This is a genomic window from uncultured Tateyamaria sp. (assembly GCF_947503415.1).
GTDB lineage: Bacteria > Pseudomonadota > Alphaproteobacteria > Rhodobacterales > Rhodobacteraceae > Tateyamaria.
Genome location: NZ_CANNDS010000001.1, coordinates 561,105 through 618,775, shown reverse-complemented (window position 1 = coordinate 618,775; position 57,671 = coordinate 561,105). Strand labels below are relative to the sequence as shown.

At 59.0% G+C, this 57,671-nt stretch carries 48 protein-coding genes and 1 pseudogene (2 of these 49 cut by a window edge); 30 read left to right on the top strand and 19 right to left on the bottom strand.

Annotated elements, in window-relative coordinates:
• Positions 1-583: the 5' portion of a helix-hairpin-helix domain-containing protein gene (locus Q1A32_RS02955; protein WP_299649309.1), read on the bottom strand. Its footprint begins 299 nt before the window's first position; 583 of the gene's 882 nt are visible here — the first part of the coding sequence; it begins with the start codon at positions 581-583; its stop codon lies beyond the left edge, outside the window.
• Between the two features lie 125 nt (positions 584-708).
• Here Q1A32_RS02955 and Q1A32_RS02950 point away from each other — a divergent pair, with 125 nt between their 5' ends.
• On the top strand, positions 709-1,443 hold the full coding sequence (locus Q1A32_RS02950; protein ID WP_299649306.1) for a DUF5765 domain-containing protein: 735 nt from the start codon (positions 709-711) through the stop codon (positions 1,441-1,443).
• 65 nt (positions 1,444-1,508) lie between these two features.
• On the opposite strand, the gene ftsH is transcribed toward Q1A32_RS02950, so the two are convergent.
• The 4 genes from ftsH to Q1A32_RS02930 form a co-directional block, all read right to left on the bottom strand.
• A complete protein-coding gene (gene ftsH, locus Q1A32_RS02945) occupies positions 1,509-3,341 on the bottom strand; it encodes an ATP-dependent zinc metalloprotease FtsH (protein ID WP_299649303.1) in 1,833 nt (610 codons plus the stop codon).
• 196 nt (positions 3,342-3,537) lie between these two features.
• On the bottom strand, positions 3,538-4,311 hold the full coding sequence (locus Q1A32_RS02940; RefSeq protein ID WP_299649300.1) for a hypothetical protein: 774 nt from the start codon (positions 4,309-4,311) through the stop codon (positions 3,538-3,540).
• The gene (locus Q1A32_RS02935) at positions 4,308-6,770 is read right to left on the bottom strand and encodes a Lon protease family protein (RefSeq protein WP_299649297.1); all 2,463 of its coding nucleotides are present in this window, start codon (positions 6,768-6,770) and stop codon (positions 4,308-4,310) included. The genes Q1A32_RS02940 and Q1A32_RS02935 overlap by 4 nt, the downstream gene beginning before the upstream one ends.
• Before the next feature lie 207 nt (positions 6,771-6,977).
• Positions 6,978-7,823 carry a universal stress protein gene (locus Q1A32_RS02930; protein WP_299649294.1) on the bottom strand — a complete coding sequence of 282 codons (846 nt, stop codon included), beginning with the start codon at positions 7,821-7,823 and terminating at the stop codon, positions 6,978-6,980.
• Between the two features lie 98 nt (positions 7,824-7,921).
• Between Q1A32_RS02930 and Q1A32_RS02925 the strand changes: the two genes are divergently transcribed.
• Positions 7,922-8,902, top strand: a complete 981-nt coding sequence (locus tag Q1A32_RS02925; protein WP_299649291.1) for a DnaJ C-terminal domain-containing protein — start codon at positions 7,922-7,924, stop codon at positions 8,900-8,902.
• Between the two features lie 3 nt (positions 8,903-8,905).
• Positions 8,906-9,220, top strand: a complete 315-nt coding sequence (locus Q1A32_RS02920; RefSeq protein ID WP_299649288.1) for a chaperone modulator CbpM — start codon at positions 8,906-8,908, stop codon at positions 9,218-9,220.
• Between the two features lie 262 nt (positions 9,221-9,482).
• On the opposite strand, the gene Q1A32_RS02915 is transcribed toward Q1A32_RS02920, so the two are convergent.
• The 3 genes from Q1A32_RS02915 to Q1A32_RS02905 form a co-directional block, all read right to left on the bottom strand.
• Complete coding sequence (locus tag Q1A32_RS02915) at positions 9,483-12,287, bottom strand: hypothetical protein (RefSeq protein ID WP_299649285.1); 2,805 nt, start codon at positions 12,285-12,287, stop codon at positions 9,483-9,485.
• Positions 12,288-12,974: 687 nt separating this feature from the next.
• The gene (locus Q1A32_RS02910) at positions 12,975-14,297 is read right to left on the bottom strand and encodes a ferredoxin reductase family protein (protein ID WP_299649282.1); all 1,323 of its coding nucleotides are present in this window, start codon (positions 14,295-14,297) and stop codon (positions 12,975-12,977) included.
• Between the two features lie 9 nt (positions 14,298-14,306).
• The gene (locus Q1A32_RS02905) at positions 14,307-14,780 is read right to left on the bottom strand and encodes an RT0821/Lpp0805 family surface protein (RefSeq protein WP_299649279.1); all 474 of its coding nucleotides are present in this window, start codon (positions 14,778-14,780) and stop codon (positions 14,307-14,309) included.
• Between the two features lie 458 nt (positions 14,781-15,238).
• Between Q1A32_RS02905 and acsA the strand changes: the two genes are divergently transcribed.
• From acsA to Q1A32_RS02885, 4 genes are read left to right on the top strand one after another with little or no spacing between them, the layout of a single operon-like run.
• Positions 15,239-16,984 carry an acetate--CoA ligase gene (acsA, locus tag Q1A32_RS02900; RefSeq protein WP_299649276.1) on the top strand — a complete coding sequence of 582 codons (1,746 nt, stop codon included), beginning with the start codon at positions 15,239-15,241 and terminating at the stop codon, positions 16,982-16,984.
• Positions 16,981-18,984: a pyruvate dehydrogenase (acetyl-transferring) E1 component subunit alpha gene (pdhA, locus tag Q1A32_RS02895; RefSeq protein ID WP_299649273.1), complete on the top strand. Its 2,004-nt coding sequence runs from the start codon at positions 16,981-16,983 to the stop codon at positions 18,982-18,984. Before acsA ends, pdhA (Q1A32_RS02895) begins: the two co-directional genes overlap by 4 nt.
• On the top strand, positions 18,981-20,105 hold the full coding sequence (locus Q1A32_RS02890; protein ID WP_299649271.1) for a dihydrolipoamide acetyltransferase family protein: 1,125 nt from the start codon (positions 18,981-18,983) through the stop codon (positions 20,103-20,105). The genes pdhA (Q1A32_RS02895) and Q1A32_RS02890 overlap by 4 nt, the downstream gene beginning before the upstream one ends.
• The gene (locus tag Q1A32_RS02885) at positions 20,102-20,347 is read left to right on the top strand and encodes an acyl carrier protein (protein WP_299649268.1); all 246 of its coding nucleotides are present in this window, start codon (positions 20,102-20,104) and stop codon (positions 20,345-20,347) included. The genes Q1A32_RS02890 and Q1A32_RS02885 overlap by 4 nt, the downstream gene beginning before the upstream one ends.
• Positions 20,348-20,350: 3 nt before the next feature.
• On the opposite strand, the gene Q1A32_RS02880 is transcribed toward Q1A32_RS02885, so the two are convergent.
• The gene (locus Q1A32_RS02880) at positions 20,351-21,175 is read right to left on the bottom strand and encodes a class II glutamine amidotransferase (RefSeq protein WP_299649265.1); all 825 of its coding nucleotides are present in this window, start codon (positions 21,173-21,175) and stop codon (positions 20,351-20,353) included.
• 100 nt (positions 21,176-21,275) lie between these two features.
• Here Q1A32_RS02880 and Q1A32_RS02875 point away from each other — a divergent pair, with 100 nt between their 5' ends.
• The 4 genes from Q1A32_RS02875 to Q1A32_RS02860 all read left to right on the top strand — a co-directional run bounded on the left by Q1A32_RS02875 (position 21,276) and on the right by Q1A32_RS02860 (position 24,839).
• Entirely contained in the window at positions 21,276-22,709 is a 1,434-nt protein-coding gene (locus Q1A32_RS02875; protein ID WP_299649263.1) for a hypothetical protein, read from the top strand.
• 89 nt (positions 22,710-22,798) lie between these two features.
• Entirely contained in the window at positions 22,799-23,341 is a 543-nt protein-coding gene (locus tag Q1A32_RS02870) for a hydrolase (protein ID WP_299649261.1), read from the top strand.
• Positions 23,338-23,703 carry a hypothetical protein gene (locus Q1A32_RS02865; RefSeq protein ID WP_299649259.1) on the top strand — a complete coding sequence of 122 codons (366 nt, stop codon included), beginning with the start codon at positions 23,338-23,340 and terminating at the stop codon, positions 23,701-23,703. Before Q1A32_RS02870 ends, Q1A32_RS02865 begins: the two co-directional genes overlap by 4 nt.
• Before the next feature lie 188 nt (positions 23,704-23,891).
• Positions 23,892-24,839, top strand: a complete 948-nt coding sequence (locus Q1A32_RS02860; RefSeq protein ID WP_299649255.1) for a 1-phosphofructokinase family hexose kinase — start codon at positions 23,892-23,894, stop codon at positions 24,837-24,839.
• A gap of 31 nt (positions 24,840-24,870) precedes the next feature.
• On the opposite strand, the gene ppsA is transcribed toward Q1A32_RS02860, so the two are convergent.
• The gene (gene ppsA / locus Q1A32_RS02855) at positions 24,871-27,261 is read right to left on the bottom strand and encodes a phosphoenolpyruvate synthase (protein ID WP_299649251.1); all 2,391 of its coding nucleotides are present in this window, start codon (positions 27,259-27,261) and stop codon (positions 24,871-24,873) included.
• Positions 27,262-27,291: 30 nt separating this feature from the next.
• Here ppsA and Q1A32_RS02850 point away from each other — a divergent pair, with 30 nt between their 5' ends.
• From Q1A32_RS02850 to Q1A32_RS02835, 4 genes are all read left to right on the top strand, one after another.
• Positions 27,292-27,807: a GerW family sporulation protein gene (locus Q1A32_RS02850; RefSeq protein WP_299649244.1), complete on the top strand. Its 516-nt coding sequence runs from the start codon at positions 27,292-27,294 to the stop codon at positions 27,805-27,807.
• An 8-nt stretch (positions 27,808-27,815) separates the two neighbouring features.
• Positions 27,816-28,367, top strand: coding sequence for a DUF2953 domain-containing protein (locus tag Q1A32_RS02845; RefSeq protein ID WP_299649238.1), 552 nt, complete (start codon positions 27,816-27,818; stop codon positions 28,365-28,367).
• Complete coding sequence (locus Q1A32_RS02840; protein WP_299649232.1) at positions 28,364-28,618, top strand: hypothetical protein; 255 nt, start codon at positions 28,364-28,366, stop codon at positions 28,616-28,618. Before Q1A32_RS02845 ends, Q1A32_RS02840 begins: the two co-directional genes overlap by 4 nt.
• A gap of 197 nt (positions 28,619-28,815) precedes the next feature.
• Positions 28,816-30,393, top strand: a complete 1,578-nt coding sequence (locus Q1A32_RS02835) for an oleate hydratase (protein WP_299649227.1) — start codon at positions 28,816-28,818, stop codon at positions 30,391-30,393.
• Positions 30,394-30,484: 91 nt separating this feature from the next.
• Here the strand turns inward: Q1A32_RS02835 and Q1A32_RS02830 are convergent, their stop codons facing one another.
• The gene (locus Q1A32_RS02830) at positions 30,485-31,015 is read right to left on the bottom strand and encodes a hypothetical protein (protein WP_299649220.1); all 531 of its coding nucleotides are present in this window, start codon (positions 31,013-31,015) and stop codon (positions 30,485-30,487) included.
• Between the two features lie 227 nt (positions 31,016-31,242).
• Between Q1A32_RS02830 and Q1A32_RS02825 the strand changes: the two genes are divergently transcribed.
• The 8 genes from Q1A32_RS02825 (at position 31,243) to Q1A32_RS02790 (ending at position 41,950) form a co-directional block, all read left to right on the top strand.
• Positions 31,243-32,436 carry a pyridoxal phosphate-dependent aminotransferase gene (locus tag Q1A32_RS02825; protein ID WP_299649217.1) on the top strand — a complete coding sequence of 398 codons (1,194 nt, stop codon included), beginning with the start codon at positions 31,243-31,245 and terminating at the stop codon, positions 32,434-32,436.
• Entirely contained in the window at positions 32,426-34,126 is a 1,701-nt protein-coding gene (locus Q1A32_RS02820) for an AMP-binding protein (RefSeq protein WP_366141194.1), read from the top strand. Before Q1A32_RS02825 ends, Q1A32_RS02820 begins: the two co-directional genes overlap by 11 nt.
• Positions 34,123-35,175 carry a pyruvate dehydrogenase (acetyl-transferring) E1 component subunit alpha gene (pdhA, locus tag Q1A32_RS02815; protein ID WP_299649211.1) on the top strand — a complete coding sequence of 351 codons (1,053 nt, stop codon included), beginning with the start codon at positions 34,123-34,125 and terminating at the stop codon, positions 35,173-35,175. The genes Q1A32_RS02820 and pdhA (Q1A32_RS02815) overlap by 4 nt, the downstream gene beginning before the upstream one ends.
• Positions 35,168-36,148, top strand: a complete 981-nt coding sequence (locus Q1A32_RS02810) for an alpha-ketoacid dehydrogenase subunit beta (protein WP_299649208.1) — start codon at positions 35,168-35,170, stop codon at positions 36,146-36,148. Before pdhA (Q1A32_RS02815) ends, Q1A32_RS02810 begins: the two co-directional genes overlap by 8 nt.
• Positions 36,145-37,242: a dihydrolipoamide acetyltransferase family protein gene (locus Q1A32_RS02805; RefSeq protein WP_299649205.1), complete on the top strand. Its 1,098-nt coding sequence runs from the start codon at positions 36,145-36,147 to the stop codon at positions 37,240-37,242. Before Q1A32_RS02810 ends, Q1A32_RS02805 begins: the two co-directional genes overlap by 4 nt.
• A gap of 3 nt (positions 37,243-37,245) precedes the next feature.
• A complete protein-coding gene (locus Q1A32_RS02800; RefSeq protein WP_299649203.1) occupies positions 37,246-38,352 on the top strand; it encodes a Glu/Leu/Phe/Val dehydrogenase in 1,107 nt (368 codons plus the stop codon).
• Positions 38,353-38,442: 90 nt separating this feature from the next.
• A complete protein-coding gene (locus Q1A32_RS02795) occupies positions 38,443-39,846 on the top strand; it encodes a DASS family sodium-coupled anion symporter (RefSeq protein ID WP_299649200.1) in 1,404 nt (467 codons plus the stop codon).
• Positions 39,847-40,411: 565 nt separating this feature from the next.
• Positions 40,412-41,950: a hypothetical protein gene (locus Q1A32_RS02790; RefSeq protein ID WP_299649197.1), complete on the top strand. Its 1,539-nt coding sequence runs from the start codon at positions 40,412-40,414 to the stop codon at positions 41,948-41,950.
• A gap of 9 nt (positions 41,951-41,959) precedes the next feature.
• On the opposite strand, the gene Q1A32_RS02785 is transcribed toward Q1A32_RS02790, so the two are convergent.
• Both Q1A32_RS02785 and Q1A32_RS02780 read right to left on the bottom strand, forming a co-directional pair.
• The gene (locus tag Q1A32_RS02785; RefSeq protein WP_299649194.1) at positions 41,960-43,552 is read right to left on the bottom strand and encodes a trypsin-like peptidase domain-containing protein; all 1,593 of its coding nucleotides are present in this window, start codon (positions 43,550-43,552) and stop codon (positions 41,960-41,962) included.
• A 94-nt stretch (positions 43,553-43,646) separates the two neighbouring features.
• Positions 43,647-44,879, bottom strand: coding sequence for an APC family permease (locus tag Q1A32_RS02780; protein ID WP_299649191.1), 1,233 nt, complete (start codon positions 44,877-44,879; stop codon positions 43,647-43,649).
• A gap of 474 nt (positions 44,880-45,353) precedes the next feature.
• Between Q1A32_RS02780 and Q1A32_RS02775 the strand changes: the two genes are divergently transcribed.
• Genes Q1A32_RS02775 through Q1A32_RS02765 form a run of 3 tightly spaced genes read left to right on the top strand, consistent with a single transcriptional unit; the run spans position 45,354 to position 46,865 of the window.
• Entirely contained in the window at positions 45,354-46,364 is a 1,011-nt protein-coding gene (locus Q1A32_RS02775) for a permease (protein ID WP_299649188.1), read from the top strand.
• 16 nt (positions 46,365-46,380) lie between these two features.
• Entirely contained in the window at positions 46,381-46,623 is a 243-nt protein-coding gene (locus tag Q1A32_RS02770; RefSeq protein ID WP_299649185.1) for a thioredoxin family protein, read from the top strand.
• Positions 46,620-46,865, top strand: a complete 246-nt coding sequence (locus Q1A32_RS02765; protein ID WP_299649182.1) for a hypothetical protein — start codon at positions 46,620-46,622, stop codon at positions 46,863-46,865. Before Q1A32_RS02770 ends, Q1A32_RS02765 begins: the two co-directional genes overlap by 4 nt.
• A 17-nt stretch (positions 46,866-46,882) precedes the next feature.
• On the opposite strand, the gene Q1A32_RS02760 is transcribed toward Q1A32_RS02765, so the two are convergent.
• The 3 genes from Q1A32_RS02760 to Q1A32_RS02750 are packed head-to-tail and all read right to left on the bottom strand — an operon-like array spanning position 46,883 to position 49,501.
• The gene (locus tag Q1A32_RS02760) at positions 46,883-48,628 is read right to left on the bottom strand and encodes a SulP family inorganic anion transporter (RefSeq protein ID WP_299649179.1); all 1,746 of its coding nucleotides are present in this window, start codon (positions 48,626-48,628) and stop codon (positions 46,883-46,885) included.
• Between the two features lie 11 nt (positions 48,629-48,639).
• Positions 48,640-49,197: a rhodanese family protein gene (locus Q1A32_RS02755; protein ID WP_299649176.1), complete on the bottom strand. Its 558-nt coding sequence runs from the start codon at positions 49,195-49,197 to the stop codon at positions 48,640-48,642.
• Complete coding sequence (locus Q1A32_RS02750; RefSeq protein ID WP_299649173.1) at positions 49,178-49,501, bottom strand: helix-turn-helix transcriptional regulator; 324 nt, start codon at positions 49,499-49,501, stop codon at positions 49,178-49,180. The genes Q1A32_RS02755 and Q1A32_RS02750 overlap by 20 nt, the downstream gene beginning before the upstream one ends.
• A gap of 164 nt (positions 49,502-49,665) precedes the next feature.
• Between Q1A32_RS02750 and Q1A32_RS02745 the strand changes: the two genes are divergently transcribed.
• Entirely contained in the window at positions 49,666-50,529 is an 864-nt protein-coding gene (locus tag Q1A32_RS02745) for an MBL fold metallo-hydrolase (RefSeq protein ID WP_299649170.1), read from the top strand.
• Positions 50,530-50,588: 59 nt separating this feature from the next.
• The gene (locus Q1A32_RS02740) at positions 50,589-51,056 is read left to right on the top strand and encodes a carbonic anhydrase (RefSeq protein WP_299649167.1); all 468 of its coding nucleotides are present in this window, start codon (positions 50,589-50,591) and stop codon (positions 51,054-51,056) included.
• A 26-nt stretch (positions 51,057-51,082) separates the two neighbouring features.
• Here the strand turns inward: Q1A32_RS02740 and Q1A32_RS02735 are convergent, their stop codons facing one another.
• Together Q1A32_RS02735 and Q1A32_RS02730 are read right to left on the bottom strand one after the other, a co-directional pair.
• A complete protein-coding gene (locus Q1A32_RS02735) occupies positions 51,083-51,895 on the bottom strand; it encodes a ZIP family metal transporter (protein ID WP_299649164.1) in 813 nt (270 codons plus the stop codon).
• Between the two features lie 102 nt (positions 51,896-51,997).
• Positions 51,998-52,171, bottom strand: coding sequence for a hypothetical protein (locus Q1A32_RS02730; RefSeq protein WP_299649161.1), 174 nt, complete (start codon positions 52,169-52,171; stop codon positions 51,998-52,000).
• A 1,264-nt stretch (positions 52,172-53,435) separates the two neighbouring features.
• Between Q1A32_RS02730 and Q1A32_RS02725 the strand changes: the two genes are divergently transcribed.
• Positions 53,436-54,161, top strand: coding sequence for a hypothetical protein (locus Q1A32_RS02725; protein ID WP_299649158.1), 726 nt, complete (start codon positions 53,436-53,438; stop codon positions 54,159-54,161).
• Between the two features lie 259 nt (positions 54,162-54,420).
• Here the strand turns inward: Q1A32_RS02725 and Q1A32_RS02715 are convergent.
• A pseudogene (locus tag Q1A32_RS02715) lies at positions 54,421-55,242 on the bottom strand (IS110 family transposase); the annotation flags it as partial.
• Between the two features lie 1,348 nt (positions 55,243-56,590).
• Here Q1A32_RS02715 and Q1A32_RS02710 point away from each other — a divergent pair.
• Positions 56,591-57,671, top strand: partial view of a cache domain-containing protein gene (locus tag Q1A32_RS02710; protein ID WP_366141192.1) — the 5' portion only. It continues 1,232 nt past the right edge of the window; only the first 1,081 of its 2,313 coding nucleotides appear in the window; its start codon is at positions 56,591-56,593; its stop codon lies off the right edge, out of view.

The following is a 57,671-nucleotide window of genomic DNA, read 5'->3' as shown; positions in this document are numbered from 1 at the left end:
GGGTACGCAACGATCCGCGGTATTGGGTGTCCACCGACAGGATATCGGCGATGCCCGGCGCTTCTCCCGTGGCTGCGAGCGGGCGGGGCCGCCTGCGTGCCAGCAGGTCGTTCAGGGAAAAGCGAATCCCGTCAATTCGTCGTCGCCCTATCCCCTTGACCGTCGCCAGACGCCCGTCATGGGCCGCACTTTCCAAGGCCTCGAGCGTATCGATATGCAGGCTGTCGTGAATTGACCGCGCCAAAGATGGGCCGATCATTGGAACGGTCTGAAACAGCTTCTCCGGGTCGGTTGATCCGCGAAGGCGGTCCAGCAAAGCCAGATCGCCGGTTTCCAGCAATTCGATGATCGCACTGGCAATGGACGCGCCTATGGTGGGCAGGTTCTCCAACCCGGATCGCCCGGCGTGCGTATAGAGTTCGTTCAGCCGTTGTGTCGTCGTGCGGACATAATCTGCCGCATCACGATAGGCCCTTACCCGGAAGGGGGAGGCGCCTTGCTGGTCAAGCAAGCCTGCGACCTCGTCGAGTTTGTCGGCAATGAATGCGTTGTCAGACACTGCCATTCGGGGAACACTGGTCATGTCGATTTGCACCTTGGGACGCACACGTTCGCAGTTTCATAGGCCATGTTCGCCCACTGGCAGTTGATCGCTGTCAATTCCACCGCTCCCAAGCACTCCTAAAGTGAGGGGCGAGAGGACAAGACATGTGTTGGAGTGCAGAAGTATCAGTCGCCATGGTGGGCGTTGGGGTAACGGCGACAGCGGTCACATATCTTCGGGCCGAACGGCCAGCGATCTGGCTGACGCTGGCCTATTTCACGGTCATGGAGGCGCTACAGGTCTGGGGCTATGCCGTGGTCGATCAATGCGGCACGCCGTCGAACCAAACGGTGACGGTTCTGTCCGACCTCCACATCGTTCTGCAGCCCTTCCTAATAAACGCCTTCGCGATGGAGATGGTGCCACATTCCGTCATGCGCCGCGCACGCGTTTGGGTGTATGCGGCCTGCGCCCTGTCGGCAGGTGTGATGCTGTTGCAGATCGCCCCCTTGACCGGGGTTGGTCCCTGTCTCCCGGGCAGTCCGCTCTGCGGGGAACAGTGGTGTACCGTGTCGGGCACATGGCACATCGGGTGGCAGGTGCCCTATAACGGCTTGATGACGAACGTGGAAAACCAGTTGGGCCTGGCGTCGGGGTTTCCCACCTACATGATCACCGCTTTCGCGCTTCCCTTGGTTTATGGGGCATGGCGGTTTGTTCTGCTGCATGCAGTAACCGGGCCTGTTCTGGCATGGATGCTGACCGACAACCCGAATGAAATGCCCGCCGTCTGGTGCCTGTTTTCGATTGCGATCCTGTTGATCGCGCTCAGCCCGCTGGTCCGGCGGTCGGTGGAGACCGAGACCTGGTGGGGCAGATCGGTGCAGAGTGCGACGTAGCGATCATCCAGTCGTGTTCGAAGCTGGCGGGGCTGTTGCCGGGATTGGCAGGTCAGGCCTCGCCGCTATTCCGGCGCGGCGACCGACGGGATGTCCGTGTGTGATCCAATCGTTGTCCCGGCTTTTTCCGGGTCGAGGCATCCGGTAATTGCCTCCCTGTCCAACGTTTCTTCATGCTCCAGCAGGTCCACAAGGGTCAGCACTTCGCTCCTGTGGTCCTCGATCAGCTGGGTGGCCTGTGCTTCTGCGCTGTTCAGCAGCGCGATGACGGCCTGATCGACCCGAGCGGCCGTTTCGTCCGAGAACGTGCGGGGCCGCGCAATTTGCTGTCCGAGAAACGGGTGATCTTCGCTTTCACGCAAATCGACGGGACCGATGTCGGGGTCCATGCCCCAACGTGCGACCATGGAACGGGCAAGCGTGGTTGCCCGTCGGATATCGTCGTCGGCACCCGAGCTGACTGACCCAAGCAACAGCTTTTCCGCGGCCCGACCGGCAAGCAACGTGGTCAACTGTGTCTCAAGGTAGGTTTCGGGCAGCGTGTGTCGTTCATTTTCCTGTAGCATGTGTGTCCCGCCAAGGCTGCGCCCGCGCGGGATGATCGTCACTTTGTACAAAGGGTCCGCGCCGGGGGAGTAGAACGCGGCCGCGGTATGCCCGGCCTCGTGCACGGCAAGTCGGTGCTTCTCTTCGGGCATGATGGCAAGCGTGCGGACCGTACCCATCATGACCTTGTCGCGGGCCTCGTCGAGATCGACAGGCGTGATATCGGACCCCGAACGACGGGCGGCCGTGATCGCCGCCTCATTCAAGAGATTCTTGAGGTCAGCCCCCGAAAAGCCGGGCGTACCTGCGGCGACGCGGTCCAGATCGACATTTGCATGCAATGGCAGGTTCCTGACATGCACATCCAGGATCGCTCGGCGCGCGCGCTTGTCGGGCAGGGACAGTGTCACATGGCGATCAAAACGGCCCGGTCGCAGCAAGGCCGGGTCAAGGACGTCGGGGCGGTTTGTGGCGGCCAGCACCACAACCGCGTGCTTGCCGGAAAATCCGTCCAGTTCCGCCAGAATCTGGTTCAGCGTTTGCTCCCGTTCGTCGTGACCGCCACCAAGACCCGTGCCCCGTGTGCGCCCAATGCTATCCAGTTCATCGATGAAGATGATCGAAGGGGCTTGCTTGCGCGCTTCCTCGAACATTTTGCGCACGCGGCCCGCCCCTACGCCCACAAAAACCTCGATAAATTCGGACCCGGATGTGGAAAAGAACGGCACGTCCGCCTCTCCTGCCAGTGCGCGCGCCAGGAGTGTCTTGCCCGTGCCGGGAGGCCCCATGAGCAACACGCCATGCGGGACGGTCGCGCCCACCTTCTGGAACCGGTCCGGGTCGCGCAGAAACTCGACCAGTTCTGACACCTCCCTCTTGGCCTCATCCTGACCGGCGACATCTGCAAAGGTCGTTCGCTGGGCCTGTTCGGTTGGTTTGGACCCGCGCCCGCTCAGCAGGTTTCCAAGCCCACTCAGACTGCCACCGCCCATGCCGCGGTTCATCATGCGCCGCGTCAGCCAGACATAGAAAGCGATCAGCAAGAGCCATGGCAGGAATGAATACAGCGGCGACACCTGCGTCGGTGCCTCGGCGGTGATGGTCACATCCATCTCTTCCAGCAGGGGAAGCAGGGTGGGATCGGGTTGCTGTGGGGTAACGGCCCGCACAAGGCCGGGTGCGTCCGGTTCCGGACTGCGCAAGGTGCCAACAATAGCGGTCTCTTCGAGGGTGGCATTTGTGATCTCACCCGCGCGGATCAGCACTTTCATCTCGCTATAAGGAACCGATCGGGTGTCGGGCGCGCCGGTGGGCATTTGCGAGGCAAAGAGGACATAAAACAACACGAGCATTATGAGAGGCCACAAAAGCCAATGAACAATCTGTGGTTCCTTGGGACCGGGGGAATCGGGATCCGGTCGTGACACGTGATTTCCCATGGCTCTCTTTCAGGTCCTGTGCTGCGCGGCCAACATAGCGAATTCGGTGCAGTCGGCGTTGCGCTTGATCAATGAGCGATCCGCGATCTTCCGATGTCACACGCTTCGCTTAATGGGTACCGCCGTCTGGCGAGGCGGGGATATGGGTCGAATGCTCCAATGCGCGCGCCGCAGATGCCAATCCCAGGACAAACACCGGGCAGCGGGCGACGTCGAGCAGATGGCGCAACTGCTCTGGCGAGAGTGCGGGGCCATTGGCAAGGTCCACAAAAACAGCCTGCGCGTTGATCCGTGCCAGCCTTCCGAACGCAGCATCGAGTGTGGCAAAACGGGTCTGGGGCACTGCACCGTCAGCGATCCGGTCATCAATCACCATCTCGACAAGATCCGCCTTCAGATGCCGCGCCAGCAATCGGGCGGTCGAGAGTGCAGCGCCGTCGGAAGTGGCAGACGACGTCAGGGTAACGATTTTTCCGGCAACCGGATGAAAGCTCCTGTGCCCAAACACAAGGATGTCCACCGCCGCACAGCTATCGAGACCGCGTTCGACAAGATCACCTGTATCACGTTGGAAGGTCCACGACGCGTCCACACTATGTGCCAGCCTTTCAAGCGCAGTCCGGAAGGCCCGCTCATCGGCGTTTATCAACGTGTTGAACTGCGCAGGAGAGGGCGCAAGGACAACCTGCCCACTGGCCGAAATGACCCGCTGCGTGGCCATCGCCCCCACGGTGAGAGAGGCTGTTTCGTCGACCAACATTCCACTCAAACGCGGTCTGAGGTCATGCATGACGCGTTCGATCAATCGCAGCGCCACAGCAGCATCTGCGAACGAACTGGCCCCGATCAGGATGCGGGTGGTGTCCTGCACGGGGGCGGTCATGTGTCGGGCTTGGTATCGGTCGGGGACATGTTTCGGTCCCCGTATCGCCGTCGCGCTTCGGCAAAAGCGCGCAACCGCGCCTCGACCAATGCATTGATGCTGTTTTCTGTAAACTGTCCGGCGCGGGACCGTTTTCCGGCCCGTCGGCCTGTCAAAACTTCGATCCCCTCGTTGATGGACTTGACCGGTATGACCCTGAACGTGCCAGCCTTGGCTGCTGCGACAACATCCGGGCGCAGCATCAGGTGATCGACATTCGACATCGGGATCAGGACACCCTGCTCGCCGGTCAGTTTGCGGGCCTTGCAGATATCAAAAAACCCTTCGATCTTTTCGTTGACGCCACCAATGGCCTGCACTTCGCCGTTCTGGTTGACCGAGCCTGTAACAGCAATCCCCTGCCGGATCGGCACGCCCGACAGCGCCGACAACAGCGCATAAAGCTCTGCCGAGGACGCGCTGTCGCCGTCAATGCCGCCATAGCTTTGTTCAAACACAAGACTGGCATGCAGCGAAATCGGGACATCCGTCGCATAATGTGCCGCCAGATACGCGCCAAGGATCAGAACGCCCTTGGTGTGCAAAGGCCCACCCAATTCGACCTCTCGTTCGATGTCGACCAGTTTTCCCGTGCCCATACGCACCCGCGCGGTGATCCGGGATGGTCGTCCGAAGGCATGGCCGCCGATCCCAAGTACCGAAAGGCCGTTGACCTGTCCGATTGCCGTTCCGCTGGTGTTGATCAGAATGGTCTTGCGTATCACCGCCTCTTGCAAACGATCCTTGACACGCGAAGCGCGCCGCGTCGCCTCGTTTATCGCCTGCGTGATGTCGCTGTCCGAAATGTGCTTGTGCTTGGCCTGCCCGGCGTAGTGATCGGCCTCGCGCATGACGTCTGCTAATCCGCTGATACGCAACGTGAATTTCTTGCTGTCGTCGGCCAGACGCACGGCATGGTCAAGAATGGCCGCAACCGCCGACGCTGTCAGCGGGCGCAGGTTTTCGCGGGCTGCGAAGCTGGCAACAAGTTGGACCATGCGCCGTGTGTTCCGTGCGGACCGCGGCAGGTCATCTTCGAAATCGGCCTGCAGTTTGAACAGTTCGCCGAACTCGGGATCAAGCAGGGTCAGCAGCATGTGCAGTCGGCGGTTGCCGATCAGGACAACCCGCACGTCCAGCGGAATGGGGTCAGGTTCCAGCGTCGTTGTCGAGGTCAGGTTGAGCTGGTCGGCCAGCGACGTGATCGTCACGGACTGTGCCTGCAAACACCTTTTCAGCGCATCCCAGGCAAAGGGTTCTGACAACAGCCTGTGCGCGTCCAGCACCAGATACCCGCCATTTGCCCGGTGCAACGCGCCTGGTTTGATCAAGGTGAAGTTGGTGGCCAGCGTGCCCATTTCAGAGATGTGTTCGATGCGGCCGGTAAGATGATTGAGCGATGGCATGTCTTCGTGGATGACAGGTGCTGCGCATTCGTCCTTGTCACACGACACCATGATGTTGACGGCGTACCGCGCGAAATGTGGTTCGCGGTGGTACTTGCGGATGGCTTCGGGAAATGGCCCGTCCCCGTCGTTCTCATTGCGCAACAGGAACAGTTCGGCATTCGAGATCATATCGTCGCGGACCTGAACAAGATAAGCAGCAATACCGGCGTTGTCCGGCAACATGTCTGCCACATCTGCGACGCGCAACGACACTACGCGTTCCGCCATTGAGGCGTGCAGGGCTTCGAGCCGTTGACGGTGCTCCTTTTCCAACTGCGGCCCGTGTCGCAGAACGTCGGACAGATGCTCTTGAAGCCGCTCGATCTTGGCGTCGATATCCGCGCGTTCTGCAGGGGGCAGGGCTTCGTAAACGTCTGGTTTTACGGGTTTGCCATCAACAAGAGCGACCAGCATGAAGCCCATGGGGGTCTTGAGCAAAGCCACGTCTTCTTCTTTGACCCGATCCGCGAAGGCGGCGATGGGCTCTTCGTGTCGTTGGCCGAATTCCTCTTCGATGGCACGGCGTTGGGTCTGGTACTCTTCGGAATCGAACAGTGCAGGCACTTCGTTTGCCAGATCGTCCACGAGATCCTGCATCGCTTTGCGAAACGGACCCGCCATGCCCGCCGGCAACTGCATCGCACCCGGCTTGTGCGGGGCTTCGAAGTTATTGACATAGACCCAATCACAAGGGACAGGGCGCGCGTTCGCTGCGTCCCGCAAAAGGCTGGTCACTGCCGCGTGCCGCCCGGTGCCCTGATTGCCCAAGACATAAATGTTGAAGTCCTTGTGGCCGATGCCAGCGGCCAGTTTTATGGCGTCGACCGCTCGGTCCTGCCCAAGCAACTGGTCCTTGGGCTTCACCTTGTCGGTCGCGTCAAATCCAAGGCTGTCCGGATCGCATACCAGACGCACGTCGCCGGGTCCAAGCCCGGCGGGAAGCGGCAAGTGTTCTGGGTCTGTCTTGGCCACGGCCTCGTCTGTGCCTTTCGGGGTATGTGATCGGACAACCATCTCACGGTGCCGCTTCGCTTCGGTTGACCCTTGTCAATTGCCGGCCCCGTCTCTTGCGGATGGCCGGGGCAGCAGAACCAGGCCACCTTCACACTTTGAATGGCGATACATGACGCGGCGCACGCGGTGTCGCGCGCCTTTGCAATTCACACGCGAGGGCCGCGCTCAGTGCGCCAGCAAGACCGGAAGCTCGGTTTGCTCGACCATGGAGCGCGTTGTGCCACCGAACACTGTCTGGATCATGCGTGCGTGCCCATAGGCCCCCATGACGACCAGATCGGCCCCCGCCTCTTTGGCGCGATCCTGAATGCACTCGGCGATGGGGCGTCCACCGCTGGGAAACTGGGACACCGTCACGTTGCATCCACGATGGCTGAGCCATGTGGCGACATCAGTGCCGGGGTCTTGCCCGTCACGTTCCGCAGTCACCACCGGGTCAAAACAGCCAATGACAACGTCGCGGGCACTGGTGAGATATGGCAAGGCCGCATGAACTGCGGCAGCGGCCGCCTCACTGCTGTCCCATGCGACGAAAACACATCCCGGTTGTCCGGCCGTAGACGCGTTGACCTGAAACCCGATTGGGGAATGAAACAGGACACCAGACGCGGCTTCACGAAAGAACTCCGGACTGTCACGCAAGTTGGCCGCAAAGATGGCCTCGTCACTGACACGCGCGCACCGCGCCACGTGGTGTTTCGCGTCGACACTCGCCGTCAACGCCACAACGACTTCGCCAGAAGCGCCACTCTTGGAAAGCAGCTTTTCAACATCATCGGCACGCGTCTTTTGGGTCTTTTGCGCTTCGCTTACGGTCTGCTGCCAGTTTTCCGGGACGTTCATGCCGCCATACGGTGGCACACCATAAGCATACATGGGTAAAGCCGGAGCCGCATCGACAAGCAGACACAGCAAATGCGTGCCGTCTCGGGCGGCCATGTCTGCAACATCGGAAACATCTGCATCGGGGGTTTGCGAGGTCATCACAAAAAGGATTGTGCGGCGGCTCATGGCGATCTCCGTTCGAAAGGTCATCCGACGTCGTGCCGGATCAGTGACGCTCAGATTGGCACGGCAAACGTCCGCAACACTGACAAAGATCAACGGACGTGCTCCGTTCCCATGCCAGATTTCAGATTGTTGTCGGTGCAGGTGAGATACGAATGGAGTTCAAGGACTACTACGACGTTCTGGGTGTAAAGCGCGACGCAGATGCGGACGCGATCAAAACGGCGTTTCGCAAGGCGGCGCGCAAATATCATCCCGACATCAATGACAGCGCCGAGGCCGAGGCCAGGTTCAAGGATGTGAACGAAGCCTATGAGGTCCTGAAAGATCCCGAACGCCGCGCTGCGTATGATCAACTTGGTCAGGACCCCCAGCAAGGTCAGGGATCTTATCAACCGCCACCCGGTTGGGACGAAGGATTTTCTTTTTCGCAGGGCGGTCCGCAAGACCACGAAGCCTTCAGCGATTTCTTTGAAACCTTGTTTCGACGCGGTGCAGGCCCTGCCGAGGGCATGCGACAGGCGCGTGGGTCTGACAGCCACGGACGCATCGAGATATCGATTGAAGACGCCTACAGAGGGGCAGAGCGCAAGTTGAGCCTCCGCACACCGGTCATGGGGCCAAACGGACAGGTCACACTGCAGGATCGCGTCATCTCAGTTCACGTGCCCAAAGGTGTAATCGCCGGGCAGCATATCAGGCTGCCGGGACAAGGGCAGCCAGGCGGCGGGGCTGCTGGTGACTTGTTTCTGGAGGTCACATTTGCAGCCCATCCGGTCTTTCGACCCGATGGGAAGGACCTGTACCTGGAATTGCCGATCGCCCCGTGGGAAGCCGCGCTGGGCGGTCATGTTGTCATGCCGACGCCGGATGGAAAGGTCGATCTGCGCATCCCGAAGAACGCGCGTTCCGGGCAAAAGCTGCGCCTCAAGGGCAAGGGGCTTCCGGGGCATCCGTCCGGCGACATTTTCGCAACGCTCAAGATCATCAATCCCAAGGTTGAAACGGATGAAGCGCGCGCATTCTTTCAGCGGATGGCAAAGGAAATGCCATTCGATCCGCGCGCGCATCTAGGAGGCTAGATCATGAAGAAGGCGACGGTACGAAGTAACATCCTCGAAGCCCTCTCGCTGGAGGACCTTTGCCGGTTCTGTCAGGCGGACGAGGCTTGGGTCATCGAACTGGTGGATCATGGAGTTCTGGATCCGGTCGGTGGTCAGCGCCACAATTGGCGGTTTTTCGGCTCCAGTATTGCGCGCGCCAAAAAGGCGCGACGGCTGAATCGCGATCTGGGGATCAACACAGCGGGTGTGGCCCTGGTTCTTGAGTTGCTGGAAGAACGTGATGCAGCCTTGCGCCAATTGGCGCGGTACGAAGCGCTGCGGTCATCTGATTACTGACTGCGAAAGCACACACTTTTAAAGCGACACGCTGGAATTCTTTATGATCTGTGGTCACTGTCTGTGCACATTATTGCGACGTGATCATGTACCAAAGGCGTTTTTCCAAGCGGCGGCTGGCAGGTCCGGGATTTCGGGGTTGTGAATGTGCGGGACTGACCAGAACCACTTCAATTTCGTAGTGCCTAGAAAGGTCTGGTTTGGTCATTGAAGGAAGCGCGCGGTGCGCGCTTCCGGGCCGTTTTGCTTCACGATCTCCAGTTCATACGAACAGGAACGTGTCCTCGACATAGGCGAGGCCGGTCAACACGCCTTCTTCCGCAAAGGCCAACCCCGTCACATCTTCGGCGACGTGCATCACCTCCTGATCCTGGCTGGTCTCTTCCGCTGCAACGAATACGGCGGTTGCAGCCTCACCATCATCCACCAGGTTCGCCAGGCGCAGATTGGCGGTGTTGTCACCGTTGAAGCTGGACAGGATTGCCGAGACAAGCGGGTCCGTACCAAGGTCGTCTTCAAAGGCGAACGGTGTCGGCGCACTGGTGACCGTTTCGCCCGTTGAAAAGGCTTGAGCCGCGATGCCGGACCAGTCAAAGGATCCATCCGCAGCCGACGCATCAAACGCGGCCCACCCGACAACTTCACCAAGGTGGAAATCGACCGGCGCTGCTTCCACCTCCTGGATGGCGTACTCGAACCCTGTGGTCGACACGTTACGAGCGCGCGCAATTTCCCAATCAGGCCCGTTGTTGGTTTGAATTTGCAAAAGGAGAATCGGAGTTTCGTCAAACGTCACATCGAATTCAACGGACTGGAAGTCGTTCAACGCACCCCCGGCAAATTCGGTTGTGCCGACCTGCAGCAAACTGCCGTCCGACAAGTCCCAGATCCCTTCTTCGAAGGTCAGAAGCGTGACGTCTTCGGGTGTATGCGTGCCGTCGGTGTAGTCGGGCTCTTCGAGATAGAACGTGGCTCCCGTCGCGGTGATTTCGGAGAACTCGACAGTCACCGGCTCGCCCCCGTTTGTGCTGACGGGTGATGCAAATACAACCGGGTTCAAGAACGTCGCTGCGCCCTCGAAGGCGACAGTTTCGGCTGTGTGGGTCAACCCTTCGATCTTTTGCACTGATCCGATCACCGGTTCATTCGAGTCGTACTCGATGATCAACTCCATATCGTAGAGCTTGGCCGCATCCTGACGGTCGCCCTTCACATAGATCGACGTATCGAAGAAGTTCGCGTCCAGGGTGACACCATTTGGAGTGACAGCAGTCAGCACAAACCCTTCGGGCAGATCATCGCCAGCGCCGAGGGTGCCGTTCACCTGTGACCAACCTTCATCGATCAGACCGTCGCTGTTTTCGTCGAGGCGACCCTTGTCGACGGTCATCCAGCCCAGACTGTTGGACAGCGGTGACTCCTCGTCCCAGTCAAGCAGGTTGAGCGTGGTCGTTACCAGTTCACCCGTTTCGTACTTGATGTTGTCTTTCTGGTAGGGGGGCGACGTATTTGGCACCAATGGTACTTCCAGACCGGGAAGGTCCTGACCGAACTTGTTGGGGGTCAGGCGCCAGCGCGGCCCGGACACAAGATCGTCCTCGCTATAGCCCGCCGCTTCGGCAAGGTCCGGATCACGAAAGCTCTCAAACACGTTGCGGTAGGGGTCATCAGGGAACTTGTCATAGGACCATTCGAACGGCTCGCGATCCACTGTGGTGTACCACTCAGCCGTGAACCCTTGGGCCAGATCGGATGTCGTGAATGTCAAATCGGCAGCATCCGCCAGGGCAACCAGCGACAGGTCACGCAGCACCGTGCCAATCGGGGCTCCGGCCTCGTCCTCGTTGCGATAGCCGACAAGGTTGTCGTCAAGATCGAAGACCTCAATCCCACCCGCTGTCAGATCCACCTGCCCGGCAGCATCCAGCTTTAGATAGCTTGGCAGGAATGTTCCCTCACCATTGTACGAATCTACGGGCGAGATCCAGAGAGTGTTTGTCGGATCATCGGGGTCCTTGACGATGTAATGCGACGGCAAACGCCCGATCGCAGCCTCGTTTTCATAGTCCTCGGGGCGGACCTGGTCATTGGGGTTGTTGGTGATGTTGTGGGTGATCCGCAACTCCGCCTTCGTGACGTCAAACCCTTCAAATCCGTTTTCGAGGACATCGGCGATACCATTGTCATCAAGGTCTTCTGTCCATTCCGCCGGCAGCTCGATGTCGACCTCCAACCGGATGTCGTTCGGACGTTTGACCGCCTCACCCCACCGATACAGTAGCTTTCCGTCATCTTTGACGGTGACTGAATAATCTGTGCTGTACGCAATGTCGTAGGTGATGCTGGACTCGTTTGGCTCGAGCAAATCAATAATGTCGGCCGTGCCACCAAAACCATTCAGAAAGCTGTCGACAACGTCCGCCGTGCCATCGGCGTCCAGATCGACGCCACCGACCAACACTGTCTCGACCGTTCCATCATCGTCGACATCGGCATCCACAAATGTACCGACAGTTGCATAGGTATCGAGCGTGCCGTCGCGATCAAAATCGATGTCGTTGTAGGTCTGGTCGTTCAGGGTATTGTCCATCGCGAGCTGTAGCGCTTGGGTCACTTCCTCTGCGTACAACTCATGCAACAGACCGGCTTCAAACACGCCATCAACCGAACTTGGCCGCAGGTCGAGGAACTTCAGGTCGTTGTCGAGTGCGCCAATCGCATCCGGATCTCCGGGGTATTTCTGATCGGACAAAACACTTGCTATTGTCGCGTAATGCTCCGTGGAGGCTTTGACCGTCTGTCCACCAAGTCCCAGTGACCACGTTCCAAGCGGAGCTCCCGAGCGAAACACATCCGTGGGAGAGTTCCGAACTGCCAAGCCGAGAATGTCTGCTGCATCGTCGATAATGTCTCCTGCAAATCCTTCCGCGTAATCGCCATCCAATTCCTTGTCTTCGGCTCCGATGAAATCAGTGACTTCAAAACCGAACTCGCTGTCGATGCCGTAAAGAATGTCGCCGTCCTTATCCACGAACGGGTCAACGACCGAACCGTCGATGTCCAGCATGGAAGGAAGGTCCGGGTACTGCTGTCCGAGAAAGGAACCAAGTAAATCGTTTACAGAAAATATGTGGGATTGAGATGTGTAAATCACTGTCTGTCTCCAAGTCTAGGCGATCAGCAGTGCAGAAATTGCGCGCACCGTTGAGCCATCGTTGCCATCCGGATCTGCATACACATAGCAACATTCTTATATGTTGATATTTATCAATCACGCCGTTTGTATTGGATAACCGGAGCACTTGATCAAAGGTATCAGCGGCCACACCAAAAGTGGGTCGACTGACGTTCGTAATGCCGCCGCGTGAACCGAATTGTGTTTATGTACCGCAGTGCCGTCGGACCCAAACCGCGGTCACAGGCTTCAAGAGAGCAGAGGGTCTCTGCAACACGTGCGCTTAGAGGCCGAGCACGATCAGTCGGCGTAATCCCACATTGTTCGATCGAGTGAAATTGGAGACTGATAGGCGCGCCCTTTGGGAGTTGGTGCGCAGATCAATGGCGTTCCAAGTGCGAATCCTCGGCCTCATCCACGAATCTACTCGAGAGAACCCAACGTCGGGCAGATACTCACTCACTTGGTTTGCCTGCGCATCACCGAACGGCAAAAAGGACCAGCGACACGATCAGGATCAGAGTAACCACTCTGACTGCAATGGTAATCCGATCATGCTGAGTTTTTTCTTCTAACCATCTAATCATATTGAAATCTCTCCGATAAAATTCGGTGGGCAGAGACACCACGGTCGATCAGTGCTTTCTCGACCAAGGTCAGCATGATCGGCGGGCCGCAAAGCACGAATAGCCCGCTTTCGTATAGATGCTTGGGCAAAATCCGATCCAACAACTCTCCGTCAATAAAACCGGTTTCCCCGGACCAACCTGTTTGCGGTTCTGAAAGAACGTGGACAACATCCGCCCACTCACTTTGGTCAAGTTCATCCAACTCGTCGCGGAATACGATCTGTTCGGATGTTCGGTTGCCATAAATCAACACCGCATTGCAGCGATCCTCGTCCAGCGCAATCTTGCGTAGAATGCCGAGCATTGGCGCGACCCCGACGCCACCCGCAATCATGATGATATCCCGTTCCGATCGCCCGTCGATGGTTAGCGTTCCATGGGCACTGTCGATATAGGCTTTGTCCCCGACGGCGACCTGATCAAGTGCACCGGTGAAATCACCCAACTCCTTTATCACAAATCCCATCTCGGGATTGTCGGACGGCGCTGAACTGATCGAGAACGGGTTTTCGTTCAACGAGAACGGAGAATGCCCGACATTGAGCCAGACAAACTGTCCGGCCTGATAGGATGCGCCATCATGGCCATCCGGCACGATCCGCAGATCCCATTGCCGGGGCGTGAGACGTTCGACCCGCGACACCCGCCAACGGTGACGCATCTGATAAAGCGGTTTCGCAATATACACATGGATCAGGGATAGGACCGCAAGGCTGGTCAATCCCCGCCACATCCAGGCAACAGCGGGCTCGGCGCTGTAGCGGCCCGCGGCCTCGGCATGGAGCAACAGCAAGACAGCGATCAGCAAGGCACCAAACCCGTGCACGAGCCGCCAGCGTTCGTATTTGTACTGCAACTCGTCCCGGTAAATTGATGCCAACACAAATGTGGGCAAGAGAACAAACGCGAGGATGCCCGGCAAAATAGCCCAGAAGTCGCTGGTGATCGTCAGTTCGCGAGTCGGGTCCCATGGTCTGGGTGGCCCCGGCAGGAACTTGTAAACAAAGGGGTGCACCAGCGCGAACACCAGCGCGACGCCGCCCATAAGCTGGTGAAAGCGGATTGTGATATCGAGGCCCAGTGTGTTCGAGACCGTGCGAAACCGGCCTGACAGAACGAATTCCACCAGGATGATCGAAAAGGCCAAAAGGCCAAGCCCGGACGCCAGTTCGTTGCGCACCGACCGGGGAGGCAGGTCCAGCAACCAACCGGTCAGCAATGGCAAGCAAACAATGGTCAGATAGACCAAGGCCCAAAGTGTCGCGCGCAACATCAAGGTGGACTAGCTGGCAATCCGCCACGTGGCGTCTGGTTGCAAACATGCGACGCCGATGCCTGTTTCGCGGCGGCCATCTATGATCAACGTCTGCCGATATTCGCGGCAGTACCGACCGGTGCTTGATCTGCCCTCTCTTGTTGCGGTCACGGTGCCGGAATTGCCGGTATTTGAATTGCTCCAGACGATAGGGTCGCCGAGTGGTGCGGTGTAGGCCCGTTGAACGGCTTGATTGGCGCGCATGCGGTCCACGTCGTCCATCGACCGGCCTATTTCGCTGCCGATCAGGGTGCCGATCAGAACACCGGCTCCTGTGGCCAATGTGTTGCCGCTTCCGCTGCCAAATTGATCGCCAACAACGCCGCCGACAATCGCACCGGCCATCGTGCCTACAATTTCGTTGGAGCCTGCGCGACTGTTTTCGCACGCCGATAATCCCATCGCGAATAGTAAGACCAAAGTGGTGCGTCTGGGTGTCATGGATCTGCTCCGTTGTTTTTGCTGCGACAGTGGCAGCATCCCACGATCACGGTCAGTGATATTGATATTGATCATCTCGGTGCGGGGCGACCCCGGTTTTTGGGGCGTAGGTGTTTGGTTGCAAGACCACGTTCGGAGCGGATGCGCACCTTTTGCCGGCATGGTGCGGGCACAGGCGGCATCGTGCCTTGTCCCGATATCCCCCCCAAGTCGCAGATCACGGGCCAGCGCCCGTCGCCGCACCATGGCGGGTCGGGGTCCGGTTTCAAGTAAGCGTGACATGGTCTGTCGAACTACAGACCCGAAAGGGAGCGAGGCCTTCTGCCGGTGGACGCGATTGGAACGCAAGGTTTTGCAGTGAGAGTGTGAGCAACATCAATGCCAACTGATTTTCGTCAGTCGAGTGTTTGCGGCGCGTTCTATGCTTCCCCTCAGGTTACTGAAGGGAGGGCAGGCACATGAAGAAAGACAGGATCACCAAGCCCGCCCGCGTCATTCCAGCGGCGAATATGGTCAGCTATGAAGACACCCGCGCTGTGTTCACATGGGAAGCTGCGCGCGACCAGATGTCCGGTTTGCCGAATGGTGGGTTGAACATCGCATTTGAAGCGATCGACCGGCACGTCGCAGCGGGCCACGGCGATCAGGTGGCGATGCGCTGGATTGCCAAGTCAGGGGCGCGTACCGATTTCACATACCGGGAGATGCACGTCGCGACGAACCGCTTTGCCAATGTCTTGCGCAGCCGCGGCATCGAGCGCGGGGATAAGGTGTATTCCCTGCTTGGTCGGGTGCCCGAACTTTACATCGCGGCCCTGGGCACACTCAAGGCGGGGGCCGTGTTCTGCCCGTTGTTTTCTGCCTTTGGTCCGGAACCCATCCATGCCCGGATGGAGATTGGTGGCGCCAACGCGGTGATCACGTCGTCGCGGTTGTACCGGCGCAAGCTTCAGGGCTTACGTGAACGGCTGCCCGCGTTGCGGGAGGTGTTTCTGACCGATGGGCAAGAGGATGGCACCCTATCGCTTGCGCCCTTGATGAACGCGGCTGCGGACGAATTTAAGACGGTGCCGACGCAGGCCGAAGACCCGGCGTTGTTGCATTTCACTTCAGGTACCACAGGCAAACCCAAGGGGGTGGTGCATGTTCACGGGGCCGTTGTTGCGCATCATGTGACGGGCCAGCTTGCGCTCGATCTGAAGCCGGGGGACGTTTACTGGTGCACTGCCGATCCGGGTTGGGTGACGGGCACGTCATACGGGATCGTGGCACCCCTGACCAACCGGACCACCATGATCGTCGATGAGGCCGAATTCGATGTCGCGCGCTGGTACGATACGTTGCAGCGCGAGGCGGTGAATGTCTGGTACACCGCACCCACGGGCATTCGGATGCTGATGAAGGCCGGGGCGGGCGTTGTGCAGGGCTATGACCTGAGCGCGGTGCGGTTCATGGCCAGCGTGGGCGAACCGCTCAATCCCGAAGCCGTGACGTGGAGCCATCAGACCTTTGGCATGCCGTTTCACGACAACTGGTGGCCGACGGAAACCGGCGGCATCATGATCGCCAACTTCGCGTCGATGGATGTCAAACCGGGGTCCATGGGCAAGCCGCTGCCGGGGATTGAGGCGGGTATCGTCGAGATCACCGAAAACGGTGTGCGCGACCTGACGGACCCGGACGCTGTGGGTGAGTTGGCATTGCGCCCCGGCTGGCCGTCGATGATGCGCGGGTACCTGCATGAGCAGGCCCGCTATGACAAATGCTTTCGCGACGGCTGGTATCTGAGCGGCGATCTGGCGATGCGCGATGCGGATGGGTATTTCTGGTTCGTCGGGCGCAGCAATGACCTGATCAAAAGTGCGGGGCATCTGATCGGCCCATTCGAGGTTGAAAGCGCGCTGATGGAGCACGCGGCCGTCGCCGAAGCCGGTGTCATCGGTATCCCGGATGAGACGGCGGGCGAGTTGGTCAAAGCCTATGTCGCGCTGAAACCCGGGCACGCACCTACGGATGATCTGCGCCTTGACCTGATGGGCCACGCCCGCAAGCGCCTTGGCCCCGCCGTGGCCCCCAAAGACATCGCCTTTCGCGAAAACCTGCCCAAGACCCGAAGTGGCAAGATCATGCGCCGTCTTTTGAAGGCGCGCGAGCTTGGACTGCCAGAGGGCGATATCTCAACCCTGGAAAGTGATGAGAAATGACTGTCGATACACTCAAACCGCACCTTGATCACGCCCATGTCCACGCGTTGCTGAAGGGTATGATCCGTATCCGTCGGTTCGAGGACAAATGCGCGGAGCTTTATACGCAGCAGAAAATCCGTGGTTTCCTGCATCTCTATGATGGCGAAGAAGCGATTGCGGCCGGGATTATTCCTCTGCTCGATCCCAAGGACCGGGTCGTCGGCACATACCGCGAACATGGTCACGCGCTGGCCCGTGGTGTGCCCATGGGGGCGGTGCTGGCCGAAATGTATGGCAAGTCCGAGGGCTGCGCCGGGGGGCGGGGCGGGTCGATGCACCTTTTCAGCCGCGATCATAATTTCTTTGGCGGTAATGCGATTGTCGGGGGCGGCTTGCCCTTGGCGGCTGGGCTTGGGTTGGCTGATCGTATGGCCGACAGCGGGGGCATCACCGCCTGTTTCTTTGGCGAAGGGGCGGTGGCCGAGGGGGAGTTTCACGAGAGCCTGAACCTTGCCGCGGTATGGAAACTGCCGGTGCTGTTTGTGTGTGAAAACAATGGCTACGCGATGGGGTCGGCGCTGGCCCTGACGGAATCCGAAACCGAGATCAGCAAAAAGGCATCCTGCTACAGTATTATGTCCGAGACCGTCGACGGGATGGATATCGTCGCGGTCGAGGCTGCTGCGCGGCGGGCACTTACATCCATCGCGGAAACCGGCCAGCCCTATTTTCTGGAGTGCAAGACCTACCGTTTCCGTGCGCATTCCATGTTTGACGCACAGCTTTATCGGTCCAAGGAAGAGATCGCCGAATGGCGCAGCAAGGGGCCCATCATAAGGTTCCAGAATTGGGCGGTTGAGTCCGGTCTGCTTCAGACATTCGAGGTGGCGCAGATCGTCGCGGACTGCGACGCCGAGATCGCGGAGGCGGTCGCCTTTGCCGAGGCTGGAACGGACGAGCCGGTTGCGCACCTGACCCAATTCGTGATGGCACCGGAGCGCCCCGCAGCGCCTGAAATCATAGCGCCGGACAAGCAATTCAAGACCACCTATCGCGACGCGGTCAAGGCGGGCATCGTTGATGCAATGACACGCGATGATCGGGTGTTCCTGATGGGCGAAGACGTTGGCCACTATGGCGGGTGCTATGCGGTCAGCAAGGGGCTGCTGGATCAGTTCGGAGCGAAGCGCATCCGTGACACGCCGCTGTCTGAATCCGGGTTCACAGGCGCAGGTATCGGTGCTGCCATCGCGGGGATGCGTCCCCTTGTCGAGGTGATGACCGTGAATTTCTCGCTCTTGGCGCTGGATCAGATTCTGAACACGGCGGCCACGTTCCGGCACATGTCGAACAACCAGTTCGGCGTGCCGGTTGTGATCCGCATGGCGACAGGCGCGGGCAAGCAATTGGCCGCACAGCATTCGCACAGCCTGGAAGGGTGGTACGCGCATATCCCCGGCCTGCGCGTGCTGGCACCTGCAACGTTGGAAGATGCGCGCGGGATGCTGTGGACGGCGCTGGAAGACCCGGACCCGGTGCTGATCTTTGAAAACGTGATGCTTTACAACCGCGAGGGAATGTTGGCCGAAAACGCAGGTCCCGTCGATATCGACCGCGCGGCTGTGCGCCGGGCAGGGGAGGACATGACCCTGATCACCTATGGCGGATCCTTGTTCAAAACACTGGATGCGGCGGAGGCCTTGTCAGCGGAGGGTATCTCGGCCGAGGTGATTGATCTGCGCAGTCTGCGCCCGCTTGATATGGAAACGATCCTTGCATCCGTGTGCAAGACCCGCCGCGCCCTGATCGTTGACGAGGGGTGGAAGACCGGCAGTCTGGCCGCCGAGATCGGGATGCGATTGGCGGAGGACGCGTTTTTTGAGCTTGATGCGCCCCTTGCCCGGGTGTGCAGCGAAGAGGTGCCGATCCCCTACGCCTATCATCTTGAACAGGCCGCGATCCCGCAGACCGACAAGATCGTCGACGCTGCGCGCAAGCTGATGGGGGCCAAACCATGAGCCAGTTCCTGATGCCGTCCCTTGGCGCGGATATGGAAGCCGGAACGCTTGTCGAGCAGCTGATCGCGCCTGGCCAGCCTGTGAAACGTGGTGACGTGATCGGGGCGGTCGAGACGCAGAAGGGGGTGATCGAGATCGAGGTGTTCGAGGATGGGGTGCTTGAGACCTGGCTGATCGAGATTGGAACCGAAGTACCGGTCGGGACCGCGCTAGCTGTGATCCGTTCGGACGACGAAGTGGCCGAGGATATCCCGCCAGAACCCCAAAAAGATGTGCAAGAGCCGGTCACCGCAAAACCGCCCCCCGCGCAAGTGGGCACGCGCCCGCGCATTACCCCGGCGGCCAGACGGTTGATGGCGCAGATGGGGGTGGATGCGGCGGATCTGGATATCGCAGCGGGCGAAACGATTGCGCGTGTGGATATCGAAACGCGGCACCCGCGCGCAAAGCCAAAACCGCAGGCCGACATGCGCACAGCCATCGCGGCGGCCATGTCCCGATCGAAACGGGAGATACCGCATTATTATTTGTCGCATACGGTTGATCTGACGGCAGCGGATGCGTTCGCGACACGGACAAACGCCGGTCGCAGCCCGGAAGACAGGCTTCTGATTACTGTGCTTTATGCCAAGGCCATCGCCCGCGCCGTGGGCAAGTACCCGGAATTCAACGGCCATTTCAAAGAGGATTTGTTTCACCCAAGCGAGGCGGTGCACCTTGGTCTTGCGACACATATTCGCGGTGGTGGTCTGGTCGCCGCGGCCCTGTTGGATGCGGAAGACCAGCCCCTTGATGCCCTGATGGCGTCGATGCGCGATCTGGTGACACGGGTGCGGGCGGGCCGGTTCAAAGCGCGCGAGTTGTCGGATGCAACCATCACTCTCACCAGTCTGGGCGAGCGCGGTGTCGATCAGCTTTATGGCGTGATCTACCCCCCGCAGGTCGCCATTGTTGGCGTGGGAACCCAGCGGATGCAGCCTGTTGTGCATGAGGGGCAGGTCACTGCCCGTCTTGCCGCGTCGCTGACGTTGGCCGCGGATCACCGCGTCAGCGACGGTCATCGCGGTGCACTGTTCCTGAGGGCCATCGATAAGTTTTTGCAGGAGCCTGAAACGCTATGAGCCGCCACGACGTCGAAACCGCCATTGCCGAGGAGTTATACCGCATTGCCCCGGACATCGACTTGGCCGACGTGGATCGTGGTGCTGATCTGCGCGAGGAGTTCGATATTGATTCTATGGACTTTTTGACGCTTGTGACCGCGTTGTCCAAACGGTTTGGCACGGATATGCCCGAGGCGGATTATCAGCAGATGCGGAGCTTTGATGCGCTCGCGACATATCTGCAAACACACACTTCGTAGCTGTTACAGTCGTCGTCCAAGCGGTTGCATATCCAGCCGATAATCCTCAGCCACGCAAAAAATGGTCTTGTTGGGCACCTCGTACCAATCATCCACAAAGGTCACGGGTTCAGATGCAATTTCTATCGCCTGATAGGTGACCTTGGGGCTGTGGTGCACATGGAACTGGCCGCAGATTGGACAGTGAAAGACATGATCCCGCGGCAGATAGTACAGCGATCTGTTGAAGCGGGACCCGATCATGTGTTGACCGTCGGTGAGAACAATATTCAGCCCCACGCGGGCGTCAGCGTCAATTTCAGCTGACCATGCGAGGATTTGTTCGAGGCCGTGGCGCACAGTATCGAGCAGACCCCGTTCGGGGTGGCGCAAAAACAGGCTCATCACATAGCGGAAGATATGTTCGCTGTCGGTCGTGCCGGAAATTTCGACGCGGTGCAGCGGATCGATGTGATCGAGCATGCTGTCGCGGACCTGGTCGAAATTCGGCACCGTTCCATTATGCGCAAAGATCCACTTGCCGTGGTGAAAGGGGTGTGTGTTCTCAATACTGGTCCCGCCGACGGTTGCCCGGCGCACATGGGCCACCACCGTTTTGGCATAGATGCGCGCGGCGTTGCGGCTGAAATGCTCGCCATGGAACGCCGCCCATGTTTGTTTTTCGATCAAGGGCACGCCATCAGGGTAATCCGCAACACCCCAGCCATGACCGTGCGCATAGCCCTGCATGTCGCCCTGGCTTTGTGCCATCAGGGCGTTCTGGGCCTTGACCAAGCCGCATTCGACCTTGGTCGGTTCGTTCGCGTGCATCGCATAGAGCCGGCACATAGGGTGTTCCTCTTGCTGGTTGCCTTGTTTGTACAAGACCTGTCTCAGGCAGGCTGATCTTGATCAATGGCAAGGTGGAAATTCTGGCCTATCCTGCGCTATGCATGAAGATCCCCACCTGCCAAACATTGACGCTGTTCAAATCGCAAAAGACTATGTGCGGGACGAGCCAGCCTTTGTTTCGTCACTTGATTTCGGTCCTTTTGTTGCTCAGGGCACCGGGTCAGGGCCATCGGTTCTGATCGGGGATCAGGCCGAGATCAATTTGATACACTCCTTGGCCGACAAGCGGTTGGACCACCGCATGGCCCTGCTTGCGCGCAATGGTGACATTGTTCTTGTGCGCGCCCGCGATGCCGAGTTCGAAGCCTATCTCGCCAATTGCCTGGGGCTGAGTGATGTGAGGTTCATTCAGGTAGATGACGATCCGCTGACCCCTGTGACCCAGCAGGCGAGAACGTCAGATGAGATTTTGAAGATACTTGCAAACACTGCCACGGCACATGGGGGGCTAACGCTGCAAGCTTATCTGACAACCGGCAACCTCTGGCGTTTGGCGCAGGCCATCGGAGAGAGGTCGGGCCAGTGTATTCACGTGTGCGGCCCGTCCCCGCGCGCAACGCGCCGAGCGAACGACAAGCTTTGGTTCACCCGGTTGGCACGTCAGATCATCGGAACAGAGGCGACGCCGCCCACCCTGTCGGCCTACGGCCCTGCCGCAGCCGCGGGGTTGGTGCGCCGGATCAGCCGTTCTGCCGCGCAGGTCATTGTCAAAGTCCCTGACAGCGCCGGGTCGGCCGGGAATATCCGTCTGGACAACGCACAGGTGCGCGACCTGTCACTGGCAGAGTTGCGGTACATGCTCTTATCCCGACTTTATGCGACCGGGTGGCATGATCGCTACCCAATCCTGGTGGGTGTTTGGGATGCAAACGTCACGCACAGTCCTTCGGTCCAGTTGTGGTTGCCGCACGCCGCCGACGGTGATCCAGTGGTCGAAGGTATTTTTGAACAGCGCGTGCAGGATGCTACGACCGCATTTGCCGGGGCAGCGCCCTCTACGTTGCCGATGACGATGCAAAAACAGCTAGCCGCGCAAGCGCGGCGTGTTGGGCGCGTTTTGCAAAGGCTTGGCTATTTTGGGCGGTGCAGCTTTGACGCTGTAATCTGCGAAAACCCCGGTGCGCCAGCCGTCATCCACTGGATCGAGTGCAATGGGCGCTGGGGCGGTGTGTCGATTCCGATGACAATCGCGTCACGGTTGGCGCCGGACGGATATGTATCAATTGTCCAAGAGGTTATCCCGGATATCCGGCTGCAAACGGACATATTGTGCGATGTATTGAATGACCTGTTGTTCCAGAACGGGGGCAGTCAAACCGGTCTGGTGATCTTGTCCCCGCCGCTAAATCCGAACGGTCTATCCGTCAACCTTTTGGCCATAGCCGAGACGCAAAAAGCGGCGAACGATTTGCTGGCCGGGGCAATGCAGCGACTGGTGGGGCGGTCGTCGGATGGCCCTTCCTTCGAATAATCCCGGAACCTTGATTGAGGCATGTCAATCGTCGTGGGTCGCGGCTGGGTAATATCCTGACAACCGTCATTTATGAGGGAGCACCCGCCATGGAAACGAACACGTTGCCGAAGATGGACATGTTGGCGACCGAGACAGGCTGCTGCCCACGGTTCAATCCTCAAGGGTGGGACGGCAGGCATTTGCACTTCGAAGACAAGTTGTTTGTACGGGCCACCACGCGGGCAATTCTACATGTGCCAATCGACATGGGCAGCGTCTTTACCCGCGTGCAGCAGCATATCGAAGATGCCGGCGCGCAGGATCCGGAGGGGTATCTGGTGCTGAGCCGCGATCTGTCTGCCACCGAAGGCGAACATTATTTTGCGGTAACCACTCCCGTGCCGGACGAAGAGATGGTGACGCTGAGCGGTGACTACATCACTCGCGTCTTTGAGGGGCCATACCGGCACGCCAAGGATTGGGTGCATGATATGGACGTGGCTGCCAGGGCTGCGGGTCGACGTGCCAAGACCGTTTACATGTTCTACACGACTTGCCCGAAATGCGCGCGCCACTACCACGAAAACTACATCGTCGGCGTTGCCGAACTCGAGCCGCAACACCCCGAACCGAGGAGTGCAAATCCGTGAGAGATCCCGAACTCGACATCCTTATTGAGGCCTTGGAAACGCGCAGCGATCTGAGCATTGCCGACTTAGATGGCGTTTACAATGCCTTGACGTTTCTGCTGCCGGGCCGCGTGCCTGAAACTGCAAACGCTCAGCAAATCAGTACAGCCGACGGGGCCATGTTGATTGCGGATGGGGCTTTTCCAAATTGGGTGGTGCATATCCAGGGGCAGGCCAACGACCGGGACGGTCACTGGCGGTGTACCTTGCGCGAAAGCGATGCGCGCGACAATGACGCCGTCATTGGTCGGGGTCGTTCGCCGGTTCTTGGGCAGGCCATTCTGGCTGCGGTGTTGCGTCTGGGTATGACATTGGAAAAATAGGCACTGTCACATGACGTCCAGCCATCGCATTGATCGCCCGCCAAAATGGCAGGATGACCGCCATAGACAGGTCGGCGTGCCGCGCGATCTCGTTGTTGCAACACGTTCCAAGACGGCAAGCAGGGATTTGAACTATCGCAATCACGGCGAACGGCAGTGCATTCGGACGTGTTGAACAGGAAACCGCGGTGAAAGACATTCTGACCATCACCCTTAACCCGGCACTTGATCTGGCCGCGTCGGTGGACAGGGTCGTGCCTGACCGCAAGCTCTATACGACAAAGCCGCGTGTCGACCCGGGTGGGGGCGGCGTAAACGTGGCCCGCATGATCCACAAACTTGGTGGCGAGGTCACTGCGTTAGTCGCTATAAGCGGCGCGACCGGCACGCGTTTGACTGACCTTTTGACGGCCGAAGGGGTGGTGACCTTGCCCGTTCACATGCCGGGCGAGACTCGGCAAAGTCTGGCCGTCACCGATGCCAGCAGCGGGGCGCAATATCGCTTCAGCTTGCCGGGCGAGATGCTTGGTCCCGACGACGGCTCACGCCTGCTTGCTGCCATTGCTGACGCTGCACCACAGAACGGGCTTGTCGTGCTCAGCGGTGGCGTGGCGCCGGGGTTGGGCGATGATTTTCCGGAGCGGGTACAGGCGGCGATTGCGCCGCGCACAGATCGGTTGATCGTGGACACGTCCAAGGCCGCGCTGATGCGGCTGGTCGCCCAGCCCGTGTCCCCCGTTCACATCCTGCGCATCGATCAGAAAGAGGCTGCCCAAGCAGCAAATCACGAGATGGATACGATTGCCGACAGCGTATCCTTTGCATCCGGTTTGGTGGCGCGGGGCGTGGCCCGGATGGTCGTGACCGGGCGCGGCGCCGAAGGGTCGGTTATGGTCACGCAGGAAGCGCATTTTCTGTCCCGGTCGGCCACAGTGCCAGTGCGCAGCAAGATCGGAGCCGGTGACGCGTTGGTTGGTGCCATGACCCTCGCGTTGGCGCAGGGCGATCCAACAGATCAGGCGCTGCGCTGGGGGGTTGCGGCAGCCAGCGCGACCGTCGCCACCGAAGGCACTGCGCTTTGCAGTCGGGCCGAGGTCGAAGCGCTGATCCACCAGTGCGACGTGAGCGAAATCTGAGGTTGGTCATGTGCGATGGACGGCATTGGTCTTAGGTTTTTTCGGATACGTCTTCCGCCGCAGCCACATTGCGCAGAACCTGCACAAAGCTGTCGGGCGTCACTGAAATCGTATCAATCCCAAACCGGACCAGATGCCGGGCATATTCGGGATCGTTGCTGGGTGCCTGCCCGCAGAAACCGACCTTTGATCCGGCTTTGTGCGCCTCGCGGATCACCCGCTCGATCATCCATAGGACGGCTGGGTCGTCTTCGCGAAACAGTGGCGCCAGCGCGTCGGAATCCCTGTCGATGCCAAGGGTCAGCTGTGTCAGATCGTTGGAGCCAATGGAAAACCCGTCAAACCGCGCCGCGAATTCATCCGCACGCAGCACATTCGACGGAATTTCGCACATCACATAGATCTCAAGCCCGTCTTGCCCGCGTTCCAGCCCATGTTCTGCCATCACGGCGAGAACCTTGTCCGCCTCTTCGGGTGTGCGGCAAAACGGAATCATGATGACGACGTTCTGAAATCCCATCTGGTTGCGCAGGCGTGCAATGGCCTGGCATTCCAGCGCAAAGCCGTCACGATAATTGTCCGAGTAGTAGCGCGACGCTCCCCGATACCCGAGCATGGGGTTGGATTCTTCGGGTTCGAAATCGCGTCCGCCCAGCAGATCGGCATATTCGTTGGTTTTGAAATCGCTCATCCGCACGATGACGGGTTTGGGATAGCAAAACGCGGCGATACGGGACAAACCGCGGGCAAGCCGGTCGACGAAATAGGCGGGCTTGCTGTCATATCCGGCGGTCAAGCGTTCAATCTCTGCCCGTGCGGCGGGGTCGCTGACCCTCTCGAAATGCGCCAGCGCCATGGGGTGGGTGCGCACGGCGCTGTTGATGACAAATTCCATCCGCGCCAGCCCGACCCCGTCCACCGGCAGGCGCCACCACCGCAGCGCCGCACTGGGGTTGGCAAGGTTCAACATGACCTTGGTGTTTGTGCTGGGCAGCGCGTCCAGTGGCTCCTCGGTCGCGCTGATGTCCGACAGGCCCTGGGTGACCACGCCTTCCTCGCCACCGGCGCAGGACACGGTCACATCCTGTTCGTCGTGTAGCACATGGGTGGCATTGCCGCATCCAACGATGGCAGGCAGGCCGATTTCACGGCTGACAATCGCCGCATGGGATGTGCGCCCGCCATGATCGGTGACGATGGCCGCTGCGCGCTTCATGATCGGCACCCAGTCGGGATCGGTGGTGCTGGTCACCAGAACCGAGCCGTCGATGAACCGGTCAATGTCGGCTGCATTTTCGATGATCGACACGCGCCCGGCAACGGCAGCCGTTCCAACGCTGAGGCCCGACAGGATCACGGGGCCGGGATCGTTCACGGTGTAGCGTTTGAGGGTCCCCATATCCGCGCGCGATTGCACTGTTTCGGGCCGCGCCTGCACGACATAAAGCGCCCCGGTCACACCGTCACGCGCCCATTCCATATCCATTGGTTGACCATAATGGTCCTCGATGATTTTGGCCTGTCGGGACAGGTCCAGTATCTCGGCATCACTCAGCACATGGCTTTGTTGTTCGGCCTTCGATGTCGGGACATTGCGCGGTGTGCTGTCCGCGCCGTAGATCATCTTGATCGCCTTGGCCCCGCACCGTTTTTCCAGGATCGGAGACAGGTCGGCGTTGTCCAGAAACGGCTTGAACACCTGGTATTCATCCGGGTCCACGGCACCCTGCACGACATTTTCGCCAAGGCCCCAAGCGGCGTTGATCAGCACCACATCCGGAAACCCTGTTTCGGTATCGATCGAAAACATCACGCCCGACCCGCCGGTATCGGCGCGCACCATCTGTTGCACGCCAACCGAAAGGGCGACCTGATCATGGGCGAACCCTTGCATCTGACGGTATGCAATCGCGCGGTCCGTGAACAGCGATGCATAGCAGCGCTTGCAAGCATCAAGCAGGGCCGCCTCTCCGATCACGTTCAGATAGGTTTCCTGCTGACCGGCAAAACTGGCATCTGGCAGATCTTCGGCGGTGGCGCTTGATCGGACGGCAACAGGCACGTCCGTATCGCCCACGGCGGTGCCCAATGCGCGATACTCACTAACAATTGCATCGCGCATGTCGTCGGGCCATGCCCCGTCCAGAATACGACCGCGCGCGGCCTTGCCAGCTGATTGCAGGCTGATCCGCCCCTGTGCCAATGCGTCCAATTCGTTGGAAATCGCGGTTTGCAGATCATTGTGGCCAAGAAAGGCACGAAAGGCATGGGCCGTGGTCGCATATCCGGGCGGCACGTGAATGCCCTTTGGGGCCAGCGCGCCGATCATCTCGCCCAGTGAAGCATTCTTGCCGCCCACAAGATCGAGATCTGTGCGGGTGACAGTGTTCAGGTTCAAAATCAGCGCTTTTTTGCGATCCATCTGCGGCCTCTCGTGCTTGGGTCCGACCCCATGATGCGGCAGGCATGTGCAAGTCCAGTTGATGGAAATCATTCTCCGGGCGTGGTTTCGGGCAATACAATCAGCGGCGGATTGAGCAATATCAAGGGTGCCTGGCGGCATGCTGGCAGATTTCGGGTCTCAATTCAGAAAAGCCGGAGTGCTCAAATGGAAAACGTTGAAAGACTACTCAAAGGGACCGTGGAGGAACTGGATCGGCTGCTGAATGCCAAAAATGTCTTGGGCGATCCGATTGAAAAGGGGACCGCGACGGTGATCCCAATTGTCAGCTATGGGTTTGGTTTTGGCGCAGGCGGCAGCGACAACGGAAAATCTGGCAATACGTCGGGTACCGGTGCCGGCGGCGGTATCAAACCGCTTGGCGCGATCATCATTGACGACCAGGGTGCACGGGTTGAATCGGTGCAAGGTGCCATGACAACCTTTGCCGAGGTTCTTGGCACGACAGCCGGCAAGGTCATCGATACGGTCGCCGACAAACCGAGAACCAAGAATACAAACGGATAGGCGCGCCGATGTCCCTTGCCCTGATGGTCTTGGTGGTCGTGCTGGTGGGCATGCTTGTCTTTCTGATCGTTGCCATGCTCATGCCGCTTCGGATCGAATTGGTCCTGACCAAACACGAAGCATGGCGGTATAAAGCCGCGTGTCGTGCGTTTGGGCGTTTTGGTCCGCGTATTTCTCTGTCAGGCCACAAAGCGCAGGCACAGGAACCGCAGACATCTCAATCGGCGCGGCGCCTCAGGGGGCGGACCAATCTGCTGCGCGTGATCCGGGCGGGGGCGCGCTTTGGGGTGGATATTCTGCATCGCGCCAAATTTGATGCCGCCAGGTTGGATATGCAATTTGGCACGGGTGATCCGGCGGAAACGGGCCACATATTTGGTATGCTGACACCGGTGATCTACGGAACTGTCGCCAGCTCGCGCCTGTGTCTAACCGTAGAGCCTGACTTCGACCAAGCCATTTTGAGGGGACGAGTAGATCTGGACCTATCTGTGGTGCCGGCACGTCTTCTGCTGCCTGCCGCCCGTTTCGGCTGGTCCGTATTTGGACCAAAGCGATGAGCTGGACGGTCGATATGCCGGTTCAGGTCGGCGACACAGTCATCGCGGCGATTGTTGATTTTAATGTGTCCGTCCGGGCTTTCGGGTCAACGCTGTCGGGGAGGGCGCAGAAAGAACCGTTGCTTGTCCTGCAATTCAGGGCGGGACGTATTTCGGGCCTCGATATGAAGGGTCATGCCTATGACGCCGACGAGATCGAGCTGTTGTACCCAACAGCCATCGCCCAGATACGCGCCACTTTACCAGGCTGACTGAGGATCATAGGCAGATCAACGTCCAAACCGAATGGATCGCGCGCTTGCGGTGTCGCACAGCACCCTGATCACGTTGCGCTGACGGCTGCGGGCCTGCGTAACGGCCACCTCTAAGGACCCTGTCCGGGGGGCTGCCCAGTTCTGCTGCGGCAACGCAGAGCCCTTCGGGCCTCGCAATCGAAGAAGGATGACCAATGACAATTGCGGCACGTAATCATCAGCATCACATCGTCGGCGGCGGCATCGCCGGTCTGGCAACAGCCGTTTTCCTGATCCGTGATGCAGGGGTCAGGGGCGAGGATATCCATATTTACGAGCAGCTGGCCAAGGTTGGCGGGTCTCTAGACGGGTCCGGCAACGCCGCGGACGGATACATGATCCGCGGCGGGCGCATGTTTGAAGAACACTTCGCCTGTACCTTCGATCTTTTAAACACGATCCCATCTGCGGATGATCCTGAGATATCTGTCACCGACGACATCATGTCCTTCAACCGCATGGTTCCTGGCGCGTCCAACTGCCGGTTGGTTCAGGATGGGAAACCCGCCGAAGATCGCTATGATCTCACGCTCACCGGGCATGACATTGTTGATATCAACAGGCTGATCCTGACACCCGAGCGGTCCCTGAATAGTCAGAGCATCCAAGACTGGTTCCGTCCGACGTTCTTTGACAGCAATTTCTGGCTGATGTGGTCGACCATGTTCTCGTTCCAGCCCTGGCATGCGCTGATCGAGTTGCGGCGCTATTTGCGGCGGTTCATTCACCTTTTTCCCGGGTTCACACGCATCGCTGGAATTCTGCGCACGCGCTATAATCAATACGACTCTCTTATTGCTCCCATCCTGACGTGGTTGCGCGACCGGGATGTTCAAATCGCGACCGGCACAGAGGTTTCGGATGTGGTGATCGATGGCACAGGGCAGGGGCGCGCTGTCTCGGCCCTTGCGCTGGCCGACGGACGCATGGTGCCGGTCAGCGCAACGGATCGGGTTTATCTGACATTGGGGTCGATGACCGACGGCTCTGTCATCGGCTCAAACGACCGGGCGCCGGGCCTTGATGACAAAGAGGGGGGCGCTTGGCGGCTTTGGCGCAAGCTTGCCGCGCGAAACGAGGGTTTTGGCCGCCCGGAGGTGTTTTGCGGGGACATTGACAAAACGGCGTGGCATTCGTTCACGGTGACCATGGATGGACCCGATTTCTTCGAATTCATGGAGGATTTCACCAATAACCGCACCGGGACCGGCGGACTTGTCACATTCGCGGACGCAAGCTGGTTGCTGTCCATCGTGCTGTTTCATCAGCCGCATTTCAAAGATCAGACACACGGAACCTACACGTTCTGGGGATATGGTTTGCGCGGTGCCCGCACGGGTGATTTCGTGAACAAACCGATGTGGGAGGCGACGGGTGACGACATCATTGCAGAGCTTGCCGGGCACCTGAAACTAACCGAACAGCAGGTCGCATGGTTTGACGGTGCGCGGGTTCTGCCGTGCCGGATGCCATTTATCACCAGCCAGTTCATGCCCCGCGCGCCGGGTGATCGGCCCAAAGTGCAGCCTGATGGCGCGCAGAATTTCGCGGTGATCGGGCAGTTCTGTGAATTGCCGCGCGATTGCGTTTTTACGGTTGAATACTCAGTTCGATCGGCGCGCAGTGCCGTGGCTTGTCTGACAGGTTGCACGGACCCACCCCCGCCTGTCGCGCGGACCGACCTCGATCCCATGGTGTTGATCCGGGCGGGCCGTGTCTTGATGGGATTGTAGGTGTTCTCGGAACTTGAGCCGGGAACTGCTCGGATCGCCATTTGGTCTGCGGTGTGCCTGACAAGGCAGGGATTGCAGAGAGCGGAAAGGTTCAGAACAACTTGCGCCATCCCACCACCAAACCGGTGGACCCGCTGTCCACGTCGTAGATGCCGTAACCGTCCGACCGATGATGGAGCCTGAAATACAGACTTGTGTCCAGCGACGTCAAAGCGAATTCCGCTTCGGCCATCCAATAGAAGAAATTCTGCTGCGAGGCCCCTTTCCGGTCAATCTCGACCTGTGGAATTTCTGTTGCATGCGAAACACCAAGACCAAAGGCCACGCTAGTGAGCGCTTGTGGAACAGGGTTCTCCGGCCTGTAGCGCATGACAATCGGTAGGTTGACCTCAAAATGGTCTTGCCGTCCAAAATGGCGCAGGGCTTGTAGCTCAAAACCGTAGCTGAACCGGCTTGTTCCAATCTGGCGGTCCCAGCCCAGCCCAAACCCAATAAGAGCAGAGTCCGCAAGCTCAAGTCGACCGGGCGTGACAACGTCATGCCATCTGTTTTCCGTCATGATCCCGACAAAACCCGTATAGTACCGGTTTCGTTCAGCCTGTGCGGTACCAATTGGCAGCATACACATCATCGCAAATGGGACCGCACGGATCGAAGCAAGCATCATTGTGGACCTCGGACCTGAAACCTGAGCTCGGCTGAGTTCTTCAAATCATCTGGTCGGCAACTTAACGGCGCGCCGCCGTATTCCAATTGACTTTTGACAATCAGAGCGCCGGGAAAACGGGTACGCTTTGAAGCCTCTGGGATAATGCGAACAGCCTCGTTCTGGTGGCAAGGAGGTTCAGGATGAATGAGATGATTGCGCCAAGGGCACGGCTGGTTGCATCCAGATCGCGCGACTTGGCGATATCAGCAATCAAGGAAATGTCGATCCGCAGTGCACAGATCCCCGACGCGGCATCGCTGGCCTGGGGGTTGCCATCCTTTCGAACGCCCGCACCGATCAGGGCGGCGGTTGCCGAAGCGCTTGAAAGCGATTTTAGCTTGGGCATGTACACGTTGCCCGGTGGATTGCCGGAGGTGTGCGAGACTGTCGCCGCCGCGCATGAATACAGGACCGGTGTGCGTGTCGATGCGGGCAAGAATGTAACGATCACTGCCGGCAATATGGAGGGGCTGAACGCGCTTTTCGGCGTGCTTGTCGATCCCGGCGACGAGGTGATCGTGACCGATCCCGGATTTGTGTCCCACATCAGTCAAATCCGGTTCAACGGAGGCGTCCCGGTGTTCTGGAAGATGCACGAGGGGCGCGGATGGGAGCCTGACATTGCTGAGCTGCCCGCCCTGATTGGTCCGCGGACCAAGGCGATTGTTCTGGTCACCCCGTCAAACCCCACGAGCAGCATTCTGTCGGAGGCCACCCTGCGTGCTGTAGCCAAGCTGGCGCGCGCTCACGGGGTGCTGGTCATTCTGGATGATCCCTACAGCCAGTTCACCTATGAAAACCGGGCGCAGTATTTCAATCTGGCGTCCCTTCCGGAATACGCCGACACTATCGTCTATCTGTTCACCTTTTCGAAATGCTACGCCATGAGCGGGTGGCGCGTGGGCTATATGGTGATGCCCGCCGCGCTGCGCGCCGAGATCGTGAAGGTGCATGATCTGACAATGATCTGTACGCCGCGCATTTCCCCGCTTGCCGCCAAGGCCGCGCTGGAGGGCGACCAATCCCATCTCGCGGACTTCGAACGCACACTCGACCGCAGGCGTCACCTGATCTGCGAGCGGCTCGATCGGCTGGGTCACGTGTTTCAGTACATCCGACCACAAGGTGCCTATTATGTGTTCCCCCGTGTGATGATCACGCACGATGATGATGTCGCGTTTGCGCACCGGCTGCTGGATGAGGCCCAAGTTACCGTCACGCCCGGCAGCGCCTTTGGGCCTGCGGGCAAACATCATGTGCGCATGGCCTTCTGCGTCGAAGACGACGTCATCAATCAGGCATTTGACCGGATGGAGGCGTATTTTGGCACCTAGCGCAGCCTTACAAAGCTATCTGCACGGGGTGTCTGACAGGCCACTGGTTGGCATGACAGTCGGCCAATTGCTGGAGCAGACCGCCACCAAACATCCCGATACCGACGCTCTTGTTGTGCCCTATCAGAACCTGCGGTGGAGCTATGCCGAGCTGAACCGCCAAGCCGATGAGATGGCAGCGGGTTTGCTGGCGTTGGGTCTGGAACCGGGGGACCGTGTGGGGGTCTGGGCGCCAAACATGGCCGAATGGGTGGCCCTGCAATTTGCAACCGCGAAGGCCGGGCTGATCCTCGTGAACATCAACCCGGCCTACAGGCTGGCCGAATTGGAATGTGCGCTCAACCAGACCGGGGTGTGCGCCTTGATCACGGTGCAGACTTTTAAGACCAGTGACTATATGGCGATGCTGAACGCGTTGATGCCGGAACTGGCGGGGGCGCAGCCGGGTTGCCTGTCAGCGGCCAAGATACCGACACTGCGCTGGGTGATCACGCTTGAGGGGGCCGCGACGCCCGGCACCATCACTTATGAAGAGGTCAGGGCACGGGCGACGGAAGGCACGCGCCAGCAGGTAAAAGAGCTTGCCCAGACCCTGCAATTTGATGACCCGATCAATATCCAGTTCACCTCCGGCACCACCGGGCGGCCCAAGGCGGCAACGCTGACGCACCACAACATCGTCAACAATGCGCGTTTCACCGGGTTGCAGATGAAGCTGACCCATCGCGACCGGATGTGCATCCCGGTGCCGATGTATCATTGCTTTGGCATGGTGCTGGGCACGCTGTGTTGTGTGGCGCATGGCGCTACGATGGTTTTTGCCTCTGCCGGCTTCGACGCGGAAGCGACAATGCAGGTGGTCGAGGCCGAACGCTGCACCGCGCTGCACGGCGTGCCGACGATGTTTATCGCCGCACTCGACAGTCCGGGATTTGCGGCGCGCGATCTGACCTCGCTGCGCACTGGCATTATCGCTGGGGCACCGTGCCCTGCCGAGCTGATGAAACGGATCATGTCCGAGATGCACATGGACCAGATCACCATCGCCTATGGCATGACCGAAACCGGACCGGTCAGCACCCAGACCAGTGTCGACGATCCCGTCCAGCGCCGGGTCGAGACGGTGGGCCGGGTGCTGCCACACACCGAAATCAAGATCGCGGATGGTGAAGGCCGGATCACCCCGCGCGGCACCCCGGGCGAATTGCTGACGCGCGGCTATTGCGTGATGCCGAAATACTGGAACGATCCCGAAAAGACGGCGAGTGCGATTGACGAAGCGCGCTGGATTGCCAGCGGCGATATCGCCGTGGTGGACGATGAGGGCTATTTCCAGATCGTCGGCCGTATCAAGGACATGCTGATCCGTGGCGGCGAGAACATCTTTCCGCGCGAGATCGAGGATTTCCTCTATACCCATCCGGCCATCGAGCAGGTCGAGGTGATTGGCGCGCCTGACGAAAAATATGGCGAAGAAGTTTGTGCCTGGATCAAGCTGCGAGAGGGTCACAGCTTGACCGAGGAGGATATCCGCGCGTTCTGCAAAGGTCAGATCGCCCACTTCAAGATCCCCCGCTACGTCCGCTTCGTCGATGAATTTCCGATGACAATCACCGGCAAAGTGCAGAAATTCGTGATGCGTGAACAGATGGCGCAGGAACTGGAGCGCGCGAAGGAGGAGGAGAAATGACTGGCAACTTGCCCGACTGCAGCGCCTTTCTGGATGCAAAGGGTCAGGTGCTGCGTGAACTTCCAGACTTTGCCCGCGATGCTGAAACGCTGATCACGCTTTATTCCATGATGGTCAAAACGCGGGTGTTTGATGCCAAGGCCATCGCTTTGCAGCGCACCGGGCGCTTGGGCACGTATGGCTCGAGCCTCGGGCAGGAGGCGATCAGCGTGGGGGTTGCCAGCGCGATGTCTGAAGCGGATGTGTTTCTGCCTTCTTTCCGCGAACATGGCGGGCAGTTGTGGCGCGGGGTCAGCATGGAAGAACTGCTGCTCTATTGGGGCGGTGACGAGCGCGGCAATGACTTTGCCGGGCCAAGGCAAGATTTCCCTGTCTGCATTCCAGTCGCTTCGCACTTCCCGCACGCAGCGGGTGTTGGGCTGGGGCTTGCGCACAAGGGGACGGGTGGTGTGGCCGTGGCAATTGCCGGAGATGGCGCCACCTCGAAAGGTGATTTCTACGAGGCCATGAACGTCGTTGGGGTCTGGGAGCTGCCAGCGGTCTTTGTGATCAACAACAACCAGTGGGCCATCTCAATGCCGCGGGCCGAACAGACGCGGGCGGAAACCCTTGCACAAAAGGCCGTTGCTGCCGGCCTGCCGGGTGAAGTGGTGGACGGCAATGACGTGATTGCGGTGCGCGAGGCAACGAACCGTGCGCTGGACCGGGCGCGGGCAGGGCAGGGCGGGACCCTGATCGAATGCCTGAGCTACCGGTTGAGCGATCACACCACCGCCGACGACGCAAGCCGCTACCGCGAGGATGCCGAGGTCAGCCGTCACTGGAAGACTGAGCCCTTGGTGCGATTGCGCACTCATCTGGTGGCCGAACATGGCTGGTCAAAGGACGACGAAGAAGCCCTGCTGCGCGACAGCCGGACCGAAACCGAGGCCGCCGCCGAACGGTATCTGGCGATGTCACCACAACCCGCGCGCGCCATGTTCGATCATCTCTATGCCACCGCTCCGCCGGACATCGCGGCACTGGCCAAGGAGATGGGCGATGGCTGATCTGACCATGGTCGAGGCGATCCGCATGGCGTTGTCCCGCGCTTTGGAAGACGATCCGGATGTCATCATCTTTGGCGAGGATGTCGGGATTGATGGTGGGGTATTCCGCGCCACGGATGGGCTGATGCAGCGGTTTGGTGCTGCGCGTGTGCGCGACACGCCCCTGTCGGAAACAGTCATCGCAGGTATGGCGGTCGGAGCCGCAACACAGGGGCTCAGGCCCGTGGCGGAGATACAATTCATGGGTTTTCTGTATTCTGCGATTGATCAGCTTGCGAACCACGCTGGACGGTTGCGCAACCGCACGCGAGGGCGCCTGAGTTGTCCGATGGTGCTGCGCGCGCCCTTTGGCGGCGGCGTCAAGGCACCCGAACACCATTCCGAAAGCATGGAGGCAATGCTGGCTCACATTCCGGGGCTTCGGGTGATTGTCCCCAGCACTCCGGCGAGGGCCTATGGCTTGCTTCTGGCGGCGATCCGCGATCCGGATCCGGTGGTGTTTCTGGAACCCAAGCGACTTTATCGTGCGCTGAAAGAGCCGGTGGCCAACGACGGGATTGCCTTGACCCTTGACTGCGCGCTGGTGGTGCGCGACGGCAGCGATCTGACCATCATCGCCTGGGGCGCGATGGTCGCGGAGGTGGGCCGGGCCGCGGATGCGCTGGCGGAGCGGGGGATTTCGTCCGAGGTGATCGATCTGTCCTCGCTCAAGCCCATAGACCGTTCAGCGGTTCGCGCATCGGTGCAGAAAACCGGCCGCTGCATCATCGTGCATGAGGCCCCGCTGACCGCTGGCCTGGGGGCCGAGATTGCCGCTGATCTGGCTGAACACTGCCTCACCAGCTTATTGGCCCCGGTTGTAAGGGTGACCGGCTATGACACGGTGATGCCCTATGCGCAGCTCGAAGACCGTTACATGCCGGATGCCGCGCGCATCCAGGCGGCGGCCCAGCACGTGATGGAATTCGCATGACTGTCTTCACGCTTCCCGATCTTGGTGAGGGCCTGCAAGAGGCTGAAATCGTCGCCTGGCATGTATCGCAAGGGGACCACGTAATCACGGACCAGCCGCTGGTATCGGTCGAGACCGACAAGGCCGTGGTCGAGGTGCCGACGCCTTTTTCGGGGACGATCAGCAAGATCATCGCGTCGGAAGGAGATGTCGTGGAGATAGGAGCGCCGCTGGTGGACATCGCAACCACAGTTGGAGAGGACAAGGGTGCAATCGTGGGCGAACTGGAGGAACGTGCGGCGGAAGCTGGCCCAACTCACAGGCCCTCAGCGGACCGACCGTCGCCTGCTCCAAGTGCCACACCCGCCGTGCGCCAACTGGCGCGGGAGAAAGGTGTCGATCTTGCCACGCTCACCGGCAGCGGCCCCGGTGGCGCCATTCTTTCCAGCGACGTCCTCGCGGCGCAAAGCGGGTCAGTGGCGGGGGATTCTTTGCACGGTGTGCGCCGGTCCATGGCCCGGGCGATGGCGCACTCTCGCGACACTGTGGCGCCCGCCACCGTCACGGACCGCGCCGATATTCACCGCTGGGATGCGCGCGAAAATGCAACCCTGCGGCTGGTGCAGGCCATAGCGGTGGCTTGTGTGGCTGAACCCGCCCTGAACGCCTGGTTCGACGGTACATCGCGGCAGTTGCACAGTCATCTTGACCTCGCCATCGCCGTGGACACGCCCGACGGCCTGTTTGCGCCGGTCCTCCGCAAGGTGGACACCAAGGACGATCTCGTGCCGGTCATCGCCGCGTTGAAAGCGGCCGTTAAGGCACGGAGCCTAAAGCCTGAAGCCATGCGTGATGCGACCTTTACCTTGTCGAATTTCGGTACTCTGGGCGGTGAATTCGCAGAGCTGGTTGTTACGCCGCCACAGGTGGCGATCCTCGGTGCCGGACAGATCAACGACGTCTGTCTTGCCGAAAACGGGCAACCCGTAGTGCGTCGGGCGCTGCCGCTCTCGCTGACGTTCGATCACCGGGTGGTCGCGGGTGGCGAGGCCGCGCGCTTTCTGGCGGCGGTGCGCGCTGATCTTGAACGGCCAACACATGGCGAAAGGGAATAGACCATGATGTCAGTCTTCGAATTGGTGGATGAAACCGGGCCGGAAAAGATCATCCACATCAACACCCAAAGCGCCGGACTGCAGGCCATCGTTGTCATCGACAACACAGCGATTGGCCCGGCTGTGGGCGGTGTACGAATGGCACCCGACGCGGACCTGCAGGAATGCATGCGTCTAGCCCGGGCGATGAGCCTGAAGACCGCAGCCGCCGGCTTGCCACATGGCGGTGGCAAGTCCGTGATCATCGCTGATCCGTCCTTGTCCATGCCCGAAAAGGAGGGTCTGATCCGCGCGTTTGCGCAGGCGATTGCCTGGGTCACGGACTATATTCCCGGCCCTGACATGGGCACGAATGAAACCTGTATGGCGTGGATTCGGGACGAGATGGGCCGCGCGGTCGGTCTGCCGCGTGTCTTGGGCGGCATTCCATTGGACGAGATCGGCGCGACCGGTCGCGGGGTTGCCGTGGCCACCGACGTCGCGCAGGCGTTTTGCGGGATCACGCTCGACGGTGCCCGCGTGGCGATACAAGGATACGGTGCCGTAGGTCGACACGCTGCCCGTTGCCTTGCTGGACAAGGCGCGCGCATTGTTGCTGTTGCAGACTCGCGCGGCACTGCCCTCAACCCGAGTGGGTTTGACCTTGATCGTCTCGACGCGCTGAAGGTCAATGGGGCATCGGTCATCGACTATCCCGATGCCGAGATCGCGGAGGGAGAGGCAGTTATCACAGCGGACTGCGATATTCTGGTGCCCGCCGCCCGACCGGATGTGATCACCCTGTCCAATGCCGATGCTATCAAAGCCAGGTTGGTCATCGAGGGGGCCAATATCCCTGCGACCATTGAGGCTGAAGAGGCGTTGTACAAACGCGGCGTGCTGGTCATTCCGGATTTCATCGCGAATGCCGGTGGTGTGATCTGTGCCGCGGTCGAGTGGCGCGGCGGGACCGAGGCACAGGCGATGTCCACGATCAGCGAGCAAATCGGTCGGAACACCCAAGCGGTGCTGGACATCGTGAAAGACAAGGGCATTCCGCCCCGCGACGCTGCCAATTCCCTGGCCGAAGTGCGGTTGCACGAGGCCATGGCGTTGCGCCGGGGGTACTGAAGTGGATGTAGCGTGCGAACACTGCGCGGAGCGGTTCGTTGACATACTGCGAAGTCATGGTTCTCGTGCTGCTTGGGCAAGACGGCCGGTATGAACTCCGAACGTATCGTACTGGGTGCCGGCGCTGTTCTTTTGCTCATCCCCCTGATCTTTAGTGCGCCCGATGGACTGTCCGAGGGGGCATGGCGGGCGTTCGGTCTGTTGTTGATGATGGCGCTCTGGTGGTTGACCGGTGCAGTACCGCTGGCCGCCACCGCTTTGCTCCCGCTTGCGCTTGCACCCTTGCTGGGGATCGCTCCGATAGCTGATGTGGCCGCACATTACAGCCATCCCCTGATCATTCTGTTTCTCGGCGGGTTCCTGTTGGCAAAGGCAATTGAGCGCTGGGGCCTGCACCGAAGGCTTGCCGTCACGCTGCTGGGTTTCGCCGGGCAAAGCCCGCGGCGGATCCTTGCGGCGATGATGGCGACAACCGCATTCCTGAGCCTGTGGGTCAATAACACCTCTTCCGCCATGGTAGTGGCCCCGGTCGCCGGGGCGATCGCCGCATCCCAGATGGCGCACCCGAAATTCGGCACCGCATTGATGCTGGGCGTCGCGTTCTCGGCAACGATTGGCGGCATGGGCTCCCTTATCGGAACACCACCAAACGCGATATTCGCCGCCCACATGAGTACGACATACGGGATCAAGATTGGTTTCGCACAATGGGCCATGATCGGGCTGCCGACCGCCGTTATCCTGCTGGCGGTCGCTTGGGGCGTGCTGGCGCGCATCTCGCCACGCGTGTCGCCGGGCACGCTGCAAATTTCTTTCGGTCAGGATATCGGCGCGATGAGCGCAGCCGAACGGCGGGTTGCGGTCATCGCGGTTCTAACCGCCGCCGCCTGGATCGCGCGCCCATTGCTTGAATGGGCTTTGCCCGCTGTCGCTGTGACGGATGCCGGAATTGCTATGGCCGCTGCGGTCAGCCTGTTCCTGGTTCCGGCGGGCGGGCACGAAAGGTTGCTCGATTGGGAGACCGCAAAGACGCTGCGATGGGATGTGCTCATTCTGATGGGCGGTGGCCTTGCGCTGGCCGGTCTGGTCGAGCGGACCGGGCTTGCCACGTGGATAGGCGGACAAACCCAGGCATTACATGATCTTCCCACGCTGGTTCTGGTCTTTCTGGTTGCCGCCCTGATCGTCTATCTGGGCGAGTTGGCAAGTAATACGGCGATGGCGGCCATCTTTCTGCCGATCGCGAGTGCCTCGGCGATAGTACTCGACGCCGACCCGATAACCTTCATTCTACCGGTCGCGCTTGCGGCTTCCATCGGGTTCATGCTTCCGGTCGCTACCCCACCCAATGCAATCGTTTTTGGTTATCCTTCCGTCACGCGCGCCGACATGCTGCGCGCCGGGGCCTTGCTCGATCTGGTCGGCATCCTGATCGCGGCCGCCATGGGCGTGATATTTGGGCCATATGTATTTGGTACAGGTGTTGCGCGCTGACCGGTGACTGGTCCCGTTTGGCAGTGCACATGCCAGGATCACGGAGTTCGAGCTCTTCCGAAAAACAGCGCCTTCGACTTGGATCGAGCGTTAGATCGCGACATCCGCGAGCTTGTGTCTCAATGCGACAATGAAATCCTAGGAAATCTATGACTGAGTGCAGGGGAGGATGGAAATACTGACGGTTGTGCGCCGCCAAAAGCTTTTTCGCGTAAACGACCCGATGGCGGACAGCTTGGTGCAAGGGTTTACTGCCGTCTGGCGTGTTGATCTTTCGCAAAGTTCCTTGCGGAATTGAGCCTATGCTCATCAAATACGCTACCGTTTGGCACCATCGTTCATGTCTTGATCTGTTGATACTGTAAATATCGGCGACCGTGCCAAGTCACGTTGATGGTTGATGGCCGACCAGTGCAGAAAAGGGGACTGACCGAAGTTTTGGAATTGAATGTGCGTTTCACGTATCACTGAACGGTGCAAAAGTTGAATGAACTGGCAAGACCAAAATAGTCCCACGGACAGAAGATCCTGGTTTCAGAGGGTTTTTCTGGATCTCGCCCGCCAGATGCGATGGACTTATTTGCCGCCGCTTCTGGTCTATTTTGCGGCGGGGGTATCCGGCTTGACCTCGGTCGTATCGGCGTTTTTCGTCAAGGATTACCTGGATCTGACGGCGGCTTTCATCGCAGGCCTTGGCTTTTGGGCAGGGTTACCTTGGATCCTCAAGCTGCCGCTGGGACATCTGGTCGATCTGTTCTGGCGCTGGAAAGCGCTTTTGATCCTTCTGGGGGCCGGGCTGATCGCGCTGTCACTGCTGATCCTGTACGCGATGGTATCTCGGCCGGACGAGATGCGTGCCATCCTTCCGCTTGGGACGTGGTTCGTGATCGCGATCCTTCTGTCACCCTCCGGCTACGCCATTCAGGACGTTGTGGCGGATGCCATGACGGTCGAGGCGGTGCCACGCACCGACGACACCGGGCGAACGTTCACCGAAGCGGAATCGCGCGTGATGCACACCACGATGCAGACGCTTGGACGGATCGCGATTATATCGGGGTTCGTTTCGGTTGCGGCAGTCAACATCTGGATCTTTGCCGATACCGAGGCGTTGCCGCGCGCGGCAAGGCTGGACCTTTATGCAAGGGTTTACCTGATCGCCCTCGCCATCCCGGTGATTTCGGTCAGCGGCGTCGTCTTTCACACACTTTTCCAGCGCAGAGAGGCAGCCAAAGGCAGGCCGCAGGAACGGGCGGATGGCGAGACGGAGGTTGACTGGAAGATTCTTGGCGGTGGTTTGGTTTTCGCGGTGCTGAGCGTTGTTTTAGGCACCTCTGGCCTCGCGTACTCCCAAGAGATTGTGTTTGCCGTCTCGCTGGCGATCATTCTGTACCTGATCCGGCAATTGCTGAAGAACCTCAAGCCAGAGGCGGCGCGGGTGCTGATCGGTACGGCGGTGATCATTTTCGTGTTCCGCGCTGTGCCGCTTCCCGGGCCGGGCCTGACGTGGTTCGAGATTGACGAACTCAGGTTCGATGAACAGTTCCTGTCGATCCTGTCGCTGATCACCGCGTTGTTGGCGCTGGCCGGTCTAGTGATCTTGCGTCCGCTGATGGCGCACCGGTCAATTGCTTACATCGTGGTGCTTTTGACCATCGCGGCAGGCATTCTTTCGTTGCCGAATATCGGGCTGTATTACGGGGTGCACCACTGGACGGCGGCCCAAACCGGCGGGATCGTTGATGCTCGTTTCATCGCCATTCTCGACACAGCAATTGAATCCCCGCTGGGTCAGATCGCCATGGTCCCGATGCTGGCATGGATTGCCCGCAATGCGCCGCCCGAACTGAAGGCCACATTCTTTGCCGTCATGGCGTCGTTCACCAACATGGCGCTTTCGGCCAGCAGCCTGGGTACGAAATACCTCAACAAGATTTTCGTGGTTTCCCGGGCGTCGGTGGATCCGGTTTCTGGCGCGCCATTCTCTGCGTCCGATTACTCGCAATTGGGTCAACTGTTGGTGGTCGTTGCCGTGATCTCTGTCGCGGTGCCGCTTCTGGTGGTGCTGGTTGTGCAAAGCTCGCCCTACCGCACATCTGAATGACAGCCCGCGTCAGTCGGCCCGGATGTCCGCCAGAAGTCGATGCACTTCGGCCACCGGAACACCGATATTCGCACCCCCGAACTCCGGCAGGATCGCCGCATTCACGGCAACAACATCGCCGTTGCTGTCCAGCGCCGGACCACCACTGCCCCCAATGGCCGTTTCCGCATCATAGATGACTGCGTTTGCGGTGATCTGTGCGATGATGCCGCGACTGGCGAGGGGCGCTACTCTGTTCTGCTCGGACAGCAGCGTTGCAATTGTCCAGAAGTCCGTTTCGCCTGCCTCTTCCCGTGCGTCAAGAAAACTGCGCCCGGCCTGTGCAATCAGGGCGCGCAATCCCGTGGGATATCCCATAACGATCACTTCATCACCGACCTGTGCAGAACTCTGCGACAAGGTTAGTCCGCGGCCGTTTGCGGCCTCGGCACTGATCGACAATAGCGCAAGGTCGGCATCGTCGCTGGCACCGACAAAGGTTGCATCGACGGGCGTGGTCAGACCGGTCAGGAAGGCAATCAACTTGAGCATCTCTGGTGCCAATCCCATCTGTTCGAACGCGCGCAACCGGTCGCTGCTGGTCCAAGGCTGGGCAACGTGCCGGTTGGTGACCAACAGCCCACCGTCCTTGAGCAGGAACCCTGTTCCGGTGAACTGAAACTCCAGCGGTTCGCCGGTGCCGTCGGCTTCGACCACCGGCTTGCCCAGCGGTGTCTGCAACGGCGTGCCGTCTGGACCCAGAACATGGCGCAAGAGTTTTCCGCTGGATGTCTGACGCAGCCCGTACGCGCCCTGCAGGAACGCCACCGAAGCTGTCGAGCCGCTGATGACCCGGGCAGACGCGCCGAGCCGACGCTCAAGCGTGGCAAGGCGCTCTGTGTTGGTGGTCAGTTGCAGATCGAGTTGTTCACGCAGCATCGCAAGCTCATCCGCTGTCAACGCCTCCTGCCGAGTTTCCGCAAGGGCAATGGACATGGCTTCGAGGCGCAAGGCCTCTGCCTCGATACTCTCCTGAATGCGCTGGTCGCTTTGGTATTGTATCGCGACGAACGTGGTCAGAACCACAAGCACGGCGATGACCGTTATGCGGAACACGATAGATGTTTCCAGCACCAGCCTGCTTGCACCATAGAACAGCGCCCCGGACAGACGCGATCTGAAGGGGCGGCGGCTGGTGCGCGCATAGGCCACCGCATCGCTCAGGATTTCTTCGACGGGCCAGCGGGTCGGAAAGGCGTCGCGACATAGACGGAACCGCGACATCGGACCGTTTTCCCCGAATTCAATCATATCGCCGTGCAAAAGATGCGCAGTTCCGACTTTGCGCCCATTGACCCAAAGGTTGTGTCCCGACAGGGCTTCGATCTCATAGGTTTTCCCCGACCAGGCCAGGCGCGCGCGTGTTTCGCGACTGGGGGGAGTATCCGCATCCGGTACAACCCGCAGAACGCGACCGGCGTCGACGCTGATCTGCGCCTGATCCGAAGAGACCCACGCGATTTTACCACGCGCCGGGCCGGTCAGGTTTTCCAGAAGGGCGCGGACGTCATCGTCGGGTGATTGCGCGGCGTCTTCCGGCGTGAGAGTTGCTTTTCGGACCAAGGATTGTCCTGACATGAACGGTTAGGGTGCGTTGAACGCAATGGTATTAGGAGTGCATACGTCGGTCCATGCTGTGTTCACGCGATGCCGATCCCTAGCCGCCGGCCAGCGCGGAACCCAACACCAGCGCGATGCAAAATATCGTGCCCGCAATTGGCACAATGATGTGCACCGTGAACGCGCCGTGGGGCGCCGGCACCCGCTTCAACTTGAACCACACGAGTGCGAAATTGATGATTGCAAAGATTGTCAGCAGTACCTCTGAGGACGTCTCGGCCAGTGTGTCAAGCGGAGTGAAGACCGCCAGAACCAGCACGACGGCGGCAACAAGGACAGTTGCCCGCACCGGCGTCTGCGTGCGCGGTGACACCGCACCCACCCACGCGGGCAACCGGCCCGCCTGTGCCATCCCGTAAGTGACGCGGGCCGCCATGATCAAAATGATGACCACCCCGTTCATCGTTGCAAGGATGGCAATCAGGGTGATGGCGAGCGGCGGAAATCCGGCCAGACGTTCAAACAGCAGGCTGATCGGGGCCGCGGTACTGGCCATCTCCTCGGCAGTGGCAATTTGCGTGCCTACGAACGAGACCAGAACATACAGGATAGTCACCGTGGCCAGCGTGATGCCTATCGCCCACGGCATGATCCGTGCGGGGTTTTTCGCCTCCTCGACGAGGTTGACGACATCGTCAAATCCAATGAAGGCGAAAAAGGCGATCATGCTGGCTGCCAGCACGCCGGACACTGCTGGCCAGTCGCCAAGTGGCGGAACAAGTGAACGTGGCAGGTCTGCGAGGCTTCCGGGATCCTGGGTGAACGCGAGAACGATTATAATCAGCAGACCAGCAACCTCGACCAGCGTCATCACACCCGCGATGGTCACGGATTCCCGTATGCCCCATGCGGCAACCGTGGCCATGAGGACCACGATACAGGTCACCAGAACCTCGCTCGGTAGGGCGATCAGTTCGGCGACATAGCCCGCCGACCCCACGGCGATGGCCGCCGCCGCAATCATCGCTTCGGCCAAAACGGCGAGTCCTACGGCGATGGTCAACCACGCAAGGCCAAAGGATTTCTCGACATACACGGCTTCGCCCGCGGCCTGCGGCACACGGCCGGACAGTTCGGCAAAGGACCCCGCAGTAAACCCCATCACAAAGGCGGAAAGCAGGAAGGATGCAGGCGCGTAGGAACCGGCGCGGACGACCGTTTCACCTACCAGAACGTAGATACCGGCCCCGATCGTGACGCCGAGCCCGTAGAGGACAAGTCCGGTCAATCCAATCGATCGCCGCAGCTGAACAGTGTCGGTGTCTTTCATTCTGCTTTGTACCCCAGGAATGACTTCAGAAGCCCAGTTCGGACCAGCATGGCGCAAGATGTCCGGTTCCCCATTGATCAAGCGCAATTGAACAAGTTGCCGTGTCAGCGCTGGTACTTTGTCAAAACAGGTGGTGCAGCAAGGCGTGGATCACGAGCCGCAGGCACACCTGTCTTGGATGACGACCGATTTCGCCTCACACGACGCAAAATGGGCAACCTGACCCCGCCAATGTCGACAGCTTGCCACGAGGGGTGTCCTCGGATTTGGTCAGATCGGCACACAGCTGTTGGATTTGCGGATGGGTATAGTCAGCCAGATTGGTTATACGCCTAGAGTCTATCGGTTCATTGTGCACATTTGCGTGGCAGAGATAGGCCACGGATGGTGCCGCTCTTGAGCGATATCAACATCGTGCGCGCCTGATCCCTTAAACGCAAGGAGACTGCAATGTGATCGGGTGCGACACTTGTCATGCAAGAGATATTTATCTGGCTGAATGATCAACTGCTGCGCATGCAATGGCTGTCGGATTTGGTGACAATGTTGGTGCGGGACGGGTTCGGGTTGGACACGACCGGGCGGATCGGCGGCAGCATTCATTTCTTTATCTATGATGTGATCAAGATCTTTATTCTGTTGTCCGTTCTGATCTTCTGCATTTCCTACGTACAAAGCTATTTCCCGCCCGAGCGCACGCGCCGCATTCTGGGGCAGCGTCGGGGTCTGTGGGCCAATACGGTTGCCGCCCTGCTGGGCACGATCACCCCGTTTTGTTCGTGTTCGTCCATTCCGCTGTTTATCGGGTTCACCAGTGCGGGTTTGCCGCTGGCGGTCACCTTTTCATTCCTGATTTCGTCGCCATTGGTCGATCTGGCGTCGGTCATCTTGCTGGCGAGCATCTTCAACTGGTCCATCGCGTTGGCTTATGTCGCCATTGGCCTGGTTCTTGCCGTGCTGGGGGGCACGTTGATTGGGCGGTTAAGGTTGGAGGATCAGGTGGAGGCATTCGTCTACCAAAGCCCGGTCAGCGACCCTGACAATGACGGAGCGATCAGCAGGCGTGAACGGCTGAGCTATGCCAGCGCACAGGTGGCGGAGATCGCGGGGCGCGTGTGGCTTTACGTGCTGATCGGTGTCGGCATTGGCGCGGCCATCCACAACTGGATCCCCGAGGGGTTCATCGCGGCCCTTTTGGGGCAGGACAAATGGTGGTCCGTTCTGGTCGCAACCGTTGCGGGCGTGCCGATGTACGCCGATATCTTCGGGACCTTGCCCATTGCAGAGGCTTTGGTGGACAAGGGTGTCGGTCTGGGGACCGCGCTGACTTTCATGATGGCCGTCACGGCGCTGTCCTTGCCCTCGATGATCATGCTCAAGCGCGTGGTCAGGCTGCCGCTGTTGGGCGTGTTTATCGGGATTGTCACGGTGGGGATCATCCTGATCGGAATTGTTTTCAACGCGACAGCGCATTTGTTTGTTTGACAGAAGGAGAGGGCATATGAACATCAAGATACTGGGGTCGGGCTGCAGGAAATGCGTGGCTCTGGCCGAGAACGCCAAAGCCGCCGCAGACGCCGAAGGCATCAATGTCGAGATCGAAAAGGTCACCGACATTATCGACGTCGCGCGCTATGGGGTCATGTCGACGCCCGGTCTGGTGATTGGCGACAAGGTCGTGTCCAGCGGGCGGGTTCTGAACCCGTCGGATATTGGCGCGCTGCTGCGGGAGGCGGCGGCATGACCGGGCACAAGCATTGCTACGGCACCATGTTCCACGACAGTTTGCACTTTTCCGAGAATGATCAGATGCAGGGGAAGGTTTTTTCGTTTGAGCTGGACAGTGTCGGGTTGGCGCGGTCGGCGCGCAGTATCCAGACGGATCTCGCGGAATGGGACGATTGCCTTGCCTGTGCGGAGTTTGCGCATTGCTACAAGCTGTGCATGGCGAAACTGGCTTTGGAAAACGCGATCTCGGACAGTTGAGCGCGATGCGACGGGAGTCAGGCGACCTGGCGCGTTGAGCCAGCTTTCAGGTCTGCGACCGCTTCATGCGTGCTGAGGTAGACATTGCCGTCGCCCAGGGTGTGCTCGAAATCGACGCGTTGCAGTTTGTCCATGACGGGGCCTTTCACTTCGGCCATGTGCAAGGTCACGCGCGCGTCGCGCAGGCGTTCGATCAGCGTTTCCAACGTCTCCAGTGCGCTGGCGTCGATGAAGTTCACCGCGCTCATGATCAGCACAAGGTGGTTGATTTGCGGTTGATCCGCGACGCGGGCCAGCAATTCGTCCTCCAGATAGGCCGTGTTGGCGAAATAGAGGCTTTCATCGACCCGCACGATCAGGATGTCGTCGTCGGTGTGCACTTTGTGGCGCAGTACGTTGCGGAAGTGTTCGGTCTCGCCCACGCGCCCGACCACGGCGATGTGCGGGCGGCTGGTGCGGTAGAGGTAGAGCGCGATGGACAGGCCGGCGCCGATGACAATGCCCATCTCGATCCCGATGGTGAGTACGGCCACGAAGGTGACGATCAGCGACAGGGCGTCGGTCTTGTTGTAGGCCCAGGTCTCGCGGACCATCTTGACGTCGATGAGGTTGGCGACGGCCACAACGATGATCGCGGCCAGCGTCGCCTTGGGCAGGAAGTAGAGCAGGGGGGTCAGCAGCAGGACCGTGATCCCGACCAGAACGGCGGTGATGATGGAGGCCAAAGGCGTGACAGCGCCTGCGGTGAAGTTGACGAGCGATCTGCTGAACCCGCCGGTCACGGGATAGCCGCCGGTGAAGGATGCGCCGATATTGGCAGCACCGAGGGCGACCAATTCCTGGTTGGCGTCGATCTTCTGGCGGCGTTTGCTGGCAAGGGATTTGGCCACCGACACGCTTTCGAGAAACCCAACAAGGGAGATCAGCAAGGCCGCTGGCAGCAATTGCTGCATCAATGCGAGGTCGAATGCAGGCAGCGTGAAGGGCGGCAGACCCGCGGGGATATCAGCCACGATGCTGACACCTGCGGATTGATTGAGACCAAGGAGCCAGACGGCGAGTGTGGTGACCAGAACCGCCACCAGTGGCCCGGACTTTGATATTGCATCGGTCACGCCCGCGCTGATGCCTGCGCTTTTCATCCAGGCCCCCAATCGGCCTTTCCAGACCAACAGGATCGCCAGCGATACGGCAGCGATGCCGAAGGTCGCAGGATTGATCTGGCCGATATGGGTGATTGCATGCGCGATTGTTTCGGTAATCAGGTGACTGCGGGGGATATCAAAGCCCAAGAGGTGCTTGAGTTGCGAAAAGCCGATGACCAATGCTGCGGCGCTTGAAAAACCGGATATGACCGGATGGCTGAGGAAGTTCACGAGGAACCCCAGTCGCGCCAGCCCCATGCCCAGAAGGATCGCCCCGCTGAGAAAGGCCAGCAGCACGGCACCGGCCAGATAGCCGACCGTGCCAGCCTCGGCCAATGTGCCCAAGGTCGTGGCCACCATCAAAGAGACAATGGCGACCGGGCCCACGGCCAATGCGCGGCTGCTGCCCAGCAGACCGTAAAAGATCAGCGGCACGATGCTGGCATAAAGTCCCACTTCGGGCGGCAGACCGGCCAGCAGGGCATAGGCCATGCCCTGCGGGACCAGCATGATCGCCACAATCAGACCGGCCATGCCATCGCTGGCCAGCATCTGGCGGTCATAGCCGGGCATCCACTCAAGAAGGGGTAGATACCGTTTCAGCATACCGGTCTGCATGGGTCGTCTCCTTAGATCAGCGCGGGGTCAGCAACCGCCTGCTGGCCGGAGATCACCCGGTTCCAGGGCATGTGTTTCAACATGCTGGCCATGGCGCAGGTGCCGGTGATACCGGACTGTGTCAGACCCGCGCCGACAAAGGCGCTCAGGGCGGCGAACCACGGATTGACAAGGACGGCCAGCACGATGCCCAGAAGCACAAGGCTTCCGGCAGTGATCTGGACCTGCCGCATGATGCTGATCGGCGCGCGGGCGGTCTCGTTCAGCTTATACCCGGCCTCGCGCCAGGCCTGAATGCCGCCTTCGAGCTGATAGACCTCGCGGAAGCCGGTGCGCAGGATTTGCGGTGCCGCGGCTTCGGTCCGGCCGCCGCTGCGGCAGTGGAACACGGCGATCTTGTCGTGATCTTTTGGAAAGTCTTCGGGATTGAAGCCAGAGAGCGGCACCAGATGCGCCTCTGGCACGTGTTCCTTGATGTATTCATCGGGTTCGCGCACGTCGATGAGAACGGCCTTGCCGGATTTCAACAACTCGTGCGTCTTGTGGGCGTCAATTGTCTTGAGCGTCATCTCTTCTCTCCTTTGGTTCTGCGACATCGCCGCAGTATTTCGCGTAGAGGAACTCCAGAACCTCGGCGACGTCGGGATTGATGATGCGATAGAACATCGTCTGTCCCTCGCGCCGTGGCTTCACGATCCGTTCGCGTCTGAGAACGGCGAGTTGCTGGGACACAGCCGTGTCCCGGATGCCAACCGCTTCTGCCAGTTGGCCGACCGATTTCTCGCCCTCGGTCAGAAGGCAAAGGATCATCAGGCGGCTCTTGTTCGACAGGAGCGTCATCAGTTCGCAGACATCATCCGCGGCGGAGTTCATTTCTTTTATCTTCATACTTGCGCAGATAAGAAGGCAATCCTATCTCGTCAAGGGCAAGACGGTGCTTTCGCGACCCTAACCGGCGACCGGGACCTGGAATTGAGAATGATCAATCAAGGGCAGGGCAGTGCCCGTCACAATGAAACCTGAAAGGAGTCCCCGACATGACCCCCGATGTAAAAGCATTCTTTGATGAACCGACCAATACAGTGTCTTATGTGGTCAAGGATCCAGACAGCCAAAGCTGTGCGATCCTTGATTCCGTGCTGGATTTTGACCCCAAATCCGGGCGGACCAGCACGGCGTCTGCCGACGCCATCATCTCGCATGTCAAGGATAACGATCTGACGGTCGAGTGGATCTTGGAAACCCACGCCCATGCGGACCACCTGAGTGCCGCGCCGTATCTGAAAGAGCAGCTGGGCGGGACCACAGCGGTTGGTGCGCATATCAGGGACGTGCAGGAAGTCTTTGCCAAGGTTTTCAACGTCGAGAAGGGGTTTCTGACGGACGGCAGCCAGTTCGAACATCTGTTCGAAGATGGCGAAGAATTCGCCGTGGGCGGCATGACGATCAAGGCGATGCATACCCCCGGCCACACCCCTGCGTGCATGACCTATGTTGCGGGCGACGCGGCCTTTGTGGGCGATACGATGTTCATGCCGGATTACGGCACAGCGCGTGCTGATTTCCCCGGCGGTGACGCGCGAGTGATGTACCGGTCAATTCAAAAGATCCTCGCCCTGCCGGACGAGACGACGCTTTACATGTGCCACGACTACAAGGCGCCGGGCCGCGATGAGTACAAGTGGGAAACGACAGTTGGCGAAGAACGGACCAAGAATGTCCATATCGGCGCAGGCCAGACCGAGGATGAATTCGTTGCGATGCGCGAGGCGCGGGATGCGACGCTGTCGATGCCAACGCTGATCCTGCCATCGGTTCAGGTTAATATCCGCGCCGGTGAGATGCCTCCGGCTGAAGACAATGGCGTGTCCTACCTGAAAGTCCCAATCAATCAACTTTGATCGTGCGTGTCGCAGGCAGGAATTTTCCGGCCTGCAGACAGCTTTGGAGGAGCAAGACCATGAATATGAACGTTGCACACCTCGAAACCAAAACGTCGGGAAATCAGGCCAGTACAACCGAGGCTCTGGTGCTCAATTGCATGGACCATCGCCTTATTGCGCCTGTTGCGGACTACCTTGAGGGGCGCGGCCTGCGGGGCCGGTATGACCAGATCGTTCTGGCTGGTGGGGCCATCGGTGTGATGTCCGATCAGACCAGAGCGTGGGCCGAAACATTCTGGCAGCATGTCAAACTGGCACGCGATCTGCATGGAATTCGCAAGGTCATCATCATTGATCATCGCGATTGTGGTGCCTGCAAAGCCTTTGTTGGCCCAACCTGTGCGGATGAACGCGAACGTGAAACCATCATCCACATGATTTGGATGGAGGCGCTGGCCGACGAGATCAGGACCCGCGAACCTGATCTGGATGTGGAACTGCTGTTGATGGATCTGGATGGCAGTGTGGAGGCAATGACGGACTAAGCGCCCGTCCGCCGGGTGCAGTCGGGTCACCCCAGCGCCACATCCAGCACCATCATGACGACAAAGCCAAGCAGCAGGCTGACGGTGGCCAGGTCGACATTGCCCTCGCGGTGCGATTCCGGGATCAGTTCTTCGACCACGACATAGACCATCGCACCCGCCGCAAAGCTGAGCGCGTAGGGTAGGATGGGGGCGGCCATCACCACAGCGGCGGCCCCGACGACGGCGGCGACGGGCTCGACCGTTGCGGAAAGCTGCCCGTACCAGAAGCTTCTTGCGCGGCTCATCCCTTCGGCGCGCAGCGGGACAGCGACGGCCACGCCTTCGGGGAAGTTCTGGATGGCAATCCCAAGCGCCAAGGCCATTGCCGCCGCAATGCTGGCTGACGGGACCCCGGCGATGATCCCACCGAATGCGACCCCGACAGCCAAGCCTTCCGGGATGTTGTGTATGGTGATCGCCGTGACCAAAAGCACCGAACGGTGCCAAGCTGTTTGCGGCCCTTCGGCCTCTTCGATGGGAAAGCCCAGGTGCAGGTGCGGCAGAGATTTGTCGAACACCCAAAGCACAGCGCCGCCCAGCAGAAACCCGATGGCGGGGGGCACCCAACTGGGTGTTGATCCGGTCTCGGCAATCTCAATCGCGGGCGCGAGCAGCGACCAATAGCTGGCGGCCAGCATCACACCCCCCGAAAACCCCAGCATCGCGTCCAGAAACTTGCGATTGACGTCTTTGGCGATGAAAACGGTCGCGGCACCTACGGCTGTGATGGCCCAAGTGAACAGCCCAGCCAGCAACGCCTGTAGGATGGGGTCAACTGCGATAAACCACTCAAACATGCACTGCAGGCTCCTTCGAGATGGGCATACGAAGCATGATATGGCGGGCGCAGCTTTGATCTTTCTCAATCACTCGAGAAGGTTCACGCAGCTTCGACGCAGTCACAGACCAAACGGATGGCTTTCGTCGTCTTTGCTGCTGATCAATGTGGCCAATGCCGTCACCGCGTGTGTTTTGCCAAACCAGGCAAATTCATCTTGTTGATCTGGCAATGTAGCATTGCTGTAGTGGCTGGCAGCGCTTGGCTTCGTTCTGGTCCGGCCTGTAAATTTCACGCAGATAAGCCTATACAAATGTTTCGGCTACGGTGTGCTTGGGTGGATGCAGCATTGCCGATCAGGACAAGAATGTCGCAACGACCCTTGAGCCATCAGCTCGTGACCGAAAGCAGCCATCGTAACAATCGCAGCGAAAGCCCATTTCGTCTCGCAGACAGTGCGTTCGACCTGACATAAATTCTGCGCTTGCAGCGATTGTCTCCTCTGGCAGGCCGCACCGCAGCTTGATTAAGAGCTGGTAAGCGGCAGCAATGGGCCGTTTGAGCAATGCTCATCTGATACGTTGCGGCTCGCGATGCCTCCGATGACTGCAAAGCGCCCCTCCTGTGAATTCGGTTTTCGCACTGCGTGCTCTCGCAGAACAAAAATGCGGCAGATGCATGATGGTTTGTATTGCTGTCCGGTGACAGAACCGGAAATTCACGCAAGATACAGGGAGAAGAACACCGCTAACAGTGGGTTGCGGACAATTCAGCCGTTTAACTTGGTGTAACGAATAGCTGTTTGTTCATGCATCGCAACAAGCACATCCAGTTGGGAATCATCGCTGACGTCAGAAACTCAATACGATCGTTGCCGAAATGGATCGACGTTGTGAGCTGATCAAGTCAAAACGTGCTCCTAAGATATCTGAGTGTAACGATATCGCGCCGCCACGGGACCGCCTGCCCTACATCTTCGTCGTTCATGACGAGATGGTCGATTGGCTGGCTAGTTCTGACGAATAACGGAGAGTCATTTAGAGCACGATGACCCGTCTTACCTTCAAGGCTCGTACCTGCGGGGTTCACGTCATTGCGATCACTCAGGGAGCCGCTCAGGATACAATACGCCTTAGCAAACAAGACAATCTCAGAAACCGCTAGATCCAAAAGATGGCTAGCGAGGCGGGATCCAACTTGGTTGTCGGTATGCGAGGTGCGGAGCGGCTTCTAGGTAAGGACACGTTGCTGCAAAGTTAGCTGGAGATAAGCCCAGCGGTGAAGAGTTCTTTGTCGTACAGGTCCCCTTTAGCTCAACTGAAGAACTCGTTTGGTATGTCGGCGCTGTAGCTGCAACCAATAAATTCGACCGATGAACGATTTCCTCGAACACGGCGGAGCTTGAGATATCATTGGCCACCACATCCGGCTAGCTGCCGCTTTTCGCTTAGGGACCGTTCCTGCCGGGCAAGAAAAGGTGCGAACAAGACCGTCAATGAACCGTTTGGGCTTTCGCCGGCACCTACAGGAACAGTCACCCTACGTTAGAGGATTTTCGCATGAGCAAGAAAGACCAAGCACGTATTGATGCGTTTCTGGATTCACAGAAGATAAACGAGCGCAAACTGGGCGCATACAAGCCAAAATTCTACGAGGCGATGAAGCAGGCGCTTGACGACAACCGAATGGGCAACAAAACCGCAGTCCGTCATCAAATCCGAAGCATCGTCGGCAGTCTCAGGGTCGTTCATGTGCTCAAGGAGGAAGGTGTTGCTGATTTCACCAAGGCACTTGCCAAGTTCATCTCCAAGTACGGGAGTTTCGATTTTGGCAAGGTCTTGGCAAAGAACGCCAGTAAACTGAGGGGCATCACGACAGTGTTTCACAGCAAAGGTGTCCTTGCCGCCAAAAAGGAGGGCGAAAGGCTCTACAAGGTCATGGTCGATGCCGGAGAGATCCCGGCGGGAGCCAGCATGGCCGATTTCGAAGCAGCAATGGAGGCTCACGACTGTCACGTCATCAGGTACTATAAATTCAATAAAGAGGCCGTAGACAAGGCGAATTGGAATGCGATCATCAAAGGCTTCAAATTGAAGAACGGTGCAAAGAAAGATCTCAAGAAACTCGGCATGGCGATTTACAACAAGGGTTCAAAGCATCAGGTCGTGCATGCGATGGCCAGCGACATTCTGGCCGTCAGCGGGGACTCCAAAAAATTGAAATGCGGGGTAAATGGTTTCGTCTCGCTGGTCGCGGATCAGTTGGTCACAGCTGGGGCGAAGTGAGCGATTGGCGGCTGCGTTTCGATGTCGATGTGGAGATGTGGACCTAAAATCCGCTGCAAGCAGTCAGGTGGCGGGGTTCGATGCAGCTTTGCAGGACGGTATTTCAGCAAGTCCGGGGAGACTTGTGCCGCCGCCCGCGGTCCAGCCGTGTGCTGAACAGGCATGCCCCCTGGTCTTCCCACCAAACGATCCTCAGCAGATCACCCCGCTACCCTCGGAACACAATCAGGTGACCCGAGAATTGGCCTTCCCCGCCAAGTCAGACGTCAATGGAAACCTGGTCTCGTGGCGCATCAAACGCCGTTTTTTCTTTCAATATGCTCCAGGCCATACGCGCCAGTTTATTTGTAAGGGCGACAGCGGCCTTACTTCGATGCATATGGCCACAAGCGTGCGCCAGCCAATCGCCGAAGTTGAAGCCGGGCCAACGATGCGGTTGCATCATGATGATCTTCGCCGCCTGAACAAACAGCATCCTAAGATATCTGCTGCCACATTTGGTAGTACGCCCAAGGACCGTTCGTTCCCCGGTGCTGTATTGTCTGGGAATCAATGCCACCCACGCCGCAAAATCTCGCCTGCGCTCAAAGGCCTCTCCTTTACCAATCGCTGCCACCATCGCTGTCGAGATCATCGGAACAATGCCTGGGACCGTCATGACGTGGACGCGCTTCTCTTCGGTTCGACTGATCTCTTCGATCTCTGCTGAGACTGTCTTGATCCGGTGGTCCATCCACACCCAGTCACCGTACAGTCCGATCAGGATCGATCGCATGCGCGGCGATATCTCGTCCTTGCGTTCTTCCAAGATCGTCTCGACCGAGTTCTTCTAGGCACGCAGCGCCTTCCGTACCGTGATGCCCTGCTCAATCAGGAACGCGCGGGTCTGATTGATGGTCGCCGTTCGGCGGGACACCAAATACGATCTGACCCGGTGCAGTGCCTATAGATCGAGTTGATCCTCGCTCTTCTCGGACACGGTTTGCAGGCTGGGCCGAAGTGCCGCCTCGGCGATTGCCTTTGTTTCGTTGTAGTCGTTCTTCTGACCCCTGCTGAAAGGCTTCACACAGATCACTGGGATAGAGGAATTCGCTGTGCAACTGTTGCGCGATTTCTAACATGACAAGGAGTCCTTCGCCACTGATAGAGTTCCCACCCGTCTCGGAGGTCTGATCGAGGGGCATGCGCCGGCTCTTCACCTTGGCCAAAGCGGCCTCGATGGCGTGTTTGCGCCCCCGTAGCCACTGACGTTTGTTGTGCCTGTGCTTCTGGTCGAGCGCAGGTTGATCGTACGCTTCTCCGGATGGATGTAAGGCTTGCCATAGGCCCAACTGCGCGACCGTTGTTGCCAGACGCCCTTATCGAATTGGTCCATCCAAATCACCGATTCCAAATTATTATTTGGAAAAGGCGGAGCAGATCGCTTCCCCGAAAACATTTGAAAGTCGCAAAATCAGCTGCATTTACTAATTTGTATTGAAACGCGGAGAACTCAACATTTTAGATAGTTCTCTGGAAAAACTTCGAAAGCCACACAAAAAAGGACGAAGCAAGCGCTTGCTCAAGGTGTAGAGCCAAAAGGGGCATGTCCCAGTCCCGTCCAAGTCTTAGGATGAGCGCCTGGATCGTCGGCGACAGTTACTCCGCCATAGAGAGGGGTACGGTGAGGGAATAGAGACCAAGACGGTTTATGAAGATCTGGAAGGCCCAAGCATAGTTGTGCGGTGCCATGACGGACAGTATTGTGCAAAGCGACGTCATTACACCTGTTTTTGGATCCAGAGACAGCGGTGCTCTACTGTTAGCAAGGTCTGCTTTGCCGAAACTGCAGGGCAGCAGACACAGATCCTGTAGGCGTTAGCATTGGGCCGCCGTCAGTCAACTCGATCAGTACGGAAGACTGCTACCTTGGCCCAAACACGACCGCCCACATTCTGGCCTCGCTGGTATGACACCGGCTGAAAATGTTCACCGGCCACAGGAAGGTTAAAACCTGAACAGAGCCAACCTACAGTAGCGGACCCTAAACGGAGTAGGTCACAATGGTACTCTTATGGGTCAACCTCGTTTCTCATTCCTTTTGGGGGAACAGGTCTGATTCCTCACAGCCTGATTGTCCAAGTCTTGCCCCGCACATGTGCACGAAGGGCGTAGGCAATACTACCTAGGTAGTTTCGCGAATAGCCGACCCTTGAGCGACGGGGTAGTCTTTATACCAGTAACGAGTTCCCTTTTTCAAAAAGTCCTATGTTTTTATAACTGCCTTTCAAGCATTACAGCTTGCCCAGTAGTGAGTGTTTCTGGCTTGCGCGCTCTGTCCTTCGGGGCAGGGCGCAATTTCATTGGTTTTGTCTTCACAGTTCACTTCTGCTACCCCAGCGCTTAGGCTTTTGGCTGAAAACTGGCGCGGTGCGGTGAGCTAAAGTACGATGAAGTCCCTTGGTGCAATTCTAGCTCTTGCCTTGGCCGGGCTACAGCTGCTGGCGATCGCGGTGGTCGTCTCTTCTTCCTATTTCACGTCCGAAAAAACACTGCTCGAACACGCCCGGACACAGATGGTGGATGTGGGGACGAACGTGATCCAGCACACAAAGTGGTTCATGTCCCCGGCACGCAGCGCTGCTGAATTGTCGACGGCGCTAGCGTCAAACCAGATTGTCAGGCGTGAAGAACGCGATCATCTCGAAGGCCTTTTGTTTCAACAGCTCAGGTCTGCGCCGCAGTTCGCGGGGGCCTACTACGGCGACGAAGACGGCAATTTTGTCTATGTCAAAAGGCAAGGCGCAAGCGAGTACGTCACAAAAATTGTCGATGTAGCGGTCGGCGTCCAAGAACGCACCGAGTTTATCCAGCGAAGTGAAAACTTTGCGTCGGTGGGTCGTTTTTTTGACCCCGAAGATCGATATGACCCGCGAAGTCGGCCTTGGTACCAAGAGGCAAAGGCGTATCGCAGCAGCATCTGGACAGACCCGTACATCTTTTTTACATCGCAGTCGCCCGGGATAACTGCCGCAACACCAGTGATAGGTTTTGACAATCATGTCCAAGGTGTCGTGGGCGTTGATATCGAGATCAAAGAGCTGTCGAATTTTCTGTCCCAGTTGAGGATTGGCAAAACCGGTGCGGCGTTCATCCTGAGCCGCAACGGTGACGTGATCGCGCATCCGGATCCCGAATTGCTGACAACCGAAACCAATGATGGACGTCTCAGTTTTCCTTCGATTGACACGTTGGAAGACCCAATCGCACGCGCGGCATTTGGCGACCGTCTGTCAGCGGATGGCGTCGCCGTAGATGGGTTGATCCAGACTGATTTTGAGCATCAGGGGCAACAGTTTGTGTCCTTGATCATGCCATTCGGACTGGACGACATCCCGTGGACAATCGTGCTGTACGCTCCGGAAAACGACTTCATCGGGATCATCAAGGAAAACCGAGCGCAAAACACGCTGATCGCCGTGGCCGTTGCTGCGGTGACTGCCTTGCTGGGGCTGGCGCTGGCAAACAGGA

Coding starts and splice junctions, on each gene's coding strand:
- Q1A32_RS02760 (WP_299649179.1), bottom strand. CDS start 48,628: ATGCAGACCGGTATGCTGAAACGGTATCTACCCCTTCTTGAGTGGATG.
- ftsH (WP_299649303.1), bottom strand. CDS start 3,341: ATGCTCGTGTTGTTTTATGTCCTCTTTGCCTCGCAAATGCCCACCGGC.
- Q1A32_RS02740 (WP_299649167.1), top strand. CDS start 50,589: ATGAATATGAACGTTGCACACCTCGAAACCAAAACGTCGGGAAATCAG.
- Q1A32_RS02770 (WP_299649185.1), top strand. CDS start 46,381: ATGAACATCAAGATACTGGGGTCGGGCTGCAGGAAATGCGTGGCTCTG.
- Q1A32_RS02790 (WP_299649197.1), top strand. CDS start 40,412: ATGCGATGGACTTATTTGCCGCCGCTTCTGGTCTATTTTGCGGCGGGG.
- Q1A32_RS02725 (WP_299649158.1), top strand. CDS start 53,436: ATGAGCAAGAAAGACCAAGCACGTATTGATGCGTTTCTGGATTCACAG.
- Q1A32_RS02905 (WP_299649279.1), bottom strand. CDS start 14,780: ATGACACCCAGACGCACCACTTTGGTCTTACTATTCGCGATGGGATTA.
- Q1A32_RS02875 (WP_299649263.1), top strand. CDS start 21,276: ATGCATGAAGATCCCCACCTGCCAAACATTGACGCTGTTCAAATCGCA.
- Q1A32_RS02920 (WP_299649288.1), top strand. CDS start 8,906: ATGAAGAAGGCGACGGTACGAAGTAACATCCTCGAAGCCCTCTCGCTG.
- Q1A32_RS02890 (WP_299649271.1), top strand. CDS start 18,981: ATGAGCCAGTTCCTGATGCCGTCCCTTGGCGCGGATATGGAAGCCGGA.
- Q1A32_RS02880 (WP_299649265.1), bottom strand. CDS start 21,175: ATGTGCCGGCTCTATGCGATGCACGCGAACGAACCGACCAAGGTCGAA.
- Q1A32_RS02775 (WP_299649188.1), top strand. CDS start 45,354: ATGCAAGAGATATTTATCTGGCTGAATGATCAACTGCTGCGCATGCAA.
- Q1A32_RS02745 (WP_299649170.1), top strand. CDS start 49,666: ATGACCCCCGATGTAAAAGCATTCTTTGATGAACCGACCAATACAGTG.
- pdhA (WP_299649211.1), top strand. CDS start 34,123: ATGACTGGCAACTTGCCCGACTGCAGCGCCTTTCTGGATGCAAAGGGT.
- Q1A32_RS02930 (WP_299649294.1), bottom strand. CDS start 7,823: ATGAGCCGCCGCACAATCCTTTTTGTGATGACCTCGCAAACCCCCGAT.
- Q1A32_RS02835 (WP_299649227.1), top strand. CDS start 28,816: ATGACAATTGCGGCACGTAATCATCAGCATCACATCGTCGGCGGCGGC.
- Q1A32_RS02850 (WP_299649244.1), top strand. CDS start 27,292: ATGATGCGGCAGGCATGTGCAAGTCCAGTTGATGGAAATCATTCTCCG.
- Q1A32_RS02750 (WP_299649173.1), bottom strand. CDS start 49,501: ATGAACTCCGCCGCGGATGATGTCTGCGAACTGATGACGCTCCTGTCG.
- Q1A32_RS02755 (WP_299649176.1), bottom strand. CDS start 49,197: ATGACGCTCAAGACAATTGACGCCCACAAGACGCACGAGTTGTTGAAA.
- Q1A32_RS02765 (WP_299649182.1), top strand. CDS start 46,620: ATGACCGGGCACAAGCATTGCTACGGCACCATGTTCCACGACAGTTTG.
- Q1A32_RS02810 (WP_299649208.1), top strand. CDS start 35,168: ATGGCTGATCTGACCATGGTCGAGGCGATCCGCATGGCGTTGTCCCGC.
- Q1A32_RS02795 (WP_299649200.1), top strand. CDS start 38,443: ATGAACTCCGAACGTATCGTACTGGGTGCCGGCGCTGTTCTTTTGCTC.
- ppsA (WP_299649251.1), bottom strand. CDS start 27,261: ATGGATCGCAAAAAAGCGCTGATTTTGAACCTGAACACTGTCACCCGC.
- Q1A32_RS02950 (WP_299649306.1), top strand. CDS start 709: ATGTGTTGGAGTGCAGAAGTATCAGTCGCCATGGTGGGCGTTGGGGTA.
- Q1A32_RS02845 (WP_299649238.1), top strand. CDS start 27,816: ATGTCCCTTGCCCTGATGGTCTTGGTGGTCGTGCTGGTGGGCATGCTT.
- Q1A32_RS02840 (WP_299649232.1), top strand. CDS start 28,364: ATGAGCTGGACGGTCGATATGCCGGTTCAGGTCGGCGACACAGTCATC.
- acsA (WP_299649276.1), top strand. CDS start 15,239: ATGAAGAAAGACAGGATCACCAAGCCCGCCCGCGTCATTCCAGCGGCG.
- Q1A32_RS02825 (WP_299649217.1), top strand. CDS start 31,243: ATGAATGAGATGATTGCGCCAAGGGCACGGCTGGTTGCATCCAGATCG.
- Q1A32_RS02735 (WP_299649164.1), bottom strand. CDS start 51,895: ATGTTTGAGTGGTTTATCGCAGTTGACCCCATCCTACAGGCGTTGCTG.
- pdhA (WP_299649273.1), top strand. CDS start 16,981: ATGACTGTCGATACACTCAAACCGCACCTTGATCACGCCCATGTCCAC.
- Q1A32_RS02915 (WP_299649285.1), bottom strand. CDS start 12,287: ATGCTGGACATCGACGGTTCGGTCGTTGACCCGTTCGTGGATAAGGAC.
- Q1A32_RS02940 (WP_299649300.1), bottom strand. CDS start 4,311: ATGACCGCCCCCGTGCAGGACACCACCCGCATCCTGATCGGGGCCAGT.
- Q1A32_RS02800 (WP_299649203.1), top strand. CDS start 37,246: ATGATGTCAGTCTTCGAATTGGTGGATGAAACCGGGCCGGAAAAGATC.
- Q1A32_RS02780 (WP_299649191.1), bottom strand. CDS start 44,879: ATGAAAGACACCGACACTGTTCAGCTGCGGCGATCGATTGGATTGACC.
- Q1A32_RS02885 (WP_299649268.1), top strand. CDS start 20,102: ATGAGCCGCCACGACGTCGAAACCGCCATTGCCGAGGAGTTATACCGC.
- Q1A32_RS02830 (WP_299649220.1), bottom strand. CDS start 31,015: ATGCTGCCAATTGGTACCGCACAGGCTGAACGAAACCGGTACTATACG.
- Q1A32_RS02870 (WP_299649261.1), top strand. CDS start 22,799: ATGGAAACGAACACGTTGCCGAAGATGGACATGTTGGCGACCGAGACA.
- Q1A32_RS02805 (WP_299649205.1), top strand. CDS start 36,145: ATGACTGTCTTCACGCTTCCCGATCTTGGTGAGGGCCTGCAAGAGGCT.
- Q1A32_RS02910 (WP_299649282.1), bottom strand. CDS start 14,297: ATGTTGCGCGCGACACTTTGGGCCTTGGTCTATCTGACCATTGTTTGC.